Origin of the sequence: Bacillus sp. ATD (assembly GCF_050585765.1) — a bacterium.
Classification (GTDB): domain Bacteria; phylum Bacillota; class Bacilli; order Bacillales; family Bacillaceae; genus Bacillus; species Bacillus stercoris.
Map to the genome: position 1 here is coordinate 394,964 of NZ_JBOBQH010000002.1, position 57,056 is coordinate 452,019.

Consider the following 57,056-nt stretch of genomic DNA (forward strand, 5'->3'; position numbering starts at 1 on the left):
GGTTTGGGGAATTTGGCCCTTATGAACTGGGGAAAACAGGCATTGTTAAAAATGCGGCTTATCTGATCAGCAACGGCTACGGCACGACAAAAGTGCCTCTGCGTTTAGGTGCTGAGCCTGAAACACACATTGTGACTCTTTGCGGACCAGAGTAACTTCTAAAAAGCAAAAGTCCATATGGCAATAAAAACTGCATTGTGCTTGTCTTACTAGTGAACTCAGTGTAAACTGATAACAATTAAGAACCTATGACTCATCATCTCATATAATGTGTTATATGATTTGTGTGCAAGTAGAGGCAGGAGGGAACGTTATGCGGCTTGAGCGTCTGAATTATAATAAGATCAAAATCTTTTTAACCCTCGATGATTTGACAGACCGGGGATTGACAAAAGAAGACCTCTGGAAGGACTCATTTAAAGTCCACCAGTTATTTAAAGATATGATGAATGAAGCAAATACAGAGCTCGGCTTTGAAGCGAATGGACCGATTGCAGTGGAAGTGTATTCTCTCCAAGCACAAGGGATGGTCGTGATCGTAACAAAGAACCAAGACGCCGATTCAGAAGACGATGAGTATGATGATGATTACATCGAAATGCAAGTCAAGCTTGATGAAAGCGCGGACATCATATATCAATTCCATTCCTTTGAAGATATCATTCAGCTTTCAGAAAGCTTACAGCGAATCGGTATCACAGGGGGAACTGTCTACCACTATGACGGGCAGTACTTTTTAAGCCTTGAAGATCTGGGGTCACATACGGCTGAGGGGGTTGTGGCGGTTCTGGCGGAATACGGCAATCCGACAACTTTAACGATTTATCGCCTGCAAGAGTATGGTAAGCTCATAATGGACGGTAATGCCGTTGAGACGATACAAACTCATTTTTCATAAGAATGCAACGGAAAACTGCTGATTTCACAGCAGTTTTTTTTTCGGTAAAAAACATGGAAAAACATAACGTTTATTCTATGCACAGATCAGATGAAGGTGTATACTATTCTCTGAAAGGGAGCATGTGAGAAACAGAAGATTCTAGGAGGTTAACTCAAATGGCAGCCGATCGAAACACCGGTCATACAGAAGAGGACAAACTTGATGTATTAAAATCAACCCAAACCGTAATACATAAGGCTCTGGAAAAATTGGGGTATCCCGAAGAGGTATACGAACTGTTAAAAGAGCCGATGAGGTTATTAACGGTAAAAATACCTGTTCGTATGGACGACGGTTCAGTAAAGATTTTCACAGGTTATCGTGCGCAGCACAATGACTCTGTCGGTCCGACGAAAGGCGGGATACGTTTTCACCCGAACGTAACAGAAAAAGAGGTGAAGGCGCTTTCAATTTGGATGAGTTTAAAATGCGGCATAATTGATCTTCCATATGGCGGTGGTAAAGGCGGAATTGTTTGTGATCCAAGGGATATGTCGTTTAGAGAGCTGGAGCGTCTGAGCAGAGGGTATGTCAGAGCGATCAGCCAAATTGTCGGCCCGACAAAAGACGTGCCGGCGCCGGATGTATTTACAAACTCACAAATCATGGCTTGGATGATGGATGAGTATTCAAGAATTGATGAATTTAATTCGCCTGGATTTATTACAGGCAAGCCGCTTGTGCTTGGCGGATCTCACGGGAGAGAATCTGCGACAGCAAAAGGTGTAACCATCTGTATTAAAGAAGCGGCCAAGAAAAAAGGCATCGATATTAAAGGTGCGCGTGTCGTTGTCCAAGGCTTCGGAAACGCGGGAAGCTATTTGGCAAAATTCATGCATGATGCGGGAGCAAAGGTTGTCGGCATCTCAGATGCATATGGCGGACTTTATGATCCGGAAGGCCTTGATATCGATTATTTACTCGACCGACGCGACAGCTTCGGTACTGTAACAAAGCTTTTCAACGATACCATTACGAACCAAGAGCTGCTGGAGCTTGATTGTGATATTCTCGTTCCTGCTGCGATTGAAAATCAAATTACAGAAGAAAATGCCCATAATATCCGGGCTAAAATTGTCGTTGAAGCGGCGAACGGGCCAACAACGCTTGAAGGAACAAAAATTCTTTCAGACCGAGACATTCTGCTTGTACCAGACGTGCTGGCAAGTGCCGGTGGCGTAACAGTTTCTTATTTTGAATGGGTTCAGAATAACCAAGGCTTCTACTGGAGTGAAGAAGAGGTAGAAGAAAAATTAGAAAAAATGATGATCAAGTCATTTAACAATATTTACGAAATGGCTAATAACCGAAGAATTGACATGAGGCTAGCTGCATATATGGTCGGCGTACGCAAAATGGCTGAAGCTTCGCGTTTTAGAGGCTGGATATAAGTTGATGATTTGCATAAAAATAAAAAATCTCCTATGATAAAATAGGAGATTTTTTTATTCGGAAATAGAAAATATGAAGTGAAATGCCAATCGCAGGAGTTGACAGAAATGATTCAAGAAAAAGCAATTATTATAGGCGGAGGACCTTGTGGACTATCTGCTGCCATTCACCTAAAACAAATTGGCATTGATGCCCTCGTCATCGAAAAAGGCAATGTCGTTAACAGTATTTACAATTATCCGACACATCAAACCTTTTTCAGCTCAAGTGAAAAGCTCGAAATCGGAGATGTGGCATTTATTACAGAAAACAGGAAGCCTGTCAGAATTCAGGCTTTATCGTATTACCGGGAAGTCGTTAAACGGAAAAACATTCGTGTTAATGCGTTTGAAATGGTGCATAAAGTGACGAAAACGGAAAATAACGCATTCGTTATTGAGACGTCAAAAGAGATCTACACGACGCCATATTGTATCATCGCCACAGGCTATTATGATCATCCAAACTATATGAATATACCCGGTGAGGATTTGCCGAAAGTATTTCATTATTTTAAAGAAGGCCATCCGTATTTTGATAAAGATGTTGTGGTCATCGGCGGGAAAAATTCAAGCGTGGACGCCGCCCTTGAACTCGTGAAATCTGGAGCGCGTGTCACAGTTTTATATAGGGGCAATGAGTATTCGCCAAGTATTAAGCCGTGGATCTTGCCCGAATTTGAAGCGCTCGTCAGAAACGGTACAATCCGTATGGAATTTGGCGCCTGTGTCGAAAAAATCACCGAGGATGAAGTTGTGTTTCGTTCAGGAGAGAAAGAGCTCATTACCATTAAAAATGATTTTGTGTTTGCCATGACAGGCTATCATCCTGACCATCAATTTCTTGAAAAAATTGGTGTTGAGATTGATAAAGAAACAGGACGTCCATTTTTCAATGAAGAAACAATGGAAACGAACGTTGAAGGTGTCTTTATTGCCGGGGTTATTGCTGCGGGTAACAATGCAAATGAAATATTTATTGAAAACGGCAGGTTTCATGGAGGGCAAATCGCAGCGGAAATCGCCAAAAGAGAAAACCACTAAAGATGAGGAGCATATGATGCATTCGTATGCTCTTTTTGTTTTTTTACGTGCAGACAGATGTAAAATGATAAACAACATGGTAGGATAGACGTAGGAATATAAAGGAAAGAGGTTGCCTGATGTTTGCAATCATCTCTGCAGGAATTGCCCCCGGCATCGCGCTGTTAAGTTATTTTTATTTAAAAGATCAGTATGATAATGAACCTGTACATATGGTGCTTCGGTCGTTTTTTCTCGGGGTTGTTCTTGTATTTCCCACAATGTTTATCCAGTATGTACTTGAAAAAGAGAATGTAGGAGGCGGAAGCTTTTTCGTTTCTTTTTTATCTTCAGGGTTTTTAGAGGAATCATTAAAATGGTTTATACTGATGATCAGTGTTTACCCGCACGCCCACTTTGATGAGCATTATGACGGGATTGTGTACGGTGCAAGTGTATCACTCGGTTTTGCAACCCTCGAAAATATTCTTTATTTAATTGGCCACGGTGTGGAGCATGCGTTTGTCAGAGCGCTCCTGCCTGTTTCATGCCATGCCTTGATTGGTGTGATAATGGGATTTTACCTCGGAAAAGCGCGCTTTTCCGCTGATAAGGCGCGTGTGAAGTGGCTTGTTCTTTCTTTAGTTCTCCCATCCCTTTTGCATGGATCATATGATTTTATCCTGACAGCGCTTAGTAATTGGATTTATTACATGCTTCCATTTATGGTATTTTTATGGTGGTTTGGTTTGCGTAAAGCGAAAAAAGCCCGTTCCGTTAATATGATGCAAGTATAGAAGCCGCACAGCAATCGTGCGGCTTTTTTGTGTGCAGTTTTTACAAAAGAGATTTTATGTTCTGAGGGATAACAAGGAAAGAGTGTATAAAAATAACCTCGTTACAGAAAATACGATTACACTTAAAAATTTGCTGTAGGAGGCTTGAAAAGATGAAGTCCAAAGGATCGATTATGGCATGTCTCATCCTTTTTTCCTTTACAATAACGACGTTTATTAATACTGAAACGATCTCTGCCTTTTCGAATCAGGTCATTCAAAGAGGGGCAACAGGGGATGATGTGGTCGAGCTTCAGGCGCGTCTTCAATACAACGGATATTATAACGGAAAAATTGACGGGGTTTATGGATGGGGAACATACTGGGCAGTTCGAAATTTTCAGGATCAATTCGGGTTAAAAGAGGTTGACGGCCTTGTCGGGGCTAAAACAAAGCATACCTTAATATGTAAATCTAAGTATTATCGTGAATATGTCATGGAACAGCTCAATAAAGGGAACACATTCACGCATTACGGAAAAATTCCGCTGAAGTATCAGACGAAACCGTCAAAAGCAGCAACACAAAAAGCAAGACAGCAAGCGGAAGCGAGGCAGAAACAGCCTGCGGAAAAAACAACGCAGCAGCCTAAAGCGAATGCGAATAAACAGCAAAACAATACACCAGCAAAAGCAAGAAAACAGGATGCGGTAGCAGCGAACATGCCTGGTGGATTTTCCAACAACGATATCAGGCTGCTTGCTCAAGCGGTTTATGGGGAAGCCCGGGGCGAGCCGTACGAGGGGCAGGTTGCGATTGCAGCAGTCATTTTGAACCGTTTGAACAGCCCGTTATTTCCAAATTCAGTGGCGGGGGTTATTTTTGAGCCGCTTGCCTTCACAGCAGTAGCCGACGGGCAAATTTACATGCAGCCGAATGAAACGGCCCGAGAAGCGGTGCTGGATGCCATCAATGGCTGGGACCCGTCAGAGGAAGCACTTTACTACTTTAATCCGGATACGGCTACAAGTCCGTGGATTTGGGGGCGTCCGCAGATTAAAAGAATCGGTAAACACATTTTCTGTGAGTAGCAGATATGAGAAAGCATAAAAAGAGGTGTGATAAATGATCAGAGGAATTTTAATCGCCGTGCTTGGTATTGCAATAGTCGGTACAGGCTACTGGGGATACAAAGAACACCAGGAAAAAGACGCAGTTCTTCTTCATGCTGAAAATAACTATCAGCGGGCGTTTCATGAGCTTACCTATCAGGTGGATCAGCTTCATGATAAAATCGGAACAACACTTGCCATGAACAGCCAAAAATCACTGTCGCCTGCATTGATTGATGTGTGGAGAATTACTTCTGAAGCACATAACAGCGTCAGTCAGCTGCCGCTTACATTAATGCCGTTTAATAAAACGGAAGAGCTATTATCAAAGATCGGTGATTTCAGCTATAAAACGTCAGTCAGAGATTTGGACCAGAAGCCGCTTGATAAAAACGAGTATACATCACTAAATAAGCTTTATCAGCAGTCTGAAGATATCCAAAATGAATTGCGCCATGTTCAGCACCTTGTCATGAGCAAAAACCTTCGCTGGATGGACGTAGAAATGGCACTGGCTTCAGACGAAAAACAAAGTGACAATACAATTATCAACAGCTTTAAAACTGTCGAAAAGAATGTTGGTGCATTCTCCACCGGCACTGACCTTGGCCCAAGTTTCACCAGCACGAAAAAAGAAGAAAAGGGTTTCAGCCACCTGAAGGGAAAACAAATTTCCGAACAGGAAGCAAAACAAATTGCTGAGCGCTTTGCCCCTGATGACAATTATTCAATTAAGGTGGTAAAGAGCGGAAAAAAAACAAATCGCGATGTATATAGCATCAGCATGAAAGACCCAGACCATAAAGCAGCGATTTATATGGATATCACGAAGAAGGGCGGGCATCCGGTATATTTGATCCAAAACAGAGAAGTGAAAAACCAGAAAATCAGTTTGAATGACGGATCGAACCGAGCGCTCGCATTTTTAAAGAAAAACGGATTTGAAACAGATGATTTGGAAATTGATGAAAGTGCCCAATATGATAAAATCGGCGTATTTTCATATGTTCCTGTTGAAAATAAAGTCCGGATGTACCCGGAGGCAATCCGCATGAAAGTGGCCTTGGATGACGGTGAGGTTGTCGGTTTTTCAGCAAGAGACTTCCTAACATCCCACAGAAAAAGAACTATACCTAAGCCGGCAATTACTGAAGCAGAGGCAAAATCTAAATTAAATAAAAATGTACAAGTGAGAGAAACAAGGCTCGCTTTAATTACAAATGAACTTGGTCAAGAAGTGTTATGCTATGAAATGCTCGGGACCATTGAAAATGACACATTTAGAATGTATATAAATGCCAATGATGGCACAGAAGAAAAGGTTGAAAAATTAAAAAATGCAGAGCCTATATATAAAGACCTATAAAAAACAGGAGGAAAGGACTAAATGTCTTTTCCTTTTTTTCATTACGTGCTTTAATAAAAACGTGAGTATAATGAATACGAAAGAGTGAAGTCAATGATAGAGATTGGAGAAAATGTACTTTTAGAATATATAGAAGAAAATGAATTGAAAAAGGCAAAAACTAAGGCGGTAAGCATCGAAAACAATGAGCTTTTGATCGCGTATCCGGTTGATGTAGTTACAGGGCGAACTGTGATTTTACATAATGATATGGAAGTAACGGTAGAGTTTGTGGGGAAAGACGAAGTTCCTTACCGCTTTACAAGCCGTATAAAAGGCAAAGTGAAGGACAAGCTTCAAATGATCTGTCTTGAAGTGCCTCCCCGTGAAAAACTGAAAAGAATCCAGCGCCGCCAGTATGTAAGAACTGATGCGATATTAGATGTGCAAATTCAGCCGGCAAATGAAGAAGAATTCCGCACACTATCCTATAACATTAGTGCAGGCGGCATCGCCGTGGTTTTAGCTGATGGACGTTCTTTTCAAGCCGGGGAATCATTGCGCCTGATCATCTGTCTTTCTGAAGAGGAGCACACACGTCAAATAGAAACAGAAGCGGTTGTCAGACGTCTCTTTGATGACCCAAAGTCAGGAAAACGCAAAATGACTTTAGAGTATTCAGAAATTGCAGCAAGTGACCAGCAGGCTCTGCTTCAATACTGCATTCGGCGCCAGTTAAAAAAGAGAAGAAAAGCCCGAATGGAATAAACATCGTCAAACACTTCCATACTATTAGTAATGGAGGTGCTCCAATGAAAACATTTGAACGGCTGCTGATCAAATTAGTGTTCATTCAGGCCATCATTTTACTTGGTGTCCAATTTCTTTTTCACTATCAGCATATTGAACCATACGTATCAAAAGTGATTCAATATGAAGGGGTGGATAAAATGGCGGAAAACAATAGGATTGAAACGTTCAAACATTAATTATTCATCAATTTTTCACCCTTTTTCATAAAGTTCATGATACAATCCATAGAGGAGAAAAGAGCAAGGAGAGGAATTATGGAAAAGAAATTATCGATTGCAATCGACGGACCGGCAGCTGCAGGGAAAAGCACTGTCGCCAAAATTGTGGCTGAGAAAAAATCGTACATATATATTGATACAGGAGCAATGTACCGGGCGATAACGTACGCGGCTTTACAAGAAAACGTTGAGCTGACAAATGAAGAAAAATTGGCTGAGCTATTAAAGCGGACTGACATTGAACTGATTACGACAAAAGAAGGACAAAAAGTGCTTGTAAACGGCACTGATGTAACTGAGGCGATCAGAACAGATGAAGTCAGCAACCAGGTTTCAATTGCGGCCAAGCATAGAAGTGTCAGAGAAGAAATGGTGAAACGCCAGCAGCAGCTTGGGGAAAAAGGCGGCGTTGTCATGGATGGTCGTGATATTGGAACTCACGTGCTGCCAAATGCAGAGGTGAAAATCTTTCTTTTGGCATCTGTTGAAGAGAGAGCGAAACGCCGTTATGAAGAAAATGTGAAAAAAGGCTTTGATGTCAACTACGAAACATTAATTGAGGAAATTGCAAGAAGAGACAAGCTTGATTCTGAGCGTGAAGTATCTCCGCTGCGTAAAGCAGAAGACGCTCTTGAAATCGACACGACATCGCTTTCCATTCAAGAGGTAGCTGATAAAATCCTCGAGGCGGTGGAGCAAAAGTCCCGCTGAGGATGGCAAATGCCACTTTTTTTGAATTTTTCAACGATGATAGAATGTTATTGCTTGACAAACCTGTCCTTTTATTAGAAGTTAATACTAATAAAACTTTTTATTGATCATTCAAAAAACTTTTTTGGATGATTCTTTAATACATATTCGGCTAAAAGCGGGCATGTTATATGTTCAGCTTTCAAACCGTTTTAATTAAGCTGTGTAGGTTTGGACCAAGGAGGTTATTCAAATGACAGAGGAAATGAATCAAATTGATGTTCAAGTGCCAGAGGTTGGAGATGTAGTTAAGGGGATTGTCACAAAGGTAGAGGACAAGCATGTAGATGTAGAAATTATCAATGTTAAACAATCCGGTATTATTCCAATCAGTGAATTATCAAGTCTTCATGTAGAGAAAGCATCGGATGTTGTTAAAGTAGACGACGAGCTTGACCTGAAAGTAACAAAAGTGGAAGACGATGCTTTGATTTTATCTAAACGTGCTGTTGATGCAGACCGCGCTTGGGAAGACCTTGAGAAAAAATTTGAAACAAAAGAAGTGTTTGAAGCTGAAGTAAAAGATGTCGTGAAAGGCGGCCTTGTCGTTGATATCGGCGTTCGCGGTTTTATTCCGGCATCGCTTGTTGAAGCACATTTCGTTGAAGATTTCACTGACTATAAAGGAAAAACACTGTCTCTGCTCGTTGTAGAGCTTGACCGTGATAAAAACCGCGTGATCCTTTCACACCGTGCCGTTGTTGAAAGTGAACAAGCGAATAAAAAACAGGAACTTCTTCAGTCTCTTGAAGTTGGAAGTGTACTTGATGGCAAAGTGCAGCGCCTGACTGACTTTGGCGCGTTTGTAGATATCGGCGGCATCGACGGACTTGTGCACATTTCACAACTTTCTCACTCTCATGTAGAGAAACCGTCTGACGTTGTTGAAGAGGGACAAGAAGTAAAAGTGAAAGTGCTATCGGTTGACCGCGATAATGAACGTATTTCATTATCAATCAAAGATACACTGCCTGGACCTTGGAGCCAAATCGGCGAAAAAGTGAAGCCTGGCGATGTGCTTGAAGGAACTGTACAGCGTCTTGTAAGCTTCGGTGCCTTTGTTGAAATCCTTCCAGGTGTTGAAGGTCTCGTTCATATTTCTCAAATTTCCAATAAACACATCGGCACGCCGCATGAAGTCCTTGAAGAAGGACAGACTGTAAAAGTGAAGGTTCTTGATGTGAATGAAAATGAGGAGCGCATTTCATTAAGCATGCGTGAACTTGAAGAAACGCCTAAAGCTGATCAGGAAGATTACCGTCAATATCAAGCGAAGGAAGAAACAAGCACTGGCTTCCAGCTTGGAGATCTGATCGGAGATAAGCTGAATAAACTAAAATAACTGGTGATAAACGTGACTCGAGCAGAACGAAAAAGACAACACATCAATCATGCCTTGTCCACCGGCCAAAAGCGGGAAACAGGTCTTGATGATATTACGTTTGTTCACGTCAGTCTGCCCGATCTTGCATTAGAACAAGTAGATATTTCCACAAAAATCGGCGAACTTTCAAGCAGTTCGCCGATTTTTATCAATGCAATGACTGGCGGCGGCGGAAAACTTACATATGAGATTAATAAATCGCTTGCGCGAGCGGCTTCTCAGGCTGGAATTCCCCTTGCTGTGGGATCGCAAATGTCAGCATTAAAAGATCCATCAGAGCGTCTTTCCTATGAAATTGTTCGAAAGGAAAACCCAAACGGGCTGATTTTTGCCAACCTGGGAAGCGAGGCAACGGCTGCTCAGGCAAAGGAAGCAGTTGAGATGATTGGAGCAAACGCACTGCAGATCCACCTCAATGTGATTCAGGAAATTGTGATGCCTGAAGGAGACAGAAGCTTTAGCGGAGCACTGGAACGTATTGAACAAATTTGCAGTCATGTCAGTGTGCCAGTCATTGTGAAAGAAGTCGGATTCGGTATGAGCAAAGAATCGGCAGGGAAGCTGTATGAAGCTGGTGCTGCAGCTGTTGACATTGGCGGTTATGGGGGGACGAATTTCTCGAAAATTGAAAATCTCCGAAGGCAGCGGCAAATCACCTTTTTTAATTCGTGGGGCATTTCAACAGCTGCAAGTTTGGCGGAAATCCGCTCTGAGTTTCCCGCAAGCACCATGATCGCCTCTGGCGGCCTGCAGGATGCACTTGACGTGGCAAAGGCAATTGCGCTGGGAGCCTCTTGTACCGGAATGGCAGGGCATTTTTTAAAAGCGCTGACTGACAGTGGTGAGGAAGGACTGCTTGAGGAGATTCAGCTGATTCTTGAGGAATTAAAAATGATTATGACCGTGCTGGGCGCCAGTTCGATTGCCGATTTACAAAAGGCGCCTCTTGTGATCAAAGGTGAAACCCATCATTGGCTCACAGAAAGAGGGGTCAATACATCAAGCTATAGTGTGCGATAAATGATAAAAGCCCAAAACCATATGTGGTTTGGGCTTTTTGCATTATGATTTTCGTTTTTTGAATCTTCCGTTTTGTTCAAGGCTTGTCGCTCCGTCATAGTGAATGGACTGGTCGCGGTCTGATTCGACTCTTCCTGAAGCTTTGAGTTTTTTTTCCTGTCTGTCTTTTCCCATGATCATACTCCTTAATTGTGAGATAGATTGTTTAAAAAATGCGCTTGGACTCCATACTGGGAATATGGAGGAAGTGTAAAATGGAACAATTTTACTACTATTGGTCAATGTGGTTTCTGTGGGTTCTGACAACATTTATTATCGAAAAGACAAAAAGACGATTTGCCGTCTCTGTCTTTATTTTAACTAATATTATTCTTAGCATACATGACATCGCTTTATATTTTTCCCTTAATGCTGCCTATATGATGTTTTTCGTTTGCGGGTGTGTCTATGCCGGGTATTTGGGAGTGTATCGTTTCCGTTACATTCTAGTCTGTCTGACGCTTGTTGCCGCGTATGCGTTTGTTTATCTTTTTGCATTATATGACCCGGTTTGGTTCATCATAAAACCTGAGTGGGCTGCCGTTATATTAATAGTGCTTTTGACAGCTTCTGTTGAAAGGGATTTTGAGAAGCAGCTTGCCTTATTTGTCCTCGGAATGTGCCAAGGCGAACTGGTGTATTCATTTGTGATTCAGAAGTTGGCCGGGTCTTTGGCTGTCGGCGGCTTTCAATGGCTGAATGCGTGTTCTGCGGGGATGATATTGCTGTTTGGCATATCTAAATACGAACAGCTCGCAAGCCAGATTGGTCAGAAAAGCAAAAGATCAAACAAAGGAGCTACCAAAATGTCATGAGTGATTACATCTATCCGATTATTGCGGGGGTCATCGCCGGTATTGCAACAAGGCTTTATATGCTGAAAACGGATTATCGCCAGTATCCGACCTATATTCATGGGAAAGTGATTCATATCGCACTGGGGATGATAGCGGCTGGTTTAGGTGCAATTATTATGCCGGCGCTTTTGCAGCAGGAATTTACGGCCATAACATTTTTAACGTTGGCAGCGACGCAATTTAGAGATGTTCGAAACATGGAGCGGAACACATTGACGCAAATGGATTCGTATGAACTTGTCTCGAGGGGAAGCACATATATTGAGGGGATTGCCATTGCGTTTGAAAGCAGAAATTATATTGTGATCTTTACAGCGCTTCTGACAACCTCCGCGTATGTGTTTTTATCCATCTGGGCTGCAGTCATAGCGGCTGTCGTTTGTTTCTTACTGGCCATGAAATTTATGTCGGGCAGTGTGTTAAAGGATATTGTAGACATCGAGTACATAAAGCCGCGCTTTGACGGTCCGGGCTTGTTTGTTGATAATATTTATATGATGAATATCGGGCTTCCAGAGAAACAGGAGCTGATTTTAAAGCATGGCATGGGCTTTATTTTAACGCCAAAAAACTTTAATTCAGCAGCGACGATAGCCAATTTAGGGCAGCGTCAGGCGATTTTATTTGATGTTTCCAATGTGCTCGGGGTTTATCGAGATTCAGGAGAGCCGTCTCTGACCCCAATTGCAAAACGGGATTTAAATGACGGGAGAGTGGCAGTTTTTGTTCTGCCGCAAATTCACCACCCCGAAACGGCAGTACAGATTATTAGCAATGTTCCAACCCTGGAAAATGCGATTAGAATGCCGACAGAATTTATCAAGAATCAGGATAAGGTGATAGGATGAGTGAATCTCTCACGAAAGTGATTTTGTCTGTGATTACGACAAATCGAAACCGGGCTGCAGGGGGAGCGCCTGTCTTTTTTTGCAATGACCAAAAGGAGATGGAGCTTTTCGCTAAAAATCTTGAGGCGATCCTTGATGGAATAGCGCATAGAATCGGAGATGACGTGTATTTGATCGTGAAACATTTTTAAGAATAGTTGTGATCCCGGTAAAAACTGATATAATAAATGAGTTAAGCCCTTCCTCTGAAGGGTTTCTTTTCATAAAAGTGAATGAAATGATTTTAATAACCGGTTGAAAATTTATGTAAAAATGAAAGCGGCTGGATCGAAAGGAAGGGTACTATGGGTAAACCTGTCGTAGCCATTGTCGGGAGACCAAATGTAGGAAAATCCACAATCTTTAACCGGATTGCGGGAGAAAGAATTTCAATAGTAGAAGATACCCCTGGCGTGACAAGGGATCGGATATACAGCTCGGCTGAATGGCTGAATTATGATTTTAATTTGATTGATACGGGCGGTATTGATATCGGTGATGAGCCGTTCTTAGCTCAAATTCGCCAGCAGGCTGAAATCGCCATGGATGAAGCGGACGTGATCGTTTTTATGGTGAACGGCCGTGAAGGCGTGACAGCTGCTGATGAAGAAGTAGCGAAAATTTTGTACCGCACAAAAAAGCCTGTTGTTTTAGCGGTTAATAAACTGGATAACACAGAAATGAGAGCGAATATTTATGATTTTTATTCGCTAGGCTTTGGCGAGCCATATCCAATTTCGGGAACACACGGACTCGGACTGGGTGATTTACTGGATGCCGTTGCAGAGCATTTTAAAAACATTCCAGAAACGAAATACAATGAGGAAGTTGTTCAATTCTGTCTGATCGGACGTCCGAATGTCGGAAAGTCCTCACTTGTGAACGCCATGCTTGGCGAAGAACGCGTTATTGTCAGCAACGTGGCTGGAACGACAAGAGATGCTGTTGATACGTCATTTACTTACAACCAGCAGGAGTTTGTCATTGTCGATACTGCAGGTATGCGAAAAAAAGGGAAAGTCTATGAAACGACTGAGAAGTATAGTGTACTGCGGGCGCTGAAAGCGATTGACCGCTCAGAAGTCGTGGCGGTTGTGCTTGATGGCGAAGAAGGCATTATTGAACAGGACAAGCGTATCGCCGGTTATGCACACGAAGCGGGCAAGGCCGTCGTAATCGTCGTAAACAAATGGGATGCTGTTGACAAAGATGAGAGCACGATGAAAGAATTTGAAGAAAATATTCGCGATCATTTTCAATTTCTGGATTATGCGCCAATCCTATTTATGTCTGCCTTAACGAAAAAACGGATTCATACGCTGATGCCTGCAATTATCAAAGCAAGTGAAAATCATTCACTTCGAGTTCAAACGAACGTCTTAAATGATGTCATCATGGATGCTGTGGCAATGAATCCGACACCGACTCATAACGGTTCGCGTTTGAAAATTTACTATGCGACCCAAGTGTCGGTGAAGCCGCCAAGCTTCGTTGTGTTTGTAAATGATCCGGAATTGATGCATTTTTCATACGAACGGTTTTTAGAAAACCGAATCAGAGACGCGTTCGGTTTTGAGGGGACACCAATCAAAATATTTGCAAGAGCTAGAAAATAAAAAGGTGTGAATCAAACATGAAAAAAGTCACAATGCTTGGAGCGGGGAGTTGGGGAACAGCACTGGCTTTAGTTCTAACTGATAATGGAAATGAAGTGTGTGTGTGGGCTCACCGTGCAGATTTAATTCATCAAATTAATGAGTTGCATGAAAACAAGGATTATTTGCCGAATGTTAAGCTGTCTACATCCATTAAAGGAACAACAGATATGAAAGAGGCTGTTTCAGACGCAGATGTCATTATCGTTGCGGTTCCGACAAAAGCGATTCGGGAAGTGCTGAGGCAGGCTGTCCCTTTTATAACGAAAAAGGCAGTCTTTGTCCATGTCAGCAAGGGGATAGAGCCGGATTCACTCCTGCGCATTTCTGAAATTATGGAAGTAGAGCTTCCGAGTGATGTCAGAAAAGATATCGTTGTCCTTTCCGGTCCGAGTCATGCGGAAGAAGTAGGGCTGCGGCACCCCACAACTGTTACTGCATCTTCAAAAAGCATGAAAGCAGCGGAAGAGGTGCAGGATTTATTTATTAATCATAATTTTCGGGTGTACACAAATCCTGACGTTATCGGAGTTGAAATCGGAGGGGCTTTAAAAAATATTATCGCCCTTGCTGCAGGAATTACAGACGGTTTAGGGTACGGCGACAACGCCAAAGCTGCCTTGATTACACGCGGACTTGCCGAAATCGCGAGACTTGGAACGAAAATGGGCGGGAATCCCTTGACGTTCTCTGGATTGACAGGAGTAGGCGATCTAATTGTGACATGCACAAGTGTTCATTCAAGAAACTGGCGTGCAGGCAATTTGCTCGGAAAAGGGTACAAGCTTGAGGACGTTCTTGAAGAGATGGGAATGGTAGTCGAAGGCGTCCGCACGACGAAAGCGGCTTACCAGCTTTCGAAGAAATATGATGTCAAAATGCCGATTACAGAGGCGCTCCATCAGGTTCTATTCAACGGACAAAAAGTGGAAACCGCTGTTGAATCTTTAATGGCGAGAGGGAAAACCCACGAGATGGAGGATTTGGTAAATACGTTTGAGAATCAAGTGAAGTAAAAGTGTCAATCGTATAGTGAATCGCATATCTTAATTGAACGAAAGCCCGAAAAACAGAAGAATACCCAAGTCTTGGGATCTCCTGAAACATTTTGCCGATTTAGGCAATAGAGGATGCATCTGTATGCCAAGTCGCATACTATAGCATCGAAGTCCAAGAGAGTGTTTCTTAAACGTGCAGGTGAATATAGTCAAGTTGACTGAAGCGAAGGTCCCCCTCTTTGCTTCAGTTTTTTTGTTCTATCAAAGGATGGAAAATCTGGTTGATCTTTTCCGTTGCTGTATATTAAAATAAAATATAACGCTTACATCATACATATCGGGGAGGCGCACGTCATTGAATCTGGCATTGATGAAAATGTGGTTTGCTCTAGGGTCCATGGGTTTGATGTTTCTGGCTGTCGCTTCCATCTATTTCAGTCGCTTTAAGTGCCAAAACCGTTTTTTGAAGATTACGATTTCATCATTCGCTTACATGTGTATGCTCATATCTGGAATTATTGTGTTTGTCGTGGTTTTTAGCGGCCCTGTCAATGAATAAAGCTGTAAAAGGAAGTGCTGTATGGGTAAACTGAAGTGCGCTATCATTTTTGCGGCAGTCGTGTTTTTATCCGGTTGTTTGTATCCGAATGAACGGAAAAGCAGTGTGCATGCCATTCCTTATCAAGACCAGCTGCAGCAGGTTCAGTCTGCTGTTGATGAATTTCAAAAGGCAAATGGAGGGCTGCTTCCAATTCAAACCAAAGATATGTCGACTCCGCTATATCAAAAATATCCGATAGACTTTAACCGGTTAGCGCCAAGATACATAGCTGAACCTCCGAGTACGGCATATGAAAGCGGGGGAGACTATCAATACGTGCTTGTTGACGTAGAGAACGATCCGACTGTTAAATTAATTGATCTGAAGATGGCTGAAAAAATTCGCGATGTGAAATTGCGTATCCAAATGTACCGTCAGGAGCATCAATATCCGCCTTACAAGGATGTGCTATCTCATGATTTATTTACACTCGATGAGAAGAAGCTGAGGGATGGAAGCTCTCTTACAGTGACAAGCCCAATCTCAGGGGATTCCTTGCCGCTTATGATTGACGGAGACGGAGAAATATATGCCGATTACCGGACTGAGCTGGCTTCTTATCTCAAAAAAAGCAAAAAAACGTTTAAACCCGGGACTGAAATCCAGGATATAATTTGGCAAGAAACCCCCTTTGTCCCTGCGTTTTCTGTGAAATATACGGTAAATGACAAGCAGGAACCTGTTTTTTTAGAAAATGATATGAAAAAGGAATGAACCTTTCTCCCTTGCATACAAATAGGGAGAAAGGTTTTTTTATACTTTAATAGATTGAGGATGAGAAATTTTCTAAAGATGTCATATTCAAATAGGACAACGTCATACACATATAGTGTCCTGTGTTTGATTGAAAGAGCTTAATAAAATTGATAAGGATAGGAAGTCCGGGAGGGGATCACTTGGAAAAGGTCGATATTTTCAAGGATATCGCTGAACGAACAGGAGGCGATATATACTTAGGAGTCGTAGGTGCTGTCCGTACAGGAAAATCCACGTTTATTAAAAAATTTATGGAGCTTGTGGTGCTCCCGAATATCAGTAACGAAGCAGACCGGGCCCGAGCGCAGGATGAACTGCCGCAAAGCGCAGCCGGCAAAACAATTATGACTACAGAGCCTAAATTTGTTCCGAATCAGGCGATGTCTGTTCATGTGTCAGACGGACTCGATGTGAATATAAGATTAGTAGATTGTGTAGGTTACACAGTGCCCGGCGCTAAAGGGTATGAAGATGAAAACGGGCCGCGGATGATCAACACGCCTTGGTACGAAGAACCGATCCCATTTCATGAGGCTGCTGAAATCGGCACACGAAAAGTCATTCAAGAACACTCGACCATAGGAGTTGTCATTACGACAGACGGCACCATTGGAGATATCGCCAGAAGTGACTATATAGAGGCTGAAGAAAGAGTCATTGAAGAGCTGAAAGAGGTTGGCAAACCCTTTATTATGGTCATCAACTCAGTCAGGCCGTATCACCCGGAAACGGAGGCTATGCGCCAGGATTTAAGCGAAAAATATGATATCCCGGTATTGGCAATGAGTGTAGAGAGCATGCGGGAATCAGATGTGCTGAGTGTGCTCAGAGAGGCCCTCTACGAGTTTCCGGTGCTTGAAGTGAATGTCAATCTCCCAAGCTGGGTAATGGTGCTGAAAGAAAACCATTGGCTGCGTGAAAGCTATCAGGAGTCTGTGAAGGAAACGGTTAAGGATATTAAACGGCTCCGGGACGTAGACAGGGTTGTCGGCCAATTTAGCGAGTTTGAGTTCATTGAAAGTGCCGGCTTAGCCGGAATTGAGCTGGGCCAAGGGGTGGCAGAAATTGATTTGTACGCGCCTGATCATCTATATGATCAAATCCTGAAAGAAGTTGTGGGCGTTGAAATCAGAGGAAGAGACCATCTGCTTGAGCTCATGCAAGACTTCGCCCATGCGAAAACAGAATATGATCAAGTGTCTGAGGCCTTAAAAATGGTCAAACAGACGGGATACGGCATCGCAGCGCCTGCTTTAGCTGATATGAGTCTTGATGAGCCGGAAATTATAAGACAGGGCTCGCGATTCGGTGTGAGGCTGAAAGCTGTCGCTCCGTCGATCCATATGATCAAAGTCGACGTCGAAAGCGAATTCGCCCCGATTATTGGAACGGAAAAACAAAGTGAAGAGCTTGTACGTTATTTAATGCAGGACTTTGAGGATGATCCGCTCTCCATTTGGAATTCCGATATATTCGGAAGGTCACTGAGCTCAATTGTGAGAGAAGGGATTCAGGCGAAGCTGTCACTCATGCCTGAAAACGCACGGTATAAATTAAAAGAAACGTTAGAAAGAATCATAAACGAAGGCTCTGGCGGCTTAATCGCCATTATCCTGTAATACCGGTAGACCTCTTTATAGAATGGGAGGTCTTTTTTCTTTGCTCTTAATAATGGAAAAGGATCAAGGAATAGGATGAAAAAAGTAAAAAAAGGAATATTTGTTCGATAAATCACGTTAAATCCTTGACGAGCAAGGGATTGACGCTTTAAAATGCTTGATATGGCTTTTTATATGTGTTACTCTACATACAGAAATTCTTCACTTTGTTGGACAAACATTCCTCAGAGTGCAGTTTTTCTTAAAAAGCCGTTTAATTGTCTTTCTCTTGCCTGCTCTTATTTTTTTCTGAGACAGGTTTAGAATCAGACTGAACTGTGAAGAAATGATAATAAACGAACTGAATGTATTCCTTTTGGGAGGAGGTGAAAGGCATGAACAAAACAGAACTTATCAATGCGGTTGCAGAAGCAAGCGAATTGTCTAAAAAAGACGCTACAAAAGCAGTTGACTCTGTTTTTGATACGATCTTAGATGCACTTAAAAACGGTGATAAAATCCAACTGATCGGTTTTGGTAACTTCGAGGTGCGTGAACGTTCTGCACGTAAAGGACGCAACCCTCAAACAGGTGAAGAAATCGAAATTCCTGCAAGCAAAGTACCTGCTTTCAAACCAGGTAAAGCGCTTAAAGACGCAGTTGCCGGAAAATAATTGTGAATATAGATCGTGTATGCATCTAGCTTACATACACTTTATTTCTTCACAGAAAAGCCCCTTTCTAAGGGGCTTTTCATATTTCAAGAGCATGGGCTTCCTGACAGGGCATTCACTTTGCTTTTAGCGGGGCATGTGTGCTAGAATCGAAATTAAATGTATTCATTGGTGGAGGACATAGAACATGAAAGAAGTTAATAAAGAGCAAATCGAACAAGCTGTTCGTCAAATTTTAGAAGCGATCGGAGAAGACCCGAATAGAGAAGGGCTTCTTGATACTCCGAAAAGAGTCGCAAAGATGTATGCCGAAGTATTCTCCGGCTTGAATGAAGATCCAAAAGAACATTTCCAGACTATCTTCGGTGAAAACCATGAGGAGCTTGTTCTTGTAAAAGATATCGCGTTTCATTCTATGTGTGAGCATCACCTGGTTCCCTTTTATGGAAAAGCACATGTTGCATATATACCGCGAGGCGGAAAGGTCACCGGACTCAGCAAGCTGGCACGTGCCGTTGAAGCCGTTGCAAAGCGTCCGCAGCTTCAGGAACGCATCACTTCGACAATCGCGGAAAGCATCGTACAAACGCTTGACCCGCATGGCGTAATGGTTGTGGTTGAAGCAGAACACATGTGCATGACGATGCGCGGTGTAAGAAAACCGGGTGCGAAAACTGTCACTTCAGCAGTCAGAGGCGTTTTTAAAGATGATGCCGCTGCCCGTGCAGAAGTACTGGAGCATATTAAACGTCAGGACTAATAAAGATAGAGGGTGCTATAAATGAATCAAAAGCATTCAAGTGATTTTGTCGTCATTAAAGCGGTTGAGGATGGAGTAAATGTGATCGGCCTGACAAGAGGAACAGACACAAAGTTTCACCATTCCGAAAAACTCGACAAGGGAGAAGTGATCATCGCTCAGTTTACAGAACATACTTCTGCCATCAAAGTCAGAGGAGAGGCACTGATTCAAACCGCGTACGGAGAAATGAAAAGCGAAAAAAAATAAGCTGGCTGTCCCCGCTGTTAAAAGCAAATGCTCGCAAACAGCGGGAGGATACAGCCAATTTCTTTTTTTTATGCTATAATGATATCTGCGTAAGCGAATGAAAAGATAAGACTCTTACATAGATTAAGAAATAAATGTGAATTTGGGGACAAGGGTGATATTTTTGCAAGACATCTACGGAACTTTAGCCAATTTGAACACAAAATTAAAACAAAAGCTGTCTCATCCTTATTTAGCGAAGCATATTTCTGCGCCGAAAATTGATGAGGATAAGCTTCTTCTTTTTCATGCTTTATTTGAAGAAGCAGACATAAAAAACAACGACAGAGAAAATTATATTGTAACAGCGATGCTTGTACAAAGCGCCCTTGATACCCATGATGAAGTGACGACAGCTAGAGTCATAAAACGAGACGAAAACAAAAACCGCCAATTGACTGTTCTCGCGGGCGATTATTTCAGCGGGCTGTACTACTCTTTACTATCTGAAATGAAGGATATCTACATGATTCGGACGCTTGCTACAGCTATCAAAGAAATCAATGAACATAAAATTCGCCTATATGACCGTTCTTTCAAGGACGAAAACGATTTTTTCGAAAGTGTCGGCATCGTTGAATCAGCTTTATTCCATCGTGTGGCAGAACACTTCAACCTTCCGCGCTGGAAAAAGCTGTCGAGTGATTTTTTTGTATTTAAGCGGCTTATGAACGGGAATGATACATTTCTGGATGTGATCGGCAGTTTTATACAGCTTGGAAAAACAAAAGAAGAGATATTAGAAGATTGTTTTAAAAAAGCGAAAAACAGCGTTGAGTCACTTTTGCCTCTAAATTCTCCTATTCAGAACATTTTATTAAACCGTCTGAAGACAATCAGCCAAGATCAAACCTATCATCAGAAAGTGGAAGAAGGGTAAACCATTATGCAGGACTCAAAAGAACAGCGCGTACACGGAGTATTTGAAAAAATATATAAAAACTATGACCAAATGAACTCTGTCATCAGTTTTCAGCAGCATAAAAAATGGCGCGATAAAACGATGCGCATCATGGATGTAAAAGAAGGCGCCAAAGCACTCGATGTATGCTGCGGAACGGCTGACTGGACGATCGCTCTTGCGAAAGCGGCCGGCAAAAGCGGCGAGATCAAGGGCTTGGATTTCAGTGAAAATATGCTGAGTGTCGGCCAGCAGAAAGTAAAAGACGGCGGATTCAGCCAAATCGAACTGCTGCATGGAAATGCGATGGAGCTTCCTTTTGATGATGATACATTTGATTATGTCACCATTGGCTTCGGACTCCGCAACGTCCCTGATTACTTAACTGTATTGAAAGAGATGAGACGTGTAGTGAAGCCGGGCGGCCAGGTTGTATGTCTGGAAACGTCTCAACCGGAAATGTTCGGATTCAGACAGGCTTACTTTATGTACTTTAAGTACATTATGCCGTTTTTCGGAAAACTGTTTGCGAAGAGCTATAAAGAATATTCTTGGCTTCAAGAATCAGCCAGAGAATTCCCTGGAATGAAGGAACTGGCAGGCCTGTTTGAAGAGGCGGGCCTAAAAAATGTTAAATATCATTCGTTTACTGGCGGAGTCGCTGCCACGCATATCGGATGGAAATGAAAACACAGATGTTTGGGTGAATGATATGAAATTTAAAATGGCCTACTCTTTTTTAAATGACGATATTGATGTAATCGAAAGAGAACTTGAACAAACCGTACGTTCCGATTATCCGCTTTTAAGCGAGGCGGGGCTTCACCTGCTGCAGGCCGGAGGGAAACGTATTCGGCCTGTTTTCGTACTGCTTTCAGGCATGTTTGGCGATTACGATATTAATAAGATTAAATATGTGGCTGTCACTCTGGAAATGATTCACATGGCATCTCTGGTTCATGATGATGTCATTGATGATGCGGAGCTTCGCCGAGGGAAACCGACAATCAAAGCAAAGTGGGACAATCGTATTGCGATGTACACAGGCGATTATATGCTTGCGGGATCTCTTGAAATGATGACGAGAATTAACGAACCGAAAGCCCATAGAATTTTATCGCAGACGATCGTTGAAGTTTGTCTAGGAGAAATCGAGCAGATCAAAGACAAATACAACATGGAACAAAATCTCAGAACATATCTCCGCCGTATTAAAAGAAAAACGGCTCTCTTGATCGCGGTCAGCTGCCAGCTCGGTGCCATTGCGTCTGGCGCTGATGAGAAGATTCATAAGGCGCTGTACTGGTTTGGATATTACGTCGGTATGTCTTACCAAATTATTGATGATATTCTTGATTTCACTTCAACTGAAGAAGAGCTGGGCAAACCCGTTGGAGGAGATTTGCTTCAAGGGAACGTCACATTGCCAGTGCTGTATGCCCTGAAAAATCCAGCATTAAAGAACCAGCTTAAATTGATTAACAGTGAGACAACGCAGGAACAGCTTGAACCAATCATTGAAGAAATCAAAAAAACGGATGCCATTGAAGCATCTATGGCAGTAAGCGAAATGTATTTGCAGAAAGCTTTCCAGAAATTAAATACGCTTCCCAGAGGTCGCGCGCGCTCGTCTCTTGCAGCCATCGCAAAATATATCGGTAAAAGAAAATTTTAATTTTTGTAGATATTAAGAAATTTCTCCGCCCCGGATTGATTAATTATCAGAAAGATGTTACGATTTCGGTGTGCAGTGTGAAAGCCTATACATACATAATGATGGGGTGGAGAATATGATGGAAAAGACTTTTATCATGGTGAAACCAGACGGTGTCCAACGTCAGCTCATTGGGGACATTTTATCTAGATTCGAACGTAAGGGCTTACAATTAGCTGGTGCCAAGTTAATGAGAGTGACTGAACAAATGGCTGAGAAACACTACGCCGAACATCAAGGGAAGCCTTTCTTCGGAGAGCTCGTTGAGTTTATTACTTCAGGACCTGTATTCGCAATGGTGTGGGAAGGCGAAAATGTCATTGAAGTGACGAGACAGCTGATCGGAAAGACAAATCCTAAAGAAGCTTTACCTGGTACGATTCGGGGAGATTATGGCATGTTTGTCGGGAAAAACATCATCCACGGCTCTGATTCTCTCGAAAGTGCAGAACGCGAGATTAACATTTTCTTTAAGAATGAAGAATTAGTGTCATATCAGCAGCTTATGGCAGGCTGGATCTATTAATCATTGTGAAAATATGTAACAGAGCCGGCATTATTGAACGCCGCCGGTTTTTGAACTGTTTTGTAAAGGTTTACATTAAAGTGAATAAAGGGTTCAATGGCAGTGTGCATCAGGCCTCTGCCTTTCCCAATGATCTAAAATCAGCTGAAAAGCTGATTTTTTTATTGAATTAATACAATTTCCTGATAAAACAAGCTATACTAGGACAAAAAGACAGCGAGACTGGGAGAGTAGAGATGGATACATACAGCGTTTTTACAACGAAATGGAAACAATTAACCGGAGTCGATTTGACACTATATAAAGAGTCACAAATGAAGAGAAGGCTAACATCACTTTATGAGAAAAAGGGGTTCCAAAGCTTTAAGGACTTTGCAGCGGCATTGGAAAAGGATCAAGCTCTCTTAAATGAAACATTGGACAGAATGACGATCAATGTTTCAGAATTTTATCGTAATTATAAAAGATGGGAAGTTCTTGAGACTGCAATTCTGCCGTTAATCAAGACCTCTAGACCTTTAAAGATTTGGAGTGCCGCCTGCTCAACGGGGGAGGAGCCATACACGCTTGCCATGCTTTTGGACCAGCAAAAAGGTCTTCCGGGCTATCAGATTTTGGCAACGGATATTGATGAAAAAGCATTAGAAAAAGCGAAAAAAGGTGTCTATCAGGAGCGGTCTTTACAGGAAGTGCCGTTATCAGTAAAGGATCGTTATTTTACTCAAAACGCAAATGGAAGTTATGAAGTAAAACCGGGAATCAAAAAGAATATTACATTCAAAAAGCACAATCTGCTGGCGGATCGTTATGAACAAGACTTTGACTTAATCGTGTGCCGCAATGTATTTATTTACTTTACAGAAAGCGCGAAGGAAGAGCTTTATTTAAAAATGGCAAATAGCTTGAAAAAGAATGGAGTTCTTTTTGTCGGCAGCACCGAGCAAATCTTCAACCCTGAGAAATTCGGCCTGGCTCCAGCCGATACATTCTTTTATCAAAAAAGATAGACTGACTTTTTGCTGAAAAATATGTTATAGTAGTCTTACTTAAAAGCGTTAATGCGATGAAGGGAGAAGAAGTCATGAGATATTTAACAGCCGGAGAATCACACGGCCCCCAACTGACAACCATTATTGAAGGTGTGCCTGCCGGGCTTTACATACAGGAGGAAGATATCAATTTTGAGCTTGCCAGACGCCAAAAAGGCCACGGCCGCGGCCGTCGCATGCAGATCGAAAAAGACCAGGCCAAAATTATGAGTGGGGTGCGCCATGCACGTACACTCGGCTCACCAATTGCTCTCGTTGTTGAAAATAACGATTGGAAGCATTGGACAAAAATCATGGGTGCCGCTCCGATTACAGAAGATGAAGAGAAGGAAATGAAGCGCCAAATTTCCAGACCGAGACCTGGGCACGCTGACTTAAATGGCGCGATTAAATATAATCATCGTGATATGAGAAATGTGCTTGAGCGCTCTTCAGCAAGGGAAACAACTGTCAGAGTGGCGGCAGGGGCTGTTGCTAAAAAGATTCTTTCTGAGCTCGGCATTAAGGTGGCGGGCCACGTGTTGCAAATTGGCGCAGTTAAAGCTGAAAAAACAGCATATACGTCAATTGAAGACCTGCAGCGTGTAACGGAGGAGTCTCCTGTCAGATGCTACGATGAAGAGGCAGGCAAAAAAATGATGGATGCCATTGATGAAGCGAAGGCAAACGGAGATTCGATCGGCGGAATTGTGGAAGTCATTGTCGAGGGAATGCCAGTAGGTGTGGGCAGCTATGTCCATTATGACCGCAAACTGGACAGCAAGCTTGCTGCAGCTGTACTGTCAATTAACGCATTTAAAGGTGTTGAATTCGGGATCGGATTTGAGGCGGCGGGCCGAAATGGAAGTGAAGTCCATGACGAGATCATTTGGGACGAGGAAAAAGGCTACACGCGTGCCACCAACAGACTTGGAGGACTGGAAGGCGGCATGACAACAGGGATGCCGATTGTTGTCCGCGGAGTCATGAAGCCGATTCCGACTTTGTATAAACCGCTGAAAAGTGTCGATATTGAAACGAAAGAACCGTTTTCCGCCAGCATTGAACGTTCTGACAGCTGTGCTGTTCCTGCGGCAAGTGTAGTAGCTGAAGCGGCTGTCGCTTGGGAAATTGCGAACGCAGTCGTTGAACAATTCGGCTTAGATCAAATCGACCGCATTAGAGAAAATGTGGAGAATATGAGAAAACTGTCGAGGGAATTTTAATGAAGACACTGCATGTTCAAACTGCTTCTTCATCGTATCCTGTTTTTATCGGACAAGGCATCAGAAAAAAGGCTTGCGATCTATTAACCTCCTTAAACAGGCCTTTAACAAGGATCATGCTTGTTACGGATGAAGAGGTGGACCGCCTGTATGGCGATGAAATGCTTCATTTGCTGCAAGAAAAGTGGCCTGTGAAAAAAGTGACGGTACCGAGTGGAGAGCAGGCGAAATCCATGGACATGTATACGAAATTGCAGAGTGAAGCGATTCGTTTTCATCTGGATCGCTCCTCTTGTATCATCGCATTCGGTGGCGGTGTTGTAGGGGATCTTGCCGGTTTTGTGGCTGCCACTTTTATGCGCGGCATTGATTTCATCCAAATGCCTACGACTCTCTTGGCGCATGACAGCGCAGTCGGAGGAAAAGTAGCTGTGAACCATCCGCTTGGAAAAAATCTAATCGGTGCGTTTTACCAGCCGAAAGCCGTGCTCTACGATACAGATTTCCTGCGTTCTCTGCCTGAAAAAGAACTTCGGTCCGGAATGGCAGAAGTGATTAAACACGCTTTTATCTACGACAGAGCGTTTCTGGAAGAGCTGCTGAATGTCCGCTCACTTCGTGATATCACTAATGATCAGCTGAATGACATGATTTTTAAAGGCATTTCAATTAAAGCGTCTGTTGTTCAGCAGGATGAAAAAGAAGAGGGGATAAGAGCTTACTTAAACTTTGGGCATACGCTCGGCCATGCCGTTGAGGCGGAATATGGCTACGGGCAAATCACTCACGGTGATGCAGTAGCCCTCGGAATGCAGTTTGCTTTATATATAAGCGAAAAGACTGCAGGCTGTGAAATGGACAGAAAACGTTTGGTCAGCTGGCTAAAACGTTTGGGTTATCCAACTCAAATCAGAAAAGAGACGGAAACTTCGGTTCTCTTGGACCGTATGATGAATGATAAGAAAACCCGAGGCGGGAAGATTCAGTTTATTGTGCTCAACGAATTAGGGAAAGTTGCTGATCACACATTTTCAAGAAATGAACTTGAGAGCTGGCTGAACAAATGGCGATTGGAGGAGACATCATGATGATTCGCGGAATTCGCGGAGCAACTACAGTTGAACGGGATACCGAAGAAGAAATTTTACAAAAAACAAAACAGCTGTTAGAGAAAATCATAGAAGAAAATCAAACAAAACCGGAAGATGTTGTTCAAATGCTTCTTTCGGCTACACCTGATTTGCACTCTGTTTTCCCGGCAAAAGCTGTTCGCGAGCTTTCAGGATGGCAGTATGTACCGGTAACATGTATGCAGGAAATGGACGTAACAGGCGGTCTAAAAAAGTGCATAAGAGTCATGATGACGGTCCAGACAGATGTCCCTCAGGATCAGATCAGACATGTATATTTAGAAAAAGCCGTCGTATTGAGGCCCGATTTATCATTGACAAAAAATACTGAATTGTAATACGATAAGAACAGCTTAGAAATACACAAGAGTGTGTATAAAGCGATTAGAATGAGTTGAGTTAGAGAATAGGGTAGCAGAGAATGAGTTTAGTTGAGCTGAGACATGTATGTTTATTCTACCCAAAAGAAGTCTTTCTTTTGGGTTTATTTGTTATATAATATTTTATCCTCTCATGCCATCTTCTCATTCTCCTTGCCATAAGGAGTGAGAACATTGAATTTCCAATCAAACATTTCCGCATTTTTAGAGGACAGCTTGTCCCACCACACGATACCGATTGTGGAGACCTTCACAGTCGATACACTGACACCAATTCAAATGATAGAGAAGCTCGATAGGGAGATTACGTATCTTCTTGAAAGCAAGGACGATACATCAGCTTGGTCAAGATATTCGTTTATCGGTCTGAATCCATTTCTCACAATTAAAGAAGAACAGTACCGATTTGCAGCCGTTGATCAGGACAGCAAATCTCTTTACACGGGAAATGAACTAAAGGACGTACTGAACTGGATGAATGCCACATACAAAATCAAAACACCTGAGCTTGGCATTCCTTTTGTCGGCGGGGCTGTCGGGTACTTAAGTTATGATATGATCCCGCTGATTGAGCCTTCTGTTCCTTCGCATACAAAAGAAACAGAAATGGAAAAGTGTATGCTGTTTGTTTGCCGGACATTAATTGCGTATGATCATGAAACCAAAAACGTCCACTTTATCCAGTATGCAAGGCTCAATGGAGAGGAAACAGAAAACGAAAAAATTGATGTGTTCCATCAAAATCATCAAGAGCTCCAACATCTCATCGAAAAAATGATGGACCAAAAAAACATAAAAGAGCTGTTTCTCTCTGTTGATTCATACAAGACACCCAGCTTTGAGACAGTATCTTCTAATTATGAAAAATCGGCTTTTATGGCTGATGTAGAAAAAATCAAAGGCTATATAAAAGCAGGAGATATCTTTCAGGGCGTTTTGTCACAAAAATTTGAGGTTCCGATAAAAGCAGATGCTTTTGAGTTATACCGAGTGCTTAGGATCGTCAATCCTTCTCCGTATATGTATTATATGAAACTGCAAGACAGAGAAATAGTTGGCAGTTCTCCGGAACGGTTAATTCACGTTCAGGACGGGCACTTGGAAATCCATCCGATTGCCGGTACGAGAAAACGCGGTGCAGACAAAACCGAAGATGAGAGACTGAAAGTTGAACTGATGAAGGATGAAAAAGAAAAGGCGGAGCATTACATGCTCGTTGATCTTGCACGAAACGATATCGGCAGAGTAGCAGAGTATGGGTCTGTTTCTGTGCCGGAGTTCACAAAAATTGTCTCCTTTTCACATGTCATGCACATTATCTCGGTGGTTACAGGCCAACTGAAAAAAGGGGTTCATCCCGTTGATGCACTGATGTCTGCTTTCCCGGCGGGGACTTTAACAGGAGCACCTAAAATTCGTGCCATGCAGCTTTTGCAAGAGCTCGAACCAACACCGAGAGAGACATACGGAGGGTGTATTGCCTACATTGGGTTTGACGGGAATATCGACTCTTGTATTACGATTCGCACGATGAGTGTAAAGAACGGTGTTGCATCGATACAGGCAGGTGCCGGCATTGTTGCTGATTCTGTCCCGGAAACCGAATACGAAGAAAGCTGTAATAAAGCCGGTGCGCTGCTGAAAACGATTCATATTGCAGAAGACATGTTTCATAGCAAGGAGGATAAAGCTGATGAACAAATTTCTACAATTGTGCGTTGACGGAAAAACCCTTTCAGCCGGTGAGGCTGAAGCGCTGATGAATATGATGATGGCAGCGGAAATGACTCCTTCTGAAATGGGCGGTATATTGTCTATTCTTGCCCATCGGGGAGAGACACCAGAAGAGCTTACGGGTTTTATGAAGGCAATGCGGGCACACGCTCTTACAGTCGATGGGCTTCCTGATGTCGTTGATACATGCGGAACCGGGGGAGACGGTATTTCCACTTTTAATATCTCAACGGCATCGGCAATTGTTGCCTCGGCAGCTGGCGCGAAAATCGCTAAGCATGGCAATCGCTCTGTCTCTTCTAAAAGCGGAAGCGCTGATGTTTTAGAGGAGCTAGAGGTTTCAATTCAAACTACTCCTGAGAAGGTCAAAACAAGCATTGAAACAAACAACATGGGATTTCTATTTGCGCCGCTTTATCATTCGTCTATGAAACATGTAGCAGGTACTAGAAAAGAGCTAGGTTTCAGAACGGTATTTAACCTGCTCGGACCGCTAAGCAATCCTTTGCAGGCGCAGCGTCAGGTGATCGGGGTCTATTCCGTTGAAAAAGCTGGACTGATGGCAAGCGCACTAGAGTCATTTCAGCCGAAGCATGTCATGTTCGTATCAAGCCGTGACGGTTTAGATGAGCTTTCAATTACAGCACCGACTGACGTGATTGAATTAAAGGATGGAGAGCGCCGGGAATATACGGTTTCACCCGAAGATTTTGGTTTCGCAAATGGCAGACTTGAAGATTTACAGGTGCAGTCACCGAAAGAGAGCGCTTGTCTCATTCAGAATATTTTTGAAAATAAAAGCAGCAGTTCCGCTTTATCTATAACGGCTTTTAATGCGGGTGCTGCGATTTACACGGCGGGAATTACCGACTCACTGAAGGAAGGAACGGAGCTGGCGTTAGAGACGATTACAAGCGGAGGCGCTGCTGCGCAGCTTGAACGACTAAAACAGAAAGAGGAAGAGATCTATGCTTGAAAATATCATCAAACAAAAGAAAGAAGAAGTGAAAACACTGGTTCTGCCGGTAGAGCAGCCTTTCGAAAAACGTTCATTTAAAGATGCGTTGGCAAGCCCGAATCGGTTTATCGGGCTGATTGCCGAAGTGAAGAAAGCATCACCGTCAAAAGGGCTGATTAAAGAGGATTTTGTCCCTGTGCGGATTGCAAAAGACTATGAAGCTGCGAAGGCAGATGCGCTTTCCGTTTTAACAGACACCCCGTTTTTTCAAGGGGAAAACAGCTATTTATCAGATGTAAAGCGCGCTGTTTCGATTCCTGTACTCAGAAAAGATTTTATTATTGATTCTCTTCAAGTGGAGGAATCAAGAAGAATCGGTGCGGATGCCATATTGTTAATCGGCGAGGTGCTTGACCCTTTACACCTCTATGAATTATATCTTGAAGCAGGCGAAAAGGGGATGGACGTGTTAGTGGAGGTTCATGATGCATCAACGCTAGAACAAATATTGAAAGTGTTCACACCTGATATTCTCGGTGTAAATAACCGAAACCTAAAGACGTTTGAAACATCTGTAAAGCAGACAGAACAAATCGCATCTCTCGTTCCGAAAGAATCTCTGCTTGTCAGCGAAAGCGGAATCGGTTCTTTAGAACATTTAACATTTGTCAACGAACATGGGGCGCGAGCTGTACTTATCGGTGAATCATTGATGAGACAAACTTCTCAGCGAAAAGCAATCCATGCTTTGTTTGGGGAGTGAGGTTGTGGAGAAACCGGCATTAAAATATTGCGGTATTCGGTCACTAAAGGATTTGCAGCTTGCGGCGCAATCACAGGCTGACTATCTTGGCTTTATATTTGCTGAAAGCAAACGAAAAGTATCTCCGCAAGATGTGAAAAAGTGGCTGAACCAGGTTCGTGTCGAAAAAAAAGTTGCAGGTGTTTTTGTTAATGAATCAATAGAGAGGATGTCACGCATTGCCAAGGAATTGAAGCTTGACGTCATTCAACTTCATGGTGATGAAAACCCGGCGGTGGCTGATGCGCTTCGCAAGCTGACAGATTGTGAAATCTGGAAGGCGCTTCACCACCATCATAATACAACTCAAGAAATAACCCGCTTTATAGATAATGTGGACGGCTTTGTGATTGATTCATCTGTAAAAGGGGCTAGAGGCGGAACTGGTGTTGCATTTTCATGGGATTGTGTGCCGGAATATCAGCGGGCGGTGATTGGTAAACGCTGCTTTATCGCTGGCGGGGTGAATCCGGATAGCGTCACAGGCCTATTGAAATGGCAGCCGGCAGGAATTGACCTTGCCAGCGGAATTGAAAAAAACGGGCAAAAAGATAAAAATCTGATGAGGCTTTTAGAAGAAAGGATGAACCGATATGTATCCATATCCGAATGAAATAGGCAGATACGGTGATTTTGGCGGGAAGTTTGTTCCGGAAACACTCATGCAGCCGTTAGATGAAATAGAGACAGCATTTAAACAAATCAAGGATGATCCTGTTTTTCGTGAAGAATATTATAAGCTGTTAAAGGACTATTCCGGACGGCCGACTGCATTAACATATGCTGATCGAGTCACTGAATACTTAGGCGGCGCGAAAATCTATTTGAAACGAGAAGATTTAAACCATACAGGTTCCCATAAAATCAATAATGCGTTAGGCCAAGCGCTGCTTGCTAAAAAAATGGGCAAAACGAAAATCATTGCTGAAACGGGCGCCGGACAGCACGGCGTTGCCGCTGCAACAGTCGCAGCCAAATTCGGTTTTTCGTGCATTGTGTTTATGGGCGAAGAGGATGTTGCCCGCCAGTCTCTGAACGTTTTTCGCATGAAGCTTCTTGGTGCGGAAGTAGTGCCTGTAACAAGCGGGAACGGAACATTGAAGGATGCTACAAATGAGGCGATCCGTTACTGGGTTCAGCATTGCGAGGATCATTTTTACATGATTGGATCGGTTGTCGGTCCGCACCCTTATCCGCAAGTGGTCCGCGAATTTCAAAAAATGATCGGAGAGGAAGCGAAGGATCAGCTGAAACGTATTGAAGGCGCTCTGCCTGATAAAGTAGTGGCATGTGTAGGCGGAGGAAGCAATGCGATGGGTATGTTTCAGGCATTTTTAAACGAAGATGTTGAACTGATCGGAGCTGAAGCTGCAGGAAAAGGAATAGATACTCCTCTTCATGCCGCTACTATTTCGAAAGGTACCGTAGGGGTTATTCACGGTTCATTGACATATCTCATTCAGGATGAGTTCGGGCAGATAATTGAGCCTTACTCTATTTCAGCAGGTCTCGACTATCCGGGGATCGGTCCGGAGCACGCTTACTTGCATAAGAGCGGCCGTGTCACTTATGACAGTATCACAGATGAAGAAGCGGTGAATGCATTAAAGCTCTTGTCAGAAAAAGAGGGGATTTTGCCGGCAATCGAATCTGCCCATGCGTTAGCGAAGGCATTCAAACTCGCCAAAGGAATGGATCGCGGTCAAATCATTCTCGTTTGTTTATCAGGACGGGGAGATAAGGATGTCAACACATTAATGAATGTATTGGAAAATGAGGTGAAAGCCCATGTTTAAATTAGATCTTCAACCATCAGAAAAATTGTTTATCCCGTTTATTACGGCTGGCGATCCAGTGCCTGAGGTTTCGATTGAACTGGCGAAGTCTCTCCAAAAAGCAGGCGCCACAGCACTGGAGCTTGGTGTTCCATACTCTGACCCGCTTGCAGACGGCCCGGTGATACAGCGGGCTTCAAAGCGGGCGCTTGATCAAGGAATGAATATCGTAAAGGCAATCCAATTAGGCGGAGAAATGAAAAAAAACGGAGTGAATATTCCGATTATCCTCTTTACGTATTATAATCCTGTGTTACAATTGAACAAAGAATACTTTTTCGCTTTACTGCGGGAAAATCATATTGACGGTCTGCTTGTTCCGGATCTGCCACTAGAAGAAAGCGCCAGCCTTCAAGAGGAATGTAAAAGCCATGAGGTGACGTATATTTCTTTGGTTGCGCCGACAAGTGAAAGCCGTTTGAAAACCATTATTGAACAAGCCGAGGGCTTCGTCTACTGTGTATCTTCTCTGGGTGTGACCGGTGTCCGCAATGAGTTCAATTCATCCGTGTACCCGTTCATTCGGGCTGTGAAGGATCTCAGCACTGTTCCGGTCGCTGTAGGGTTCGGTATATCAAACCGTGAACAGGTCCTAAAGATGAATGAAATTTGTGACGGTGTCGTAGTGGGAAGTGCGCTCGTCAGAAAGATAGAAGAATTAAAGGACCGGCTCACCAGCGCTGAAAAGAGAAAACAAGCGCTCCAGGAATTTGAGGAGTACGCAATGGCGTTTGGCGGCTTGTACAGTTTAAAATGAGGTGACTGATTTGCGTATCAAAGAACATTTAAAACAGCTGAAGCCTTATCAGCCTGGTAAGCCGATCGAAGCAGTGAAATCAGAATATGGCTTGGATAAAGTTGTGAAGCTTGCTTCAAACGAGAATCCGTACGGCTGTTCGGAGGCTGCAAAAGAGGCGCTTCATCATGAGATTCAACAGCTTGCCCTTTACCCAGACGGGTATAGCGCCGCTTTGCGGACAAGGCTCAGTAAGCACCTCAATGTCAGCGAAACATCACTTATTTTCGGCAACGGTTCTGATGAAATCATTCAAATCATTTGTCGGGCATTTTTAAACGATAAAACAAACACGGTAACTGCTGCCCCCACTTTTCCGCAATATAAACATAATGCGGTCATTGAAGGTGCTGAAGTACGTGAAATCGCACTTCGTCCTGACGGCTCACATGATCTAGACGCCATGTTAGAAGCGATCGACGAACAGACACAAGTCGTTTGGATATGCAGCCCGAATAATCCGACTGGCACTTATACATCTGAAGGAGAATTACTCGCATTTCTGGAGCGCGTTCCTTCACGTGTCCTTGTCGTCCTTGACGAAGCATATTATGAATATGTAACAGCCGAGGATTTCCCGGAAACCGTGCCGCTCTTAAGCAAGTATTCCAATTTGATGATTTTGCGCACATTTTCAAAAGCATATGGTCTGGCAGCGCTCAGAGTCGGCTACGGAATTGCTGACGAGAACCTGATTCGCCAGATTGAGCCGGCGAGAGAGCCGTTTAATACGAGCCGTCTGGGCCAGGCTGCGGCGATCGCAGCGCTTGATGATCAAGCGTTTATTGCTTCCTGTGTCGAGCAAAATAATGCAGGCCTTCAGCAGTATTATGATTTTGCGAAGACTCATGGTTTAAAGTGCTACTCTTCACAGACAAATTTTGTGTTAATGGACTTTAAACGCCCTGCTGATGAACTGTTTCAGGCTCTGCTTGAAAAAGGCTATATCGTCCGGTCAGGAAATGCGTTAGGTTTCCCGACATCACTCCGGATTACGATCGGAACAAAAGAGCAAAACGAAGAAATACTTGCCATTTTAGCTGAAATTTTATAAGAGGTGATCAAATGTCACCTCTTTAGTCTATAAACCAGGTGATGACGTATGAATCAAATGAAAGATACAATATTGCTCGCCGGTCTCGGATTGATAGGCGGTTCGATTGCGCTAGCGATCAAAAAAAATCATCCCGGCAAACGGATTATCGGAATCGACATCTCTGATGAACAGGCGGTTGCCGCATTAAAGTTAGGTGTGATAGACGATCGTGCTGATTCGTTTATTAGCGGTGCGAAAGAGTCGTCTACAGTCATCATTGCGACACCAGTCGAACAAACGCTGGTTATGCTTGAAGAGCTGGCTCATTCAGGAATTGAACACGAGCTTTTGATTACGGATGTGGGAAGCACAAAGCAAAAAGTGGTTGATTATGCTGATCAAGTGCTGCCTAGCCGCTACCAATTTGTCGGAGGGCATCCGATGGCGGGTTCACATAAATCAGGGGTGGCCGCTGCGAAAGAATTCCTATTTGAAAATGCATTTTATATTTTAACACCAAGCCAGAAAACGGATAGACGAGCGGTAAAACAATTGAAAAACCTGCTGAAGGGGACAAATGCCCATTTTGTGGAAATGTCACCAGAGGAACATGATGGCGTCACGAGTGTTATTAGTCATTTTCCGCATATTGTTGCAGCAAGCCTTGTTCACCAAACTCATCATTCGGAAGACCTTTATCCGCTTGTTAAGCGTTTTGCTGCCGGCGGGTTCAGAGATATTACAAGGATTGCATCGAGCAGCCCGGCCATGTGGCGGGATATTCTGCTACATAATAAAGATAAAATTTTGGATCGTTTTGATGAGTGGATTCGTGAAATTGACAAGATCCGTACATATGTAGAACAAGAAGATGCAGAAAATCTATTTCGTTATTTTAAAACAGCTAAGGATTATCGCGACGGGCTGCCGCTTCGGCAGAAGGGAGCGATACCGGCATTTTATGATTTATACGTGGATGTTCCCGATCATCCGGGTGTGATATCCGAGATAACGGCGATCTTAGCTGCGGAGCGCATCAGCATCACGAATATCCGCATTATTGAAACGCGAGAGGATATTAACGGGATTTTAAGGATCAGTTTTCAGTCTGATGACGACCGCAAACGGGCAGAACAATGCATTGAAGCCCGGGCGGAATATGAAACTTTTTATGCTGATTGAGGTGGAAAAAATGAAACAAGAAAAGGTGCAGGCTTTACACGGAGAAATACATATTCCCGGTGATAAATCCATTTCTCACCGCTCTGTTATGTTTGGCGCGCTAGCGACAGGCACAACAACAGTTAAAAACTTTCTGCCGGGAGCAGATTGTCTAAGCACAATCGATTGCTTTAGAAAAATGGGTGTTCAAATTGAGCAAAGCGGCAGCGATGTCGTGATTCACGGAAAAGGAATCGATGCCCTGAAAGAGCCAGAAAGCCTTTTGGATGTCGGAAATTCAGGTACAACAATTCGCCTGATGCTCGGAATATTGGCGGGGCGCCCTTTTTACAGCGCGGTAGCCGGAGATGAGAGCATTGCGAAGCGCCCAATGAAGCGTGTTACTGAGCCTTTGAAAAAAATGGGGGCTAAAATCGACGGCAGAGCCGGCGGAGAATTTACACCGCTGTCAGTGAGCGGGGCCTCATTAAAAGGCATTGATTATGTATCACCTGTTGCAAGCGCGCAAATTAAATCTGCCGTTTTGCTCGCCGGATTACAGGCTACGGGCACAACAACTGTCACAGAGCCCCATAAATCCCGCGACCACACTGAGCGGATGCTCTCTGCTTTTGGCGTTAAGCTTTCTGAAGATCAAACAAGTGTTTCCATTGATGGAGGCCAGAAACTCACAGCTGCTGATATTTTTGTTCCTGGAGACATTTCTTCAGCCGCGTTTTTCCTTGCTGCTGGCGCGATGATTCCAAACAGCAGAATTGTATTGAAAAACGTTGGGTTAAATCCGACTCGGACAGGTATTATTGACGTCCTTCAAAACATGGGGGCAAAACTTGAAATCAAACCATCTGCTGACAGCAGTGCAGAGCCTTATGGAGATTTGATTATAGAAACGTCATCTCTCAAAGCAGTTGAAATCGGAGGAGATATCATTCCGCGTTTAATTGATGAAATCCCTATCATCGCGCTTCTTGCGACTCAGGCGGAAGGAACGACCGTTATTAAGGACGCGGCAGAGCTTAAAGTGAAAGAAACAAACCGCATTGACACTGTTGTTTCTGAACTTCGCAAGCTAGGTGCTGAAATTGAACCGACAGCAGATGGAATGAAGGTTTATGGCAAACAAACGCTGAAAGGCGGCGCAGCAGTGTCCAGCCACGGAGATCATCGAATCGGAATGATGCTTGGTATTGCTTCCTGTATAACAGAGGAGCCGATTGACATCGAGCACACGGATGCCATTCACGTTTCTTATCCAACCTTCTTCGAACATTTAAATAAGCTTTCCAAAAAATCCTGAAGTTTTACTTCAGGATTTTTTTTGCAGATTGACTGGAAGAATCATAATTCGAGGCAAAAAAACATAGCTTGTCTTATAGAGAGGAAAGAAAAACGAAAAGGGGGGATGCGCTTTACTGACAAGCCGGCAGGTCAAAGAGCTGCTTTACTGTACAGAGGGCGATCTTCCTTTTTTTCATTTTCTATCTCAAGATCTTTTGGTAAACTAATAAGACTCAATAATTTCCTTCCGTACAGCAAGCATCTTATTTGCCGGGGGCATTCGTCTGAATTAAGATAAGATTAACCCGAACAAATAAAGCTTTTTTGTATGGTTGATGTTGTATAGGAAAAGAAAGGACCGGTCCGATTTGAATACATTAATTCAAGAAGCCATAAAATTAGTTGAAGCAGGTGAAACAGAAAAAGGTCTCAATACGCTCTCGAAAGCCGAAAAAAAGCTGCATGATGAAGATAAAGCGATTGCAGCCCAGCTTTATTACGAGTGGGGCGATGTAGAAAAAGCCATTTCACTGATTAGTGATTTACATGATTTATACCCAAATGAAACAGAACTGACGAATTTCTACGCTGAACTTTTAATAGATATTGACGAAGAAGAAAAAGCTCTTGCTGTGCTGGAGACTATTCCGGAAACAGATCCATCATATCCGGAAAGTTTGCTGCTTATGGCGGATCTTTATCAGATGCAGGGATTATTCGAAGTCAGTGAACAAAAGCTTTTACAGGCAAAGTCCATTCTGGCCAATGAACCCGTTATTGATTTTGCACTGGGGGAACTTTACTTTACTCAGGGAGCCTATGCAAAAGCGGTTCAATATTTTAAAACAACGGCTGAGGAGAAGAGTGAGATCGGAGGCGTTAATGTCCATCAAAGACTGGCAGAATCGTTAAGTGCCTCAGGTGAATTTGAGGATGCCATTCCATGGTACGAGAAAGCTGTTGATGAGAGTCCTGATCCTAATACGATTTTCGGCTATGGGTTTACAGCCTTACAGGCGGGCCTTGTAAAAACGGCTATTAAGCAGCTGTCTGATTTAAAGGAGCTTGATCCATCTTATTCTTCACTGTATATGCCGCTCTCAAAAAGCTATGAGGCTGAAGGAATGTATGAAGAGGCATTAAAAACGGCAAAAGAGGGTATCAGATTTGATGAATATAACAAAGAACTTTTCCTTTATGCCGCTAAAATGGCCCTGAAAATCGGGAAGTCAGAAGAGGGGAAAAAGCTGCTTCAGGAGGCGCTTGCGCTTGATCCGGGATTCGTCGAAGCCCTTCATACACTTCTTGCCGTGTATCATAAAGAAGAGGATTATGAACAGATCATTGATCTTATTCAAGAGGTTCGCAGCTACGGTGAAGAAGATCCGAAATACAATTGGTATCTTGCAAGCGCATATACTGAATTAGAGCAATACGATGAAGCAAAACAATCCTTTGAGGCTGCCTATCTTCATTACCGGGAGGATAGAGATTTCTTATATGAATACGCAAGCTTCCTATTAGAAGAAGGCCTTCAAAAAGAAGCGCTGCCGCTTTTGAAAAAGGTTCTTGAAATGGATGGAGCCAATGAAGAGCTGGAAGAAACGATTTTGCGAATCGAGGATGAATTTTCGAGATAAGCAGGAATATTAACCGTTCATGTGGAACATATAAGTATATAGATTATACGAACGATAGAGGAGGGAATTACATGCAGACCCCTGTTTCTGTCAATGAGAAAAAGGATTTTATCCGTTGGTTTTTAAACCATTATCAATTAAAGCGCCGAGAGTGCGTTTGGATCTTGAACTACTTAATGAGCCATGATTCTCTCATGGAGAAGGTTCATTTTGTGGAGCAGGCCGAATTTTGCCCGAGAGGCATTATAATGTCAACACATTGTGTTGAAGAAGTTCCGTTTCGGTTCTATAAAGAGAATGTCATGACTACCGACGCGGAAAAATCTTTTCATGATATTAGATTAAATAAACAGCAGGATTTGTTTATCCAGCTTAATTTCCGTTCGGCCTACAGCTCACCTGAGTATGCGGCGGTGCTGGAGTCCAATCCGCATATGCCGAAAGATCTTTTTGAGAATAAAAAAGACCAGGGGTTGGCGGAACAGATTTTGGAGCACGCCATTTCCACATTCCAAAGAGAAAAATTATTAAAAGACATTGACGACGCGTTAGATCGTCATGATAAAGAAGCATTTGAACAATTATCGCGCCAATTGAATCAGCTCACATAATATGACCAGCCTTGCAGCGTATTGCAAGGCTTGTTGCCGTAAAGGGGGAGAACAATGAGGTGGAGAATCACTGATGCCAAGGACTATTTACAAGCTAAGGATTACATTGATACCGCTGTCATTCCATTAATTAACATAAAGGTGGATAACCATTTTAAAATGGCGGCGGAGAAAGGCGAGTTTACACAGCTTCTCTCAGAGGAATTGGAAAGGCAGTTAAAGGGACGGGTATATTTACTGCCTCCTTATACATATGTTGATAGAAATGACATAACCGTTCAAGGGCTTAAGGATTTGCGGGAAGAGCTGCTAACGGAATTTCCGCATGTTGTCCTGCTCACATCTGACGAAAATTGGAGAACTGAGGATACGTTAGGCAAAATGATTGTTACACCGTCTGTTCCATTAGAGCATTTAAATGACTCTTTAAAAAGAAAAATATTGGATGAACGCACTGCTGAAATTTTGAACGTTTTGTTACAGTTATGGAGCACTTCATAAAAACACTTACATTTCCTCATAAACAATATTTTGGCTATATTGACCTTGCTGAGAGATTCATATATTATGAGGGTGTCTAGAGTTATTGCAATATTTTCTATTTTAGTCAGTTTGCAGGGGTGACCTAGAGGGGGGAGAAGAGATGGGCGGAAAACATGATATATCCAGACGTCAATTTTTGAATTATACGCTCACAGGCGTAGGAGGTTTTATGGCGGCTAGTATGCTCATGCCTATGGTTCGCTTTGCACTCGACCCGGTATTAAAATCGACAGGGAAGCAGGACATGGTTCAGGTTGTCAGCGTTGATGAGTTGACAAAAGAGCCGCAGCGCTTTGATTTCAAAATTAATCAAGTCGATGCCTGGTATGAGTCCGAAGAGTCAAGATCAGCCTGGGTCTTCAAAAACGGGGATGAAATTGTAGCACTTTCGCCAATTTGTAAACATTTAGGGTGTACGGTGAACTGGAATAGTGATCCTAAAAACCCGAATAAATTCTTTTGTCCATGCCATTACGGACTCTATGAAAAGGACGGCACCAATGTCCCTGGCACGCCGCCGCTTTCGCCTCTTGATCATTACGAGCAAGAAGTAAAAGACGGCTTCCTGTATCTTGGAAAAGCAAAGCCTAAGGGGGAAGGGTGACATGCTGAACAAAATTTATGACTGGGTAGATGAGCGGCTTGATATTACACCGATGTGGAGGGATATTGCCGATCACGAAGTACCGGAACATGTGAATCCCGCCCATCATTTCTCTGCGTTTGTGTATTGCTTTGGGGGACTGACGTTTTTTGTAACCGTTATCCAAGTATTATCTGGAATGTTTTTAACGATGTATTATGTGCCTGATATCAAAAATGCCTGGGAATCGGTATATTATTTGCAAAATGAAGTGGCATTCGGCCAGATTGTCAGGGGGATGCACCATTGGGGTGCGAGCTTGGTCATTGTGATGATGTTTTTACATACGCTGAGGGTCTTTTTCCAAGGCGCGTACAAAAAGCCGCGCGAGCTGAACTGGATTGTCGGTGTGCTGATCTTTTTTGTCATGCTCGGTCTTGGTTTTACAGGCTACTTGCTTCCTTGGGATATGAAGGCACTGTTTGCAACAAAAGTCGGGCTGCAGATCGCCGAAGCCACACCTTTGATCGGGACGCAAGTTAAAACGCTCCTTGCAGGGCATCCGGATATTGTAGGCGCCCAAACGCTGACTAGGTTTTTTGCGATCCATGTATTCTTTCTTCCTGCCGCATTGTTCGGGCTGATGGCAGCACATTTTATTATGATCCGGAAGCAGGGGATTTCAGGACCGCTTTAAACTCTTGATCTGCGAATAAAAGGGAGGGAATGACATGCACCGGGGCAAAGGGATGAAATTTGTAGGCGACTCAAGGATACCGGCTGAAAAAAAGCCGAATATACCGAAGGATTATTCGGAGTATCCCGGTAAAACAGAGGCTTTCTGGCCAAATTTCTTGTTAAAGGAATGGATGGTTGGAGCTGTCTTTCTCATCGGTTTTCTTGTTTTGACGATTGTGCATCAGCCGCCTTTGGAGCGGATGGCGGACCCGACTGATACTGGTTATATTCCGCTGCCGGATTGGTATTTTCTTTTCTTATACCAGCTGTTGAAGTATGAATACGCCGCCGGAAGCTTTACAGTGGTCGGCGCCATGATTATGCCAGGTCTCGCTTTTGGGGCCCTGCTTTTGGCTCCATTCCTAGACAGAGGGACAGAAAGAAGGCCGTGGAAGCGTCCGGTCGCTGTCGGTATGATGCTTCTGGCCATTTCCGCAGCTGTATTTTTGACGTGGCAGTCAGTGGCTACTCATGACTGGGCCAAGGCAGAGGAACAGGGGAAAATCACAAAAGAGGCCGACATTGACACCAATACAGAAGGATATAAGATTTTTAAGGAACAAGGCTGTATTTCTTGCCATGGGGATAACCTTCAGGGAGGAGCGGCTGGACCTTCATTGGTTGACAGCGGGCTGAAACCGGAAGAAATCAAAAAGATCGCAGTAGAAGGGAAAGGCAAAATGCCGGCGGGTGTGTTCAAAGGAAATGATAAGCAGCTCGAAGAACTTGCGAAATTTATTTCTGAAACAACCGCAAAATAACGTATTGTGAATTGTCAAATGGAAGGATATACTTTTATTATCAAAAGCTGACCCGGCGTCAGCTTTTTTATATGGACACATTATTTTTACAGACTGAGAGTTGATTTGATGTGAAATGGTTTCAATATGTATTAGGACAGCGGCCGATGCTTATTCTTGTCTTAGCCATTAATTTTCTGGGAACGGTTTACGGCTACTATTGGTACTTGCCGCAGCTCCTAGAGACACCGGCCCGTTTCCTGATTTTTGTTCCAGATAGTCCGACAGCAACGTTTTTCTTTCTGTTTGTGCTGCTTGCCTTTATCATGAAACGGAATGCTCCGCTCTTTGAAGCGCTTGCGCTAGTTACCCTCGTAAAGTATGGCCTATGGGCGGTCGCTATGAATTTTCTTGTGCTTGCAGTAACTGGTGACTTGCCTTGGGAGGGCTACATGCTAATTGCTTCGCATTTTGCAATGGCAGTGCAAGGCGTATTATACAGTCCGTATTTTCGTTTTTCATTTTGGCATCTTGCAATTGCTGCAGTCTGGACACTGCATAACGATGTCATTGACTACTTGTTTAATATGATGCCGCAGTACTCTATGCTTTCTAATTATATGACTGAAATAGGGTACGGAACATTTTGGCTAAGCATCTTTTCAATCGGGCTTGCTTACTTCCTTGTGATCTCGAAAAAGCAAACGAAGCTTGAGCTGATGTGAAGACAATGTTGGTCTATCCTTGTCCCTTTCTTCATATTCTGTAAGGAGAGAGAGTGGGAGGGACCTGCATGAAACGAAAGCTGACGATCTGTTTGTTGATTGCTCTTATTTTTTATAATGGAAATGCCAAGGCTGCAGAGCGGGGAAGCCTCGAGGAATTGAATGATTTATCCGATACGGTCTTTCAAATGACCCGTCAGTCGAAATATGAAGAGGCGCTGCAAGTCCTGGGTTATTTTGAGAAAACATTAAAATCCGCTGAGAAAAAACAGCAAGATTCCATGCTAACAGGAGCCCAAATCCGTCAAATCACACTGGGCTATAATGATATGGTTCGAAGTTTAAAGCAGGCTGATACATCAGACACGCAAAAACTCAGAGCAGCCGCGCAGTTCAGAATGCTGATGGATGCGGTTGACAACCGGTCTGACCCGCTTTGGGGTTCACTGGAAAAACCGATTATGGAAGCCTTTACTGAGCTGAAGCGAGATGTCCAAAAGAATGAAAGCACTAGCTTCCATGAAAAATGGAATGAATTTATTAGTTTATATGATTTGATTTACCCAAGTCTTACAATCGATGTATCAGAGGAAAAGCTTGAAACAGTCGGAAAACATATAGATGTTATTGAACAAGGGGAATTTCAACAAATGACAGAGAGCACGAAGCTTGAACGGCTTTCCCTTCTTCAGCATGACTTGAAAAATTTGTTTGACAGGGCGGAGGAGGATGATGCCGATCCGTCTTTACTGTGGGTGATGATTACAACCGGCAGTATCATCATTACAGCTCTCACCTATGTCGGCTACAGAAAGTACAAGGCGGAAAAAAACAAGCTGAAAAAACGGGACTACCCTAAATAAGGATGAGGGGCGGCGGTCAGCCGCCTTTTTTCTATTACATGTCAGCGTGGAAGCGGATTTTTATTTTCATCAAGCGTAAATCCTTCTCCGAGCACATCGTGGACATCGCTTACGGCTACAAAGGCATGAGGGTCAATGGAGTTAATCACGCTTTTCAGCATCACCAATTCGTTTTTCGGCACCACACAATAAAGTACATCTATATCCTCTTTTGTGTAGGAACCTTGTCCTTTCAAAATGGTGACGCCCCGTTCCATTTCTTCAAGGATCTTTTTCTGAATCAGGTCGTTTTTCGAAGAGATGATCGTAGCGCCTTTAGCAGCGTAGCCGCCTTCCTGAATAAAATCGATTAATCTTGCCGCTACAAATACAGCTACCAGCGTATACATCGCTTCTTTATAGGAGAGGTAAGTAAGCAAAGACAAAATGATGACGCAGGCATCGAAAGCAAACATCGTTCTGCCCATCGGGATTCCAAAATACTTATTCACTAAACGTGCGATGATATCAACACCGCCTGTCGTACCGCCGAACTTGAAAATAATTCCCAGTCCGGCTCCGATGAATACGCCGGCAAATAAAGCGGCGAGCGCTAAGTCGTGCTGAAGGGGCATATGGATTTCATATCGCTGAAAGATGCTGAGGAACAAAGACAAGGCCACAGTGCCGACAAGGGTATAAACAAACATTGTCCTGCCGAGCAAACGCCAGCCAATAAAAAAAATCGGAATGTTTAACACCAGGTTCGAGATAGAGGGGCTGATGTGGAAAAGAGCATAAAGCAAAAGTGTAATACCTGTAAAACCGCCCTCAGCCAGATTGTTTTGCATATTGAAATGAACCAAGCCAAATGAAAAAATTGCCGCTCCGATTAAAATGAAAAATATGTTTTTTAATCTAATTTCTCCAAGCATCACACAAAACCCCTTTTCCTTCCATTAGATAGCGTTTATATTATAGTGGATGAAAAAGAAAACAGCAAACGTGCTTAAACATTTGTCAAACGTATCTGAATTAGCTAACATGTAAGAGGATGATAGGAGGTTTCGTTTCAGTGAGTGATAAAACAATGAAAGACATACAGGCTGAAGTAGACCGTTACATCGGCCAGTTTAAAGAAGGATATTTCAGCCCGCTAGCCATGGTGGCAAGGCTGACTGAAGAACTGGGCGAGCTTGCCAGAGAAGTCAATCACCGCTACGGAGAAAAACCAAAAAAAGCGACTGAAGATGATAAAAGCATGGAAGAGGAAATGGGCGATGTGCTATTTGTATTGGTTTGTTTAGCCAACTCTCTTGATATCTCTTTAGAGGAAGCCCACGACCGAGTCATGCATAAATTTAATACAAGAGATAAAGATCGCTGGACCAGAAAAGAAGAAGGAAAGTAGAGGAGATCAAGATGTCAAACGAAACAATTAAAGTAGTCATTGCAGGGCCGCGTGGAAGAATGGGGCAGGAAGCTGTTAAATTGGCAGAACGAACACCTCATTTTGACCTTGTCGGTGCTATAGACCATACATACGATCAGCAAAAAATATCTGATGTGATGCCTGTTGAGTCAGATGCTCTGATTTACACAGATATCCATGCCTGCTTTACAGAAACACAACCGGATGTCTTGATTGATTTAACAACGCCCGAAATCGGAAAAGTACATACAAAAATTGCATTAGAGCACGGCGTCCGTCCAGTTGTCGGAACAACCGGTTTCTCAGAAGCTGATTTAAAAGAGCTCACGTCCTTAACAGAAGAAAAGGGGATCGGAGCCATCATTGCTCCAAACTTTGCGCTGGGCGCGGTGCTGATGATGAAATTTTCAAAAATGGCTGCCAACTATTTTGAAGATGTAGAGATTATTGAGCTTCATCATGACCAGAAGCTTGACGCACCAAGCGGAACTGCGCTTAAAACAGCGGAAATGATTTCAGAAGTCCGTAAAGATAAGCAGCAAGGACATCCAGATGAAAAAGAAATTCTCCCAGGAGCTAGAGGAGCGGAGCAAAACGGTATTCGCTTGCACAGCGTCCGTCTTCCGGGGCTGATCGCACATCAAGAGGTCATGTTCGGCATGGATGGCCAAACGCTTCAGATCCGACACGATTCTTATAATCGCGCTTCTTTCATGTCAGGTGTTAAGCTGTCAGTCGAACAAGTCATGAAGATTGATCAGCTTGTGTACGGACTAGAAAATATCATTGATTAGACGGGGGGAGAAACGATGAAAATTGCTTTGATCGCGCATGACAAGAAAAAACAGGATATGGTTCAATTTACGACTGCCTATCGGGATATTTTGAAGCATCATGATCTGTACGCGACCGGAACCACAGGGTTGAAAATTCAAGAGGCGACAGGCCTTCAAATTGAACGTTTTCAATCCGGTCCTCTAGGGGGAGACCAGCAAATCGGAGCACTGATCGCAGCTAATGCACTCGATCTTGTCATTTTTTTGCGCGACCCGCTGACCGCGCAGCCGCATGAACCGGATGTCTCGGCATTAATCCGGTTGTGTGATGTGTATTCCATTCCGCTCGCCACAAATATGGGTACTGCGGAAATTCTTGTCCGGACACTTGATGAAGGTGTTTTCGAATTCCGCGACCTTCTTCGGGGAGAAGAGCCGAATGTATAATGCTGACGTTCTTGCTTTCGGCGCCCACAGTGATGATGTCGAGATCGGAATGGGCGGCACAATAGCGAAGTTTGTCAAACAGGGAAAAAAAGTAATGATATGCGATTTGACAGAAGCGGAACTCTCTTCTAACGGTACGGTCAGTTTGCGTAAAGAAGAAGCAGTTGAAGCAGCACGCATATTAGGCGCAGATAAAAGAATTCAGCTGACGCTTCCGGACCGCGGCCTAATGATGAGCGATCAGGCAATTCGGTCGATTGTTACAGTGATCAGAACCAACCGGCCAAAAGCGGTTTTTATGCCGTATAAAAAGGATCGCCATCCGGATCACGGCAATGCGGCTGCACTGGTGGAAGAAGCGATTTTTTCCGCTGGAATCCATAAATATAAAGACGAAAAAAGCCTTCCGGCGCATAAAGTCAGCAAGGTTTACTATTATATGATAAATGGTTTTCATCAGCCGGATTTTGTCATTGATATCTCGGATACAATAGAGGCAAAAAAACAAAGCCTCAATGCCTATAAAAGCCAGTTTATCCCGTCAAAGGATTCAGTTTCTACTCCACTGACGAATGGTTATATCGAGATCGTCGAAGCGAGAGAAAAGCTTTACGGTAAAGAAGCGGGCGTGGAGTATGCTGAAGGTTTCTTTTCAAAACGGATGCTGATGCTTGATCATGATGTTCTTGGGGGCGAACAATGAAAAAACTAAAAATAGGGATCACATGCTATCCGAGCGTCGGAGGCTCAGGTATCATTGCGACAGAACTTGGGAAGCAGCTTGCTGAAAAGGGACATGAAATCCATTTCATAACATCAAGCATTCCGTTTAGACTGAATACATATCATCCCAATATTCATTTTCATGAAGTTGAGGTTAATCAATATGCTGTTTTCAAGTATCCTCCGTATGATTTGACATTGGCCAGCAAAATCGCTGAGGTGGCGGAGCGGGAGAATTTAGACATTATCCATGCTCACTATGCTCTCCCGCATGCTGTTTGCGCCTATCTTGCAAAACAGATGCTGAAACGCAATATCGGCATCGTCACAACTTTGCACGGCACGGATATCACGGTATTAGGTTATGACCCGTCTCTAAAAGATCTGATCCGTTTTGCCATCGAGTCATCAGACAGGGTAACTGCCGTCTCTTCAGCGCTTGCAGCTGAAACATATGATTTAATTAAACCGGAGAAAAAAATCGAAACGATTTATAACTTTATAGACGAGCGCGTGTATCTGAAGAAAAACACAGCAACAATTAAAGAGAAACATGGAATCTTACCAGATGAAAAAGTCGTCATCCATGTGTCCAACTTCAGAAAGGTCAAACGCGTGCAGGATGTCATTCGTGTGTTCCGTAATATCGCCGGTAAAACGAAAGCGAAGCTGCTTTTAGTCGGAGACGGTCCGGAAAAATCGACAGCCTGCGAGCTTATCAGAAAATATGGCTTGGAAGACCAAGTCTTAATGCTTGGTAATCAAGACCGTGTTGAAGAACTTTATTCTATTAGCGATTTGAAGCTGCTGCTGTCTGAAAAAGAAAGTTTTGGCCTTGTCCTTTTGGAAGCGATGGCTTGCGGGGTGCCTTGTATCGGAACGAACATTGGCGGTATCCCGGAGGTTATTAAAAACAATGTGAGCGGATTTTTGGTGGATGTCGGTGATGTTGCAGGCGCAACAGCCCGCGCGATGAGCATTTTAGAAGATGAACAGCTAAGCAGTCGTTTTACAAAGGCGGCAATAGAGATGCTTGAAAATGAATTTTCCTCCAAGAAAATTGTCAGCCAGTATGAACAGATTTATGCCGATTTAGCAGAACCGGAGTGATCACATGGAAAAAGTTTTTATCAAAGCACTTCCCGTGCTCCGCACCTTAATCGAAGCGGGCCATCAGGCTTATTTTGTCGGGGGCGCAGTTCGTGACAGTTATATGAAACGAACGATCGGAGATGTTGATATAGCGACAGATGCGGCACCTGATCAAGTAGAACGGCTGTTTCAGCGGACTGTTGATGTAGGCAAAGAGCACGGGACCATCATTGTGCTCTGGGAAGATGAAACCTATGAAGTCACGACATTCCGGACTGAATCTGATTATGTGGATTACAGAAGACCTTCAGAAGTGCAATTTATCTCATCATTAGAAGAGGATTTAAAACGCAGAGATTTGACGATCAATGCGATGGCCATGACAGCCGACGGGAAGGTGCTTGATTATTTTGGCGGCAGGAATGATATTGATCAGAAAGTGATTCGAACCGTTGGAAAGCCCGAGGACAGATTTCAAGAAGATGCGCTTCGTATGCTGAGAGCCGTACGCTTTATGAGCCAGCTTGGCTTTACGCTTTCACCAGAAACAGAAAAAGCCATTTCGATAGAAAAGTCTCTCCTCTCCCATGTTTCAGTCGAACGAAAAACAATAGAGTTCGAGAAATTGCTGCAGGGAAGAGCTTCCCGCCAGGCGCTTCAAACGCTTATTCAAACGAGGCTGTATGAAGAGCTGCCTGGTTTGTATCATAAACGAGAAAACCTGATTTCAGCGAGTGAGTTTCCATTCTTCTCTTTAACATCACGTGAGGAGCTTTGGGCAGCTCTTTTAATTGACCTCGACATCGTCTTGAAAGACGCGCCTCTTTTCCTGAAAGCCTGGAAGCTCCCGGGAAAAGTGATGAAGGAAGCCATTCACATTGCCGATACGGTTGGCCAGAGCCTTGACGCAATGTCAATGTACAGAGCTGGGGAAAAATCACTGCTCTCAGCGGCCAGAATATCGCAGCTGCGGCAAAACAAAACACTGGATGAAAAAAAACTGAAGGACATTCAATACGCTTATCAAAACCTGCCGATCAAAAGCCTTAAGGATCTTGATCTCACGGGTAAGGATTTGCTTGCGCTTCGAAACCGGCCGGCCGGAAAATGGGTGTCGGAAGAATTACAGAGGATCGAGCAGGCTGTTGTGACAGGAAAGCTCTCCAATCAAAAGAAACACATAGAGGAGTGGCTGAAGACATGCGGTCAACATTAAGAAAAGACCTTATTGAATTATTTGCTCAGGCCGGCAAAGAATTTATTTCCGGCCAAAAAATCAGTGATGCACTCGGCTGTTCTAGAACTGCTGTATGGAAGCATATTGAAGAGCTTCGAAAAGAGGGCTATGAAGTAGAAGCCGTAAGAAGAAAAGGATATCGGCTCATCAAAAAGCCCGGGAAACTCAGTGAAAGCGAAATTCGCTTTGGATTAAAAACGGAAATGATGGGGCAGCATCTTATTTATCATGACGTTCTTTCAAGCACGCAAAAATCGGCTCATGAGCTTGCGAATAATAATGCACCGGAAGGCACCCTCGTGGTGGCTGACAAACAAACAGCCGGAAGGGGCCGAATGTCTAGGGTATGGCATTCTCAAGAAGGGAACGGCATTTGGATGAGCCTGATCTTGCGTCCAGACATCCCGCTCCAAAAAACACCCCAGCTGACTCTGCTTGCCGCAGTAGCTGTTGTGCAGGGGATAGAAGAGGCAGCAGGCATCCAAACGGATATTAAATGGCCTAATGATATTTTAATTAACGGAAAAAAAACAGTCGGCATCCTAACAGAAATGCAGGCTGAAGAAGACCGCGTACGTTCAGTGATCATTGGAATCGGCATTAACGTTAACCAGCAGCCCGATGATTTTCCAGATGAATTGAAGGACATCGCGACAAGCCTTAGCCAAGCCGCTGGAGAAAAAGTCGATCGGGCTGGCGTCATCCAGCAAATTTTACTTTGCTTTGAGAAACGGTACCGGGATTATATGACACACGGATTTACGCCGATTAAGCTTTTATGGGAAAGCTATGCGCTCGGAATTGGCGCTAATATGAGAGCCAGAACGTTAAACGGAACCTTTTACGGGAAGGCGTTAGGTATAGATGATGAAGGCGTTCTGCTTTTAGAAACGAATGAAGGCATGAAAAAAATCTATTCTGCCGATATTGAATTGGGCTAATGTGTTGGTACAAGCCCGTTGATTTTGGTATACTTCCATTGGGCAGTATCGCCTGCGAACTGCACCTATTATTAAAATAGATAGACATTGCAGCAGTCTGCCTTGATCCAAAAAAGGACTGGGACAGAGGGATGAAACTCGCCGAACTTTAGAAAGTGAAGGATCCTTCTCGTTGTAACGGAAGGTTTTTTGGCTTGCAGAAGAAAACGGCAGCTCATCTCCTCTAAACATGAGGAGGAGAAAACATGAAAACAAAACTGGATTTTCTAAAAATGAAGGAGTCTGAAGAACCGATCGTCATGCTGACCGCTTATGATTATCCGGCAGCTAAACTTGCTGAACAAGCGGGAGTTGACATGATTTTAGTCGGTGATTCACTCGGAATGGTCGTTCTCGGCCTTGATTCAACTGTCGGTGTGACAGTTGCGGACATGATTCATCATACAAAAGCCGTTAAAAGGGGTGCGCCGAATACCTTTATTGTGACAGATATGCCGTTTATGTCTTATCACCTTTCCAAGGAAGATACGCTGAAAAATGCAGCGGCTATCGTTCAGGAAAGCGGAGCAGACGCACTAAAGCTTGAGGGCGGAGAAGGCGTGTTTGAATCCATTCGCGCATTAACGCTTGGAGGCATTCCAGTGGTGAGCCACTTAGGTTTAACTCCGCAGTCAGTCGGCGTATTGGGTGGATATAAAGTACAGGGCAAAGATGAACAAAGCGCCAAAAAATTAATAGAAGATAGTATAAAATGCGAAGAGGCTGGAGCTATGATGCTTGTGCTGGAATGTGTACCGGCGGAACTCACAGCCAAAATTGCCGAGACGCTAAGCATCCCGGTCATCGGAATCGGGGCTGGTGTGAAAGCGGACGGACAAGTTCTCGTTTATCATGATATAATCGGCCACGGTGTTGAGAGAACACCTAAATTCGTAAAGCAATATACGCGCATTGACGAAACCATCGAAACAGCAATCAGCGGATATGTTCAGGATGTACGACATCGTGCTTTCCCTGAACAAAAGCATTCCTTTCAAATGAACCAGACAGTTCTGAACGGCTTGTACGGGGGAAAATAAGATGAGACAGATTACTGATATTTCACAGCTGAAAGAAGCGATAAAACAATACCAATCAGAGGGCAGGTCAATCGGATTTGTTCCGACGATGGGGTTTCTGCATGAGGGGCATTTAACCTTAGCAGACAAAGCTAGACAAGAAAACGACACTGTTATTATGAGTATTTTTGTCAATCCTGCACAATTCGGCCCTAATGAAGATTTTGAAGCATATCCACGCGATATTCAGCGGGATGCAGCTCTTGCGGAAAACGCGGGAGTCGATATTCTTTTTACGCCGGATGCTCATGATATGTATCCCGGTGAAAAGAATGTCACGATTCATGTAGAAAGACGCACAGACGTGTTATGCGGGCGCTCAAGAGAGGGACATTTTGACGGTGTTGCGATCGTACTGACGAAGCTGTTCAATCTTGTTCAGCCGACCCGTGCCTATTTCGGTTTAAAGGATGCGCAGCAGGTAGCTGTTGTTGATGGCTTAATCAGCGACTTTTTCATGGATATTGAATTGGTTGCTGTCGATACAGTGAGAGAGGAAGACGGCTTAGCCAAAAGCTCCCGCAATGTATACTTAACAGCTGAGGAAAGAAAGGAAGCGCCTAAGCTGTATCGGGCCCTGCAAACCAGTGCAGAGCTGATCCAAGCCGGTGAAAGAGACCCGGAAGCGGTGATAAAAGCTGCAAAAGAAATCATTGAAACGACAAGCGGAGCGATAGATTATATAGAGCTTTATTCCTATCCGGAACTCGAACCTGTGAATGAAATTGCCGGAAAGATGATTCTCGCTGTTGCAGTTGCTTTTTCAAAAGCGCGTTTAATAGATAATATCATTATTGATATTCGAGAAATGGAGAGAATATAATATGTATCGAACAATGATGAGCGGCAAGCTTCACAGGGCAACTGTTACGGAAGCAAACCTGAACTATGTGGGAAGCATTACAATTGATGAAGATCTCATTGATGCGGTGGGAATGCTTCCTAATGAAAAAGTGCAAATTGTGAATAATAATAATGGAGCACGTCTTGAAACGTATATTATTCCTGGTAAACGGGGAAGCGGCGTCATATGCTTAAACGGTGCAGCCGCACGCCTTGTACAGGAAGGAGATAAGGTTATTATTATTTCCTACAAAATGATGTCTGATCTAGAAGCGGAAAGCCACGAGCCAAAAGTGGCTGTTCTCAATGATCAAAACAAAATTGAACAAATGCTGGGGAACGAACCAGCCCGTACAATTTTGTAGAAGAAAAGCCCCCTTTATCGGGGGTTTTCTTTTAAGATTTTGAGAGTAAAACGGTTTTGCCGCTCCATTTCCGTACAAAACGTGTTACACTTTTGTCGTATGCAAGAATTGAGGTGTCCATTTTAATGAATAAGCAACGGTTCGTTGTAATAGACGTAGAGACAACAGGGAATTCGCCGAAGAAAGGCGATAAAATCATACAAATCGCAGCGGTTGTAATTGAAAATGGACAAATTACTGAGCGGTTTTCAAAATACATTAATCCAAATAAACCAATCCCTGCTTTTATTGAGCAGCTTACTGGAATCTCTAGTCAAATGGTAGAGAATGAACAGCCATTTGAAGCAGTCGCTGAAGAAGTCTTCCAATTGCTTGAGGGCGCTTATTTTGTCGCTCACAATATTCATTTTGACCTTGGATTTGTCAAGTATGAGCTTCATAAGGCGGGTTTTCAGCTCCCAGATTGTGAAGTGCTGGATACTGTCGAACTTTCACGGATTGTTTTTCCGGGATTTGAAGGGTATAAGCTGACGGAATTAAGCGAGGAGCTTCAGCTGCGGCATGATCAGCCGCACCGGGCTGACAGCGATGCTGAAGTGACAGGGCTTATTTTTTTGGAAATCCTTGAAAAGCTGCGGCAGCTTCCTTATCCGACATTAAAGCAGTTAAGAAGGCTTTCGCAGCATTTCATCAGTGATCTGACGCATTTGTTGGATATGTTCATTAATGAAAACAGACAAACCGAGATACCGGGCTATACACGCTTTTCTTCCTTTTCTGTCAGAGAACCTGAATCGATCGATGTTCGTGTGAATGAGGACGGGAACTTTTCATTTGAGATCGAACGATGGGAAGCGGAAAATGAAAAAGCGCTGTCAGAGTTAATGCCCGGGTATGAAAAAAGAGACGGCCAAATGATGATGATGAAAGAGGTGGCTGAAGCGTTTGCCAATCGTGAGCATGCGCTGATTGAAGCTCCTCCGGGAATCGGAAAAACGATTGGCTATCTTATTCCGGCTGCGCTTTTTGCCAAGAAATCAAAAAAGCCGGTCATTATCAGCACGTATTCGACGCTTTTACAGCAGCAGATTCTAACAAAGGATTTGCCGATTGTCCAAGAACTGTTTCCATTTCCGGTAACAGCGGCGATTTTAAAAGGGCAATCGCATTATTTATGCCTGTATAAATTCGAGCAGGTGCTTCATGAAGAAGATGATAATTATGATGCGGTACTGACAAAGGCACAGCTTCTCGTTTGGCTGACAGAGACAAATACAGGGGATGTAGCGGAACTGAATTTGCCTTCAGGCGGAAAGTTGCTGTGGGACAGATTGGCTTATGACGATGACTCCTATAAAAGAAGCCGCAATGAGCATGCGACCGGCTTTTACGAGCGGGCCAAACAGATCGCTATGCGTTCCGATTTGGTGATCACCAATCATTCTCTTTTGCTGACCGATGAAGGCAGCCAGAAAAAAAGGCTCCCCGAAAGCGGCACATTTATTATTGATGAAGCACATCACTTTGAACGAGCGGCAAGTGAACATTTAGGAAAAAGAGCCACGTACATAGAATTGCATACTAAATTGAGCAGAATCGGCACTCTGAAGGAGCAGGGACTTCTAAAAAAAATGAGACAGCTATTCCAGCGAAACAGCCTGCCGGTTGATTCATTTTTCGAATTGGAAGAGTGGCTTCAGCACATTCAAGCAGAAAGTGATGCTTTCTTCAGCTCTGTTCATTCTTTTGTCAAACGAAGAAAACCTAAAGAGGACTTAAACCGTCTAGTGTTTAAGGTGAACAAAGAAAGCGAGGATAAAAGCTGGTCGATCTTAACGGATGGTGCGGAGAGGCTTTGTTCCATGCTGACACACCTGCAGCAGCTTTTTGAGGCACAGTCGTCCCTGATAGAAAAACATCTGAAGGGTATGAAGAGCAAAACTGTCTTTTTGGCCGATGAATACCAAAGAAGCATGAAAGGTTTGCAGCATTACTGTCAGACGTTGCAGAAGCTGTTCTTTGGGTGCGATGACGATGAAGCGGTTTGGATTGAAATAGATGCTAAAGGTGCGAAAAATGCAGTGGCCATTTACGCACAGCCCCTTGAACCTGGGGAACTTCTGGCTGATCAGTTTTTCGCGCGCAAAAATAGTGTTGTGCTGACATCAGCAACCCTTACAGTCGAAGGCTCTTTTCAATTTATGATTGAACGACTGGGACTGAGTGACTTTTTCCCGCGGACAATGAGAATTGAGTCGCCCTTTTCTTATGATGAGCGCATGCAGGTGATGATTCCAAAGGAAATGAAGTCAATTCAGGATACAGGACAAACTGAATTTATCCAGGATACGGCTCGTTATATCGAACTGATGGCAAAGGAAAAACAGCCCAAAATCCTTGTGCTGTTTACATCCCATGAGATGCTGAAAAAGGTCCACCAGGAGCTTAAGCATATCATGAGTGCTTCCGGCATTCAGCTCTTGGCACAAGGGATTACAGGCGGAAGTCCCGGCAAACTGATGAAAACTTTTAAAACATCCAATCAGGCGATCCTGCTTGGAACAAATCATTTTTGGGAAGGCGTTGATTTCCCTGGTGATGAGCTGACAACAGTAATGATCGTGAGGCTCCCATTCCGATCCCCAGATCACCCGCTTCATGCTGCAAAATGTGAGCTTGCCCGCAAAAAAGGAAAGAATCCATTTCAAACAGTGTCATTACCGGAGGCTGTACTGACCTTCAGGCAAGGGGTCGGACGCTTGCTGCGTACTGCGGGAGACAAAGGAACGATTATGATATTGGACAGACGGATTAAAACCGCTGGATACGGCCGGCTGTTTCTTGATGCCTTGCCGACAACCTCAGTATTCGAAATGACTGACAGCGAGCTTGAAGCTTATGTTGCAGGGAAAAATAAATAAAAGCCGCATAAAGCGGCTTTTGCGGTGTGGGAGTAGGATGATGTTTTATTTAAAAGCGGTTATTCCCGCTCTGTGATACTAGTATGGCGTGTCCTGAAATGGAGTATGACTAACAATATTTGTTCAAACTGGAGGATGAAAAAATGGAAAGTAAAATTGAGATTCTTTCAACAATTAATGTAGAGCATTCTGATGATCTGTATAAAATTGTGGACACACTGAATCGGACACTGAAAAGAGACAATCTGATGTTCGGTCTTGCACTTGATGAAGAAAACAAAAACCAAGCCGTTTTTACCATTTATCGTACGTAGGTGAGAAGATGAGAAAAAAAGCATTAATATTTACCGCCATTTTTGGTATTATTTTTTTAGCAGTACTTCTTGTCTCGGCAAGCATTTATAAATCAGCCATGGCACAAAAGGAAGAGGGGCACGAAGCAGCAGCTGCTGAAGCTAAAAAAGAAACCGATCTCGCCAATGTTGATCAAGTCGAAACATTTGTCGGAAAAGAAAAATATTATGTTGTCAAGGGTACGGATAAAAAAGGCACTGCCTTATATGTCTGGGTTCCTGCTAATAAAAAAGCAAAAATTCTCTCAAAAGAAGCAAAAGAGGGAATCTCGGAAGACAAAGCGGCGAAAATCATACAGGATGAAGGGCTGGTTTCAAAACAAAAAGAGGTTCATCTGGCAAGAGAAGGTAACGTTCTGCTATGGGAAGTGACGTACTTAGACAAAGAAGGGCAATACAGTTTAAGTTATGTGGACTTTACAACTGGAAAGATTCTTAAAAATATCACGCCTTAAGACGAATTAGGGGGAGTTCAAGTTGAAACTGGCAAAAAGAGTATCCGCATTAACACCATCAACCACACTGGCAATCACAGCGAAAGCGAAAGAACTGAAAGCCGCGGGCCATGATGTCATCGGTTTAGGCGCAGGCGAGCCGGACTTCAATACACCGCAGCACATTATTGATGCCGCTGTGCGTTCGATGAACGAGGGCCATACGAAATACACGCCTTCAGGTGGCTTGGCTGAACTGAAAAACAGCATTGCAGAGAAATTTAAACGTGACCAGAATATTGAATACAAACCGTCTCAAATTATTGTCTGCACTGGTGCCAAACATGCTCTGTACACCCTTTTCCAAGTGATTTTGGATGAAGAAGATGAAGTCATTATTCCGACGCCTTACTGGGTAAGCTATCCAGAGCAGGTGAAACTCGCTGGCGGAAAGCCTGTTTATGTACAAGGGCTTGAAGAAAATCACTTCAAAATTTCGCCTGAGCAGCTAAAAAATGCGATTACGGAAAAAACAAAAGCAATCGTTATTAACTCTCCAAGCAATCCGACTGGAGTCATGTATACGGAAGAAGAACTGTCTGCGCTTGGTGAAGTATGCCTTGAACATGACATCCTAATTGTGTCTGACGAAATTTATGAAAAACTTACATACGGCGGAAAGAAACATGTTTCCATTGCACAGCTGTCTGACAGACTGAAAGAGCAAACGGTCATTATAAACGGCGTATCGAAGTCACACAGCATGACGGGCTGGCGAATTGGCTATGCAGCTGGAGCTGAAGACATTATAAAAGCAATGACGAACCTTGCTAGCCACAGCACGTCAAATCCGACATCAATCGCACAGTACGGAGCGATTGCTGCTTATAACGGACCTTCTGAGCCATTGGAAGAAATGAGAGAAGCCTTTGAACATAGATTAAACACGATCTATGCAAAGCTCGTAGAAATCCCTGGGTTCAGCTGTGTGAAGCCGGAGGGTGCTTTTTACTTGTTCCCGAATGCAAAAGAAGCGGCTCAATCTTGCGGTTTCAAAGATGTAGATGAATTTGTTAAAGCGCTTCTCGAGGAGGAAAAAGTTGCGATTGTTCCTGGATCCGGATTCGGCTCTCCTGAAAATGTCCGTCTTTCTTATGCCACCTCGCTAGATCTTCTTGAAAAAGCGATTGAAAGAATCAAACGTTTTGTCGAAAAACATAGCTAATAGTGAAAAAAGCGGCTGACAGAAAGCCGCTTTTTATCTGCATTGACCCGGTTAGTTAAGAGCGGGTATAATAAAGTGATGATAAAAGAGTTCGCGGGGCAATGAGCTTCCGAATGTCTTTCTTGTTTTGGAGGGAAATATGTTGAAAACAACAATCAACCAAGTGTACAAGCACGTAGGTGAGGAAGTAACGATCGGAGCTTGGGTCGCTAATAAGCGTTCAAGCGGGAAAATTGCATTTTTACAGCTTCGGGACGGTACTGGTTTTATTCAAGGT

Annotated in this window: 65 protein-coding genes (2 of these 65 running past the window's edge); 63 read left to right on the plus strand and 2 right to left on the minus strand. The window is 43.5% G+C overall.

Annotated elements, in window-relative coordinates:
• The 12 genes from ACQXR1_RS06610 to fni form a co-directional block, all read left to right on the plus strand.
• On the plus strand, positions 1-155 hold the final stretch of the coding sequence (locus tag ACQXR1_RS06610; protein WP_243572286.1) for a metallophosphoesterase. It extends 625 nt beyond the left edge of the window; only the last 155 of its 780 coding nucleotides appear in the window; its start codon lies off the left edge, out of view; it ends in the stop codon at positions 153-155.
• A 158-nt stretch (positions 156-313) separates the two neighbouring features.
• Positions 314-898, plus strand: coding sequence for a genetic competence negative regulator (locus ACQXR1_RS06615; RefSeq protein WP_003230533.1), 585 nt, complete (start codon positions 314-316; stop codon positions 896-898).
• A gap of 158 nt (positions 899-1,056) precedes the next feature.
• The gene (gene gudB, locus ACQXR1_RS06620; protein ID WP_014664433.1) at positions 1,057-2,331 is read left to right on the plus strand and encodes an NAD-specific glutamate dehydrogenase; all 1,275 of its coding nucleotides are present in this window, start codon (positions 1,057-1,059) and stop codon (positions 2,329-2,331) included.
• A gap of 108 nt (positions 2,332-2,439) precedes the next feature.
• On the plus strand, positions 2,440-3,414 hold the full coding sequence (locus ACQXR1_RS06625) for a YpdA family putative bacillithiol disulfide reductase (protein WP_095431506.1): 975 nt from the start codon (positions 2,440-2,442) through the stop codon (positions 3,412-3,414).
• A gap of 119 nt (positions 3,415-3,533) precedes the next feature.
• Positions 3,534-4,190, plus strand: a complete 657-nt coding sequence (prsW, locus tag ACQXR1_RS06630; protein ID WP_014664431.1) for a glutamic-type intramembrane protease PrsW — start codon at positions 3,534-3,536, stop codon at positions 4,188-4,190.
• A 152-nt stretch (positions 4,191-4,342) separates the two neighbouring features.
• Positions 4,343-5,260, plus strand: coding sequence for a spore cortex-lytic enzyme (gene sleB / locus ACQXR1_RS06635; RefSeq protein WP_014664430.1), 918 nt, complete (start codon positions 4,343-4,345; stop codon positions 5,258-5,260).
• A 34-nt stretch (positions 5,261-5,294) separates the two neighbouring features.
• Positions 5,295-6,647 carry a germination protein YpeB gene (ypeB, locus tag ACQXR1_RS06640; RefSeq protein ID WP_014664429.1) on the plus strand — a complete coding sequence of 451 codons (1,353 nt, stop codon included), beginning with the start codon at positions 5,295-5,297 and terminating at the stop codon, positions 6,645-6,647.
• 93 nt (positions 6,648-6,740) lie between these two features.
• On the plus strand, positions 6,741-7,394 hold the full coding sequence (locus ACQXR1_RS06645) for a flagellar brake protein (RefSeq protein WP_134975394.1): 654 nt from the start codon (positions 6,741-6,743) through the stop codon (positions 7,392-7,394).
• Between the two features lie 44 nt (positions 7,395-7,438).
• Positions 7,439-7,615, plus strand: a complete 177-nt coding sequence (locus ACQXR1_RS06650; RefSeq protein ID WP_052438154.1) for a YpfB family protein — start codon at positions 7,439-7,441, stop codon at positions 7,613-7,615.
• 78 nt (positions 7,616-7,693) lie between these two features.
• A complete protein-coding gene (gene cmk, locus ACQXR1_RS06655) occupies positions 7,694-8,368 on the plus strand; it encodes a (d)CMP kinase (RefSeq protein ID WP_040082757.1) in 675 nt (224 codons plus the stop codon).
• A gap of 232 nt (positions 8,369-8,600) precedes the next feature.
• Complete coding sequence (gene rpsA, locus ACQXR1_RS06660; RefSeq protein ID WP_014477197.1) at positions 8,601-9,749, plus strand: 30S ribosomal protein S1; 1,149 nt, start codon at positions 8,601-8,603, stop codon at positions 9,747-9,749.
• A 12-nt stretch (positions 9,750-9,761) separates the two neighbouring features.
• Complete coding sequence (gene fni, locus ACQXR1_RS06665) at positions 9,762-10,811, plus strand: type 2 isopentenyl-diphosphate Delta-isomerase (protein WP_430771880.1); 1,050 nt, start codon at positions 9,762-9,764, stop codon at positions 10,809-10,811.
• A 42-nt stretch (positions 10,812-10,853) separates the two neighbouring features.
• On the opposite strand, the gene ACQXR1_RS06670 is transcribed toward fni, so the two are convergent.
• Positions 10,854-10,985, minus strand: coding sequence for a YpzI family protein (locus ACQXR1_RS06670; protein WP_003225499.1), 132 nt, complete (start codon positions 10,983-10,985; stop codon positions 10,854-10,856).
• An 80-nt stretch (positions 10,986-11,065) separates the two neighbouring features.
• Here ACQXR1_RS06670 and ACQXR1_RS06675 point away from each other — a divergent pair, with 80 nt between their 5' ends.
• The 36 genes from ACQXR1_RS06675 to ypjB all read left to right on the plus strand — a co-directional run bounded on the left by ACQXR1_RS06675 (position 11,066) and on the right by ypjB (position 42,893).
• Positions 11,066-11,665 carry a YphA family membrane protein gene (locus ACQXR1_RS06675; protein WP_430771881.1) on the plus strand — a complete coding sequence of 200 codons (600 nt, stop codon included), beginning with the start codon at positions 11,066-11,068 and terminating at the stop codon, positions 11,663-11,665.
• On the plus strand, positions 11,662-12,555 hold the full coding sequence (locus ACQXR1_RS06680; RefSeq protein WP_014664423.1) for a YIEGIA family protein: 894 nt from the start codon (positions 11,662-11,664) through the stop codon (positions 12,553-12,555). The genes ACQXR1_RS06675 and ACQXR1_RS06680 overlap by 4 nt, the downstream gene beginning before the upstream one ends.
• A complete protein-coding gene (locus tag ACQXR1_RS06685; protein WP_004398137.1) occupies positions 12,552-12,746 on the plus strand; it encodes a capping complex subunit for YIEGIA in 195 nt (64 codons plus the stop codon). The genes ACQXR1_RS06680 and ACQXR1_RS06685 overlap by 4 nt, the downstream gene beginning before the upstream one ends.
• A gap of 153 nt (positions 12,747-12,899) precedes the next feature.
• The gene (gene der / locus ACQXR1_RS06690) at positions 12,900-14,210 is read left to right on the plus strand and encodes a ribosome biogenesis GTPase Der (protein ID WP_014664422.1); all 1,311 of its coding nucleotides are present in this window, start codon (positions 12,900-12,902) and stop codon (positions 14,208-14,210) included.
• A gap of 17 nt (positions 14,211-14,227) precedes the next feature.
• On the plus strand, positions 14,228-15,265 hold the full coding sequence (locus ACQXR1_RS06695; RefSeq protein ID WP_095431510.1) for an NAD(P)H-dependent glycerol-3-phosphate dehydrogenase: 1,038 nt from the start codon (positions 14,228-14,230) through the stop codon (positions 15,263-15,265).
• Between the two features lie 337 nt (positions 15,266-15,602).
• Positions 15,603-15,806 (plus strand): DUF2768 domain-containing protein, encoded by a 204-nt coding sequence (locus ACQXR1_RS06700; RefSeq protein WP_014664420.1) that lies wholly within the window; start codon positions 15,603-15,605, stop codon positions 15,804-15,806.
• A 21-nt stretch (positions 15,807-15,827) separates the two neighbouring features.
• Positions 15,828-16,562, plus strand: a complete 735-nt coding sequence (locus ACQXR1_RS06705) for a hypothetical protein (protein ID WP_430771882.1) — start codon at positions 15,828-15,830, stop codon at positions 16,560-16,562.
• A gap of 182 nt (positions 16,563-16,744) precedes the next feature.
• A complete protein-coding gene (gene spoIVA, locus ACQXR1_RS06710) occupies positions 16,745-18,223 on the plus strand; it encodes a stage IV sporulation protein A (RefSeq protein ID WP_014664418.1) in 1,479 nt (492 codons plus the stop codon).
• Positions 18,224-18,597: 374 nt separating this feature from the next.
• Positions 18,598-18,876: a non-specific DNA-binding protein Hbs gene (hbs, locus tag ACQXR1_RS06715; protein ID WP_003153447.1), complete on the plus strand. Its 279-nt coding sequence runs from the start codon at positions 18,598-18,600 to the stop codon at positions 18,874-18,876.
• A gap of 187 nt (positions 18,877-19,063) precedes the next feature.
• A complete protein-coding gene (gene folE, locus ACQXR1_RS06720; RefSeq protein ID WP_326273465.1) occupies positions 19,064-19,636 on the plus strand; it encodes a GTP cyclohydrolase I FolE in 573 nt (190 codons plus the stop codon).
• Positions 19,637-19,657: 21 nt separating this feature from the next.
• Positions 19,658-19,885 (plus strand): trp RNA-binding attenuation protein MtrB, encoded by a 228-nt coding sequence (gene mtrB, locus ACQXR1_RS06725; protein WP_003230576.1) that lies wholly within the window; start codon positions 19,658-19,660, stop codon positions 19,883-19,885.
• Positions 19,886-20,048: 163 nt separating this feature from the next.
• The gene (gene hepS / locus ACQXR1_RS06730; protein ID WP_014664416.1) at positions 20,049-20,804 is read left to right on the plus strand and encodes a heptaprenyl diphosphate synthase component 1; all 756 of its coding nucleotides are present in this window, start codon (positions 20,049-20,051) and stop codon (positions 20,802-20,804) included.
• A gap of 6 nt (positions 20,805-20,810) precedes the next feature.
• Positions 20,811-21,512, plus strand: coding sequence for a demethylmenaquinone methyltransferase (gene menG, locus ACQXR1_RS06735; RefSeq protein WP_071580461.1), 702 nt, complete (start codon positions 20,811-20,813; stop codon positions 21,510-21,512).
• A gap of 25 nt (positions 21,513-21,537) precedes the next feature.
• A complete protein-coding gene (hepT, locus tag ACQXR1_RS06740; protein ID WP_003246013.1) occupies positions 21,538-22,500 on the plus strand; it encodes a heptaprenyl diphosphate synthase component II in 963 nt (320 codons plus the stop codon).
• Positions 22,501-22,615: 115 nt separating this feature from the next.
• Positions 22,616-23,065, plus strand: coding sequence for a nucleoside-diphosphate kinase (gene ndk / locus ACQXR1_RS06745; protein ID WP_010886554.1), 450 nt, complete (start codon positions 22,616-22,618; stop codon positions 23,063-23,065).
• 236 nt (positions 23,066-23,301) lie between these two features.
• The gene (cheR, locus tag ACQXR1_RS06750) at positions 23,302-24,072 is read left to right on the plus strand and encodes a protein-glutamate O-methyltransferase (RefSeq protein ID WP_243572287.1); all 771 of its coding nucleotides are present in this window, start codon (positions 23,302-23,304) and stop codon (positions 24,070-24,072) included.
• A 74-nt stretch (positions 24,073-24,146) separates the two neighbouring features.
• Positions 24,147-25,319, plus strand: coding sequence for a chorismate synthase (gene aroC, locus ACQXR1_RS06755; RefSeq protein WP_430771883.1), 1,173 nt, complete (start codon positions 24,147-24,149; stop codon positions 25,317-25,319).
• Entirely contained in the window at positions 25,319-26,407 is a 1,089-nt protein-coding gene (aroB, locus tag ACQXR1_RS06760; protein WP_430771884.1) for a 3-dehydroquinate synthase, read from the plus strand. The genes aroC and aroB overlap by 1 nt, the downstream gene beginning before the upstream one ends.
• Positions 26,404-26,787, plus strand: coding sequence for a chorismate mutase (aroH, locus tag ACQXR1_RS06765; RefSeq protein WP_014664409.1), 384 nt, complete (start codon positions 26,404-26,406; stop codon positions 26,785-26,787). Before aroB ends, aroH begins: the two co-directional genes overlap by 4 nt.
• A 216-nt stretch (positions 26,788-27,003) precedes the next feature.
• Positions 27,004-28,551, plus strand: coding sequence for an anthranilate synthase component I (gene trpE / locus ACQXR1_RS06770; protein ID WP_430771885.1), 1,548 nt, complete (start codon positions 27,004-27,006; stop codon positions 28,549-28,551).
• Entirely contained in the window at positions 28,523-29,539 is a 1,017-nt protein-coding gene (gene trpD, locus ACQXR1_RS06775) for an anthranilate phosphoribosyltransferase (protein WP_243572291.1), read from the plus strand. Before trpE ends, trpD begins: the two co-directional genes overlap by 29 nt.
• Positions 29,532-30,284, plus strand: coding sequence for an indole-3-glycerol phosphate synthase TrpC (gene trpC, locus ACQXR1_RS06780; RefSeq protein WP_040082771.1), 753 nt, complete (start codon positions 29,532-29,534; stop codon positions 30,282-30,284). Before trpD ends, trpC begins: the two co-directional genes overlap by 8 nt.
• A 4-nt stretch (positions 30,285-30,288) precedes the next feature.
• On the plus strand, positions 30,289-30,936 hold the full coding sequence (locus ACQXR1_RS06785) for a phosphoribosylanthranilate isomerase (protein ID WP_040082773.1): 648 nt from the start codon (positions 30,289-30,291) through the stop codon (positions 30,934-30,936).
• Positions 30,917-32,119: a tryptophan synthase subunit beta gene (trpB, locus tag ACQXR1_RS06790; RefSeq protein WP_069149786.1), complete on the plus strand. Its 1,203-nt coding sequence runs from the start codon at positions 30,917-30,919 to the stop codon at positions 32,117-32,119. The genes ACQXR1_RS06785 and trpB overlap by 20 nt, the downstream gene beginning before the upstream one ends.
• Positions 32,112-32,915 carry a tryptophan synthase subunit alpha gene (gene trpA / locus ACQXR1_RS06795; protein ID WP_151257365.1) on the plus strand — a complete coding sequence of 268 codons (804 nt, stop codon included), beginning with the start codon at positions 32,112-32,114 and terminating at the stop codon, positions 32,913-32,915. Before trpB ends, trpA begins: the two co-directional genes overlap by 8 nt.
• A gap of 10 nt (positions 32,916-32,925) precedes the next feature.
• Positions 32,926-34,008 (plus strand): histidinol-phosphate transaminase, encoded by a 1,083-nt coding sequence (gene hisC / locus ACQXR1_RS06800; protein WP_430771886.1) that lies wholly within the window; start codon positions 32,926-32,928, stop codon positions 34,006-34,008.
• Positions 34,009-34,056: 48 nt separating this feature from the next.
• Positions 34,057-35,172, plus strand: coding sequence for a prephenate dehydrogenase (locus ACQXR1_RS06805; protein ID WP_430771887.1), 1,116 nt, complete (start codon positions 34,057-34,059; stop codon positions 35,170-35,172).
• Positions 35,173-35,182: 10 nt separating this feature from the next.
• Complete coding sequence (aroA, locus tag ACQXR1_RS06810; protein WP_430771888.1) at positions 35,183-36,469, plus strand: 3-phosphoshikimate 1-carboxyvinyltransferase; 1,287 nt, start codon at positions 35,183-35,185, stop codon at positions 36,467-36,469.
• A gap of 349 nt (positions 36,470-36,818) precedes the next feature.
• Positions 36,819-38,090: a tetratricopeptide repeat protein gene (locus ACQXR1_RS06815; RefSeq protein ID WP_430771889.1), complete on the plus strand. Its 1,272-nt coding sequence runs from the start codon at positions 36,819-36,821 to the stop codon at positions 38,088-38,090.
• Between the two features lie 71 nt (positions 38,091-38,161).
• Positions 38,162-38,701, plus strand: a complete 540-nt coding sequence (locus tag ACQXR1_RS06820; protein WP_014664397.1) for a ReoY family proteolytic degradation factor — start codon at positions 38,162-38,164, stop codon at positions 38,699-38,701.
• 54 nt (positions 38,702-38,755) lie between these two features.
• Positions 38,756-39,202 carry a YpiF family protein gene (locus ACQXR1_RS06825; protein ID WP_014664396.1) on the plus strand — a complete coding sequence of 149 codons (447 nt, stop codon included), beginning with the start codon at positions 38,756-38,758 and terminating at the stop codon, positions 39,200-39,202.
• Positions 39,203-39,344: 142 nt separating this feature from the next.
• Positions 39,345-39,848: a ubiquinol-cytochrome c reductase iron-sulfur subunit gene (locus tag ACQXR1_RS06830; RefSeq protein WP_004398062.1), complete on the plus strand. Its 504-nt coding sequence runs from the start codon at positions 39,345-39,347 to the stop codon at positions 39,846-39,848.
• A gap of 1 nt (position 39,849) precedes the next feature.
• On the plus strand, positions 39,850-40,524 hold the full coding sequence (gene qcrB / locus ACQXR1_RS06835; protein WP_003225560.1) for a menaquinol-cytochrome c reductase cytochrome b subunit: 675 nt from the start codon (positions 39,850-39,852) through the stop codon (positions 40,522-40,524).
• A 34-nt stretch (positions 40,525-40,558) separates the two neighbouring features.
• Positions 40,559-41,326, plus strand: coding sequence for a menaquinol-cytochrome c reductase cytochrome b/c subunit (locus tag ACQXR1_RS06840; protein WP_071580473.1), 768 nt, complete (start codon positions 40,559-40,561; stop codon positions 41,324-41,326).
• Between the two features lie 110 nt (positions 41,327-41,436).
• Positions 41,437-42,030, plus strand: coding sequence for a DUF1405 domain-containing protein (locus ACQXR1_RS06845; RefSeq protein ID WP_227098716.1), 594 nt, complete (start codon positions 41,437-41,439; stop codon positions 42,028-42,030).
• Positions 42,031-42,098: 68 nt separating this feature from the next.
• Positions 42,099-42,893, plus strand: a complete 795-nt coding sequence (gene ypjB / locus ACQXR1_RS06850) for a sporulation protein YpjB (protein WP_071578019.1) — start codon at positions 42,099-42,101, stop codon at positions 42,891-42,893.
• 41 nt (positions 42,894-42,934) lie between these two features.
• Here the strand turns inward: ypjB and ACQXR1_RS06855 are convergent, their stop codons facing one another.
• Positions 42,935-43,807, minus strand: a complete 873-nt coding sequence (locus ACQXR1_RS06855; RefSeq protein WP_003230635.1) for a YitT family protein — start codon at positions 43,805-43,807, stop codon at positions 42,935-42,937.
• 140 nt (positions 43,808-43,947) lie between these two features.
• On the opposite strand from ACQXR1_RS06855, the gene ACQXR1_RS06860 reads away from it, so the two are divergent.
• The 15 genes from ACQXR1_RS06860 to asnS form a co-directional block, all read left to right on the plus strand.
• Complete coding sequence (locus ACQXR1_RS06860) at positions 43,948-44,283, plus strand: nucleotide pyrophosphohydrolase (protein WP_014664392.1); 336 nt, start codon at positions 43,948-43,950, stop codon at positions 44,281-44,283.
• 11 nt (positions 44,284-44,294) lie between these two features.
• Complete coding sequence (gene dapB / locus ACQXR1_RS06865) at positions 44,295-45,098, plus strand: 4-hydroxy-tetrahydrodipicolinate reductase (protein ID WP_151257369.1); 804 nt, start codon at positions 44,295-44,297, stop codon at positions 45,096-45,098.
• A 15-nt stretch (positions 45,099-45,113) separates the two neighbouring features.
• Complete coding sequence (gene mgsA, locus ACQXR1_RS06870) at positions 45,114-45,527, plus strand: methylglyoxal synthase (protein WP_014664390.1); 414 nt, start codon at positions 45,114-45,116, stop codon at positions 45,525-45,527.
• Positions 45,520-46,230, plus strand: coding sequence for a bacillithiol biosynthesis deacetylase BshB1 (bshB1, locus tag ACQXR1_RS06875; protein ID WP_430771890.1), 711 nt, complete (start codon positions 45,520-45,522; stop codon positions 46,228-46,230). The genes mgsA and bshB1 overlap by 8 nt, the downstream gene beginning before the upstream one ends.
• A complete protein-coding gene (bshA, locus tag ACQXR1_RS06880; RefSeq protein ID WP_103749627.1) occupies positions 46,227-47,360 on the plus strand; it encodes an N-acetyl-alpha-D-glucosaminyl L-malate synthase BshA in 1,134 nt (377 codons plus the stop codon). The genes bshB1 and bshA overlap by 4 nt, the downstream gene beginning before the upstream one ends.
• A 4-nt stretch (positions 47,361-47,364) precedes the next feature.
• Positions 47,365-48,558, plus strand: coding sequence for a CCA tRNA nucleotidyltransferase (locus ACQXR1_RS06885; protein ID WP_151257370.1), 1,194 nt, complete (start codon positions 47,365-47,367; stop codon positions 48,556-48,558).
• Positions 48,543-49,520 (plus strand): biotin--[acetyl-CoA-carboxylase] ligase, encoded by a 978-nt coding sequence (locus ACQXR1_RS06890; RefSeq protein ID WP_069839235.1) that lies wholly within the window; start codon positions 48,543-48,545, stop codon positions 49,518-49,520. The genes ACQXR1_RS06885 and ACQXR1_RS06890 overlap by 16 nt, the downstream gene beginning before the upstream one ends.
• A 245-nt stretch (positions 49,521-49,765) precedes the next feature.
• Positions 49,766-50,599, plus strand: coding sequence for a 3-methyl-2-oxobutanoate hydroxymethyltransferase (gene panB, locus ACQXR1_RS06895; RefSeq protein ID WP_014664385.1), 834 nt, complete (start codon positions 49,766-49,768; stop codon positions 50,597-50,599).
• 1 nt (position 50,600) lies between these two features.
• Positions 50,601-51,461, plus strand: coding sequence for a pantoate--beta-alanine ligase (gene panC / locus ACQXR1_RS06900; protein ID WP_430771891.1), 861 nt, complete (start codon positions 50,601-50,603; stop codon positions 51,459-51,461).
• 1 nt (position 51,462) lies between these two features.
• A complete protein-coding gene (panD, locus tag ACQXR1_RS06905; protein WP_430771892.1) occupies positions 51,463-51,846 on the plus strand; it encodes an aspartate 1-decarboxylase in 384 nt (127 codons plus the stop codon).
• A gap of 125 nt (positions 51,847-51,971) precedes the next feature.
• On the plus strand, positions 51,972-54,767 hold the full coding sequence (gene dinG, locus ACQXR1_RS06910; protein WP_071580480.1) for an ATP-dependent DNA helicase DinG: 2,796 nt from the start codon (positions 51,972-51,974) through the stop codon (positions 54,765-54,767).
• 143 nt (positions 54,768-54,910) lie between these two features.
• Positions 54,911-55,081 (plus strand): YpmA family protein, encoded by a 171-nt coding sequence (locus ACQXR1_RS06915; RefSeq protein ID WP_003225588.1) that lies wholly within the window; start codon positions 54,911-54,913, stop codon positions 55,079-55,081.
• Positions 55,082-55,089: 8 nt separating this feature from the next.
• On the plus strand, positions 55,090-55,575 hold the full coding sequence (tseB, locus tag ACQXR1_RS06920; RefSeq protein ID WP_040082796.1) for a cell wall elongation/penicillin-binding protein regulator TseB: 486 nt from the start codon (positions 55,090-55,092) through the stop codon (positions 55,573-55,575).
• Positions 55,576-55,597: 22 nt separating this feature from the next.
• Positions 55,598-56,779: an aspartate transaminase AspB gene (aspB, locus tag ACQXR1_RS06925; RefSeq protein WP_014664380.1), complete on the plus strand. Its 1,182-nt coding sequence runs from the start codon at positions 55,598-55,600 to the stop codon at positions 56,777-56,779.
• A 142-nt stretch (positions 56,780-56,921) separates the two neighbouring features.
• Positions 56,922-57,056 carry the start of an asparagine--tRNA ligase gene (gene asnS, locus ACQXR1_RS06930; protein ID WP_040083776.1) on the plus strand. It continues 1,158 nt past the right edge of the window, so only the first 135 of its 1,293 coding nucleotides appear in the window; its start codon is at positions 56,922-56,924; its stop codon lies off the right edge, out of view.

Excerpts from the sequence above, each read along its gene's own strand:
- ACQXR1_RS06650 (WP_052438154.1), top strand. The coding sequence starts at position 7,439 with ATGAAAACATTTGAACGGCTGCTGATCAAATTAGTGTTCATTCAGGCC.
- prsW (WP_014664431.1), top strand. The coding sequence starts at position 3,534 with ATGTTTGCAATCATCTCTGCAGGAATTGCCCCCGGCATCGCGCTGTTA.
- panB (WP_014664385.1), top strand. The coding sequence starts at position 49,766 with ATGAAAACAAAACTGGATTTTCTAAAAATGAAGGAGTCTGAAGAACCG.
- ACQXR1_RS06705 (WP_430771882.1), top strand. The coding sequence starts at position 15,828 with ATGGGTAAACTGAAGTGCGCTATCATTTTTGCGGCAGTCGTGTTTTTA.
- trpD (WP_243572291.1), top strand. The coding sequence starts at position 28,523 with ATGAACAAATTTCTACAATTGTGCGTTGACGGAAAAACCCTTTCAGCC.
- ACQXR1_RS06890 (WP_069839235.1), top strand. The coding sequence starts at position 48,543 with ATGCGGTCAACATTAAGAAAAGACCTTATTGAATTATTTGCTCAGGCC.
- panD (WP_430771892.1), top strand. The coding sequence starts at position 51,463 with ATGTATCGAACAATGATGAGCGGCAAGCTTCACAGGGCAACTGTTACG.
- ypeB (WP_014664429.1), top strand. The coding sequence starts at position 5,295 with ATGATCAGAGGAATTTTAATCGCCGTGCTTGGTATTGCAATAGTCGGT.
- ACQXR1_RS06615 (WP_003230533.1), top strand. The coding sequence starts at position 314 with ATGCGGCTTGAGCGTCTGAATTATAATAAGATCAAAATCTTTTTAACC.
- mtrB (WP_003230576.1), top strand. The coding sequence starts at position 19,658 with ATGAATCAAAAGCATTCAAGTGATTTTGTCGTCATTAAAGCGGTTGAG.
- aroB (WP_430771884.1), top strand. The coding sequence starts at position 25,319 with ATGAAGACACTGCATGTTCAAACTGCTTCTTCATCGTATCCTGTTTTT.
- ACQXR1_RS06915 (WP_003225588.1), top strand. The coding sequence starts at position 54,911 with ATGGAAAGTAAAATTGAGATTCTTTCAACAATTAATGTAGAGCATTCT.
- ACQXR1_RS06825 (WP_014664396.1), top strand. The coding sequence starts at position 38,756 with ATGAGGTGGAGAATCACTGATGCCAAGGACTATTTACAAGCTAAGGAT.
- ACQXR1_RS06680 (WP_014664423.1), top strand. The coding sequence starts at position 11,662 with ATGAGTGATTACATCTATCCGATTATTGCGGGGGTCATCGCCGGTATT.
- tseB (WP_040082796.1), top strand. The coding sequence starts at position 55,090 with ATGAGAAAAAAAGCATTAATATTTACCGCCATTTTTGGTATTATTTTT.
- ACQXR1_RS06830 (WP_004398062.1), top strand. The coding sequence starts at position 39,345 with ATGGGCGGAAAACATGATATATCCAGACGTCAATTTTTGAATTATACG.
- mgsA (WP_014664390.1), top strand. The coding sequence starts at position 45,114 with ATGAAAATTGCTTTGATCGCGCATGACAAGAAAAAACAGGATATGGTT.
- hbs (WP_003153447.1), top strand. The coding sequence starts at position 18,598 with ATGAACAAAACAGAACTTATCAATGCGGTTGCAGAAGCAAGCGAATTG.
- trpC (WP_040082771.1), top strand. The coding sequence starts at position 29,532 with ATGCTTGAAAATATCATCAAACAAAAGAAAGAAGAAGTGAAAACACTG.
- ACQXR1_RS06670 (WP_003225499.1), bottom strand. The coding sequence starts at position 10,985 with ATGGGAAAAGACAGACAGGAAAAAAAACTCAAAGCTTCAGGAAGAGTC.
- ACQXR1_RS06695 (WP_095431510.1), top strand. The coding sequence starts at position 14,228 with ATGAAAAAAGTCACAATGCTTGGAGCGGGGAGTTGGGGAACAGCACTG.
- gudB (WP_014664433.1), top strand. The coding sequence starts at position 1,057 with ATGGCAGCCGATCGAAACACCGGTCATACAGAAGAGGACAAACTTGAT.
- aroC (WP_430771883.1), top strand. The coding sequence starts at position 24,147 with ATGAGATATTTAACAGCCGGAGAATCACACGGCCCCCAACTGACAACC.
- ACQXR1_RS06675 (WP_430771881.1), top strand. The coding sequence starts at position 11,066 with ATGGAACAATTTTACTACTATTGGTCAATGTGGTTTCTGTGGGTTCTG.
- ACQXR1_RS06645 (WP_134975394.1), top strand. The coding sequence starts at position 6,741 with ATGATAGAGATTGGAGAAAATGTACTTTTAGAATATATAGAAGAAAAT.
- ACQXR1_RS06820 (WP_014664397.1), top strand. The coding sequence starts at position 38,162 with ATGCAGACCCCTGTTTCTGTCAATGAGAAAAAGGATTTTATCCGTTGG.
- ACQXR1_RS06885 (WP_151257370.1), top strand. The coding sequence starts at position 47,365 with ATGGAAAAAGTTTTTATCAAAGCACTTCCCGTGCTCCGCACCTTAATC.
- trpA (WP_151257365.1), top strand. The coding sequence starts at position 32,112 with ATGTTTAAATTAGATCTTCAACCATCAGAAAAATTGTTTATCCCGTTT.
- ACQXR1_RS06840 (WP_071580473.1), top strand. The coding sequence starts at position 40,559 with ATGCACCGGGGCAAAGGGATGAAATTTGTAGGCGACTCAAGGATACCG.
- ACQXR1_RS06625 (WP_095431506.1), top strand. The coding sequence starts at position 2,440 with ATGATTCAAGAAAAAGCAATTATTATAGGCGGAGGACCTTGTGGACTA.
- folE (WP_326273465.1), top strand. The coding sequence starts at position 19,064 with ATGAAAGAAGTTAATAAAGAGCAAATCGAACAAGCTGTTCGTCAAATT.
- cheR (WP_243572287.1), top strand. The coding sequence starts at position 23,302 with ATGGATACATACAGCGTTTTTACAACGAAATGGAAACAATTAACCGGA.
- menG (WP_071580461.1), top strand. The coding sequence starts at position 20,811 with ATGCAGGACTCAAAAGAACAGCGCGTACACGGAGTATTTGAAAAAATA.
- aroA (WP_430771888.1), top strand. The coding sequence starts at position 35,183 with ATGAAACAAGAAAAGGTGCAGGCTTTACACGGAGAAATACATATTCCC.
- aroH (WP_014664409.1), top strand. The coding sequence starts at position 26,404 with ATGATGATTCGCGGAATTCGCGGAGCAACTACAGTTGAACGGGATACC.
- ypjB (WP_071578019.1), top strand. The coding sequence starts at position 42,099 with ATGAAACGAAAGCTGACGATCTGTTTGTTGATTGCTCTTATTTTTTAT.
- hepT (WP_003246013.1), top strand. The coding sequence starts at position 21,538 with ATGAAATTTAAAATGGCCTACTCTTTTTTAAATGACGATATTGATGTA.
- cmk (WP_040082757.1), top strand. The coding sequence starts at position 7,694 with ATGGAAAAGAAATTATCGATTGCAATCGACGGACCGGCAGCTGCAGGG.
- trpB (WP_069149786.1), top strand. The coding sequence starts at position 30,917 with ATGTATCCATATCCGAATGAAATAGGCAGATACGGTGATTTTGGCGGG.
- ACQXR1_RS06685 (WP_004398137.1), top strand. The coding sequence starts at position 12,552 with ATGAGTGAATCTCTCACGAAAGTGATTTTGTCTGTGATTACGACAAAT.
- qcrB (WP_003225560.1), top strand. The coding sequence starts at position 39,850 with ATGCTGAACAAAATTTATGACTGGGTAGATGAGCGGCTTGATATTACA.
- dapB (WP_151257369.1), top strand. The coding sequence starts at position 44,295 with ATGTCAAACGAAACAATTAAAGTAGTCATTGCAGGGCCGCGTGGAAGA.
- ACQXR1_RS06855 (WP_003230635.1), bottom strand. The coding sequence starts at position 43,807 with ATGCTTGGAGAAATTAGATTAAAAAACATATTTTTCATTTTAATCGGA.
- ACQXR1_RS06805 (WP_430771887.1), top strand. The coding sequence starts at position 34,057 with ATGAATCAAATGAAAGATACAATATTGCTCGCCGGTCTCGGATTGATA.
- panC (WP_430771891.1), top strand. The coding sequence starts at position 50,601 with ATGAGACAGATTACTGATATTTCACAGCTGAAAGAAGCGATAAAACAA.
- der (WP_014664422.1), top strand. The coding sequence starts at position 12,900 with ATGGGTAAACCTGTCGTAGCCATTGTCGGGAGACCAAATGTAGGAAAA.
- bshA (WP_103749627.1), top strand. The coding sequence starts at position 46,227 with ATGAAAAAACTAAAAATAGGGATCACATGCTATCCGAGCGTCGGAGGC.
- ndk (WP_010886554.1), top strand. The coding sequence starts at position 22,616 with ATGATGGAAAAGACTTTTATCATGGTGAAACCAGACGGTGTCCAACGT.
- rpsA (WP_014477197.1), top strand. The coding sequence starts at position 8,601 with ATGACAGAGGAAATGAATCAAATTGATGTTCAAGTGCCAGAGGTTGGA.
- sleB (WP_014664430.1), top strand. The coding sequence starts at position 4,343 with ATGAAGTCCAAAGGATCGATTATGGCATGTCTCATCCTTTTTTCCTTT.
- dinG (WP_071580480.1), top strand. The coding sequence starts at position 51,972 with ATGAATAAGCAACGGTTCGTTGTAATAGACGTAGAGACAACAGGGAAT.
- bshB1 (WP_430771890.1), top strand. The coding sequence starts at position 45,520 with ATGTATAATGCTGACGTTCTTGCTTTCGGCGCCCACAGTGATGATGTC.